Below are 55229 nucleotides of genomic sequence, written 5' to 3' on the forward strand. Positions count from 1 at the left end.
ATGAAGAAGCCCTTTTCCTGCACCAGCCCCTCCCGGGCCTCCTCAGCCTCCTCGTCGGACAGCTTGGCGTAGTCAAAATCGGCATTCCCGGCCTCAATCTCACCGGCGTTGATGTAATTGCAGAGGTTTTCCGAGATGTAGCGGTAGAACATGGTGCCCAGCACGTAGTTCTTGAAATCCCAGCCGTCCACCGCGCCCCGCAGCTCATCCGCGATGGCCCAGATCGCCCGGTGTAGCTCGTCCCGCTCCTGCTCTTTCCTGATATCAGCCACAGTGGTGTCCTCCAAAATTTATTTTGATGCGCATCGGATCAGCGACTTCCTTTTCCCCTTTCGGGAACCGCGGATCAGGGGGCTTTTTCGCATCCGGCGGCAACAGCCAGGTCTTTCCTGCCTTGACCGTCCCCGGGATTCGCCCCTGAGCGCAGAGCAAGGCCACCCGACGAGGTGAGATTCCCCATAACTCTGCCGCCTGTTTCGTCGTCAAAAATTCCATAGAGCATCCCTCTATATTCCAAATTTCTACCAAATATTATATTCGGTCACCTGAATATAAGCAAGATGGTTTTTAATCTACAGTATAGAAAAACAACTGTCCAATAAGCCGGTCTTGCGCTTTGGATACTAAAATAGATAACAGCAAAAGTGTCGCAATCTTGTATTCTTAACTTCAACACGGTACAATAAATGACGCTACAAATTTGGTATACATGGAAAATGGGTGACTTCGGATGAGTTCCTTTACAATAGCAGAAAAGGGCGTAGATATTTTTCCAAGCACTGAAACAACTGCACCCACCATCTATCTCAACACTTTCTCTGGCGAAGGTCAGAAGATATATGAGGCTGCTCGGGCTGCCAACTACCCACAGTTCGCATTGGTGGCCATCAGCGACTTGGATTGGAACCATGACATGGCCCCGTGGGACAGACCAGCGGCGTTCAAGAACGGGGAACCTTTCATCGGCGGTGCGGACGACTACCTGCGGCTGCTGGTGGAGGAGATCATGCCCAGAGCAGAGAAAGAACTGTCCGGTCCTCCGGCGTGGCGGGGGATCGCCGGATACTCCTTGGCCGGGTTATTCGCCCTGTACGCTATCTACCGGACGGATGTGTTCTCCCGGGTGGGGTGTATGTCCGGTTCCCTCTGGTTTCCTGGTTTCAAGGAATATGTCTTTTCCCATGAGCCGAAGCGCCGGCCGGACTGCATCTACTTCTCCCTGGGGGACAAAGAGGCCAAGACCCGCAATTCGGTTCTGAAAACAGTACAGGAAAATACAGAAGAGATCCAGGCTTTTTACCAGAGCAAAGGCATCGACACGGTGTTCCAGTTAAATCCCGGCAACCACTTTGTCCAGGGGATCGAACGGACCATTGCGGGCATTCAGTGGCTGTTGCGCAGATAGAGGATGGTCTTCGGCCTTTATTCTTTGAATAGGTGTGTGAAAAATTGATACGCCCGCCGCGCAGAAAAGACTTGCTTAACACCCTCTACAGAGGTACAATAGCCCAAACAGCAGAAAGGATTAAAATAATGGGTTATCACCGTTTTTCTTCTTGGCAGATAGGCTGCCTGTAAGAGAGCATGTTTCCTTGACGACTCTTGCAGGCGGCCCGAACTGTCAAGGAGTGAGCACAATTGAACAGAGACCGCAGTTACTATCGCAAACAGCGCATGCGTGCGATTCATCGCAAGGAAACGATCCTCCGCCAGCTTGGAGGAGAAGAGAATGTCCTTGCGTGGGAACACGGCGCCGCCGGACGGCTGTCCAAGGGGAAGATCCACTGCTCCTGCTGGATGTGCCGCAGGAAGTCGTATGATGAACCCCAGATCCGGGATAGGCGAGCGGCCATGGATGCCGCCCAGCAGCTGCTGGAAATCGTGTAACTTCTCTCACGAAAAAACGCTTCCGGGCCGGGGCTGGCAGATACCTGCCGCCCCTGGTCAGGAAGCGTTTTTGACCCCATATTTGACCACAGTCAGGGCCGGAACACGTGGAAACAGCGGATTTAAGAGCGTCAAAAAATATTCAATACCGAGAAGAAAGTGCCGAAAAGCACTGTAAATCACCATAAAAAATTTGGTTCAAGCGTTTGGGAGCTGGATGTCGTGCGTTCGAGTCGCGCTACTCGGGCCAAATCCGTCAAAGCCTTATAGCTTTGACGGATTTTCATTGTAAGTGAAAACCACCGGCAGTGCCGGTGGTTCCAAAAAGCTTTAGCTATACAGAAAAAAGTATTCTCCTTTGGTAAGATAGCGGAGGTCTGCCAACCGCCACAACAACCAAAGGAGGAATCAAGTCTAGGTGAAACTTGACGTATCGAGTTTAGCACACACGAAGTGGGAATGTAAGTATCATATTGTGTTTGCGCCCAAATATCGAAGGCAGGTCATATATGGGAAGATACAGCAAGATATTGGCCAGATGTTAAGGAAAAATTAAAGTTGCACAAAAAGAGCAGATATGCGAAACTAGAGGTATAAAACGCTATGAATTAACAGCAGAACAATGGAAACGTGTCAAACCTCTTCTGCCGCCGGAAGAAACCGGGAAGCGTGGCCGCCCCCCGCAAGGATAACCGGACAATGCTGAACAGGATGCTCTGGATTGCCAGAAGCGATGCCCAGTGGAGGGAACTGCCGGAGGCTTACGGCCCCTGGCAGTCCGTGTATGCCCGATTCGCCAAATGGCGGGATAATGGCACACTGGAAACCGTGTTTCACGCATTGTCTGAGGATGCGGATATGGAAAATCTAAGCATAGATTCCACCTGCATCAAGGTACACGAAAGCGCCAATGGTGGGGGGAAAACAGAGGATAAGGCAGTTGGCCGTAGCCGAATTCATGGAGAACGGCCTGGAGGCGGAACTGGATGACGAACTGGGCTGCAGCAAGTATGACTACAAAAATAAGGACACGGATAACATCCGCAATGGACACAGCAGTAAGACGCTGCGTACGAGCTTTGGCGATGTAGAAGTATCCGTGCCCCGGAACCGGAAAGGCGAGTTTGAGCCGCAGGTGCTGAAACAGGACCAGGCCAGCATCAGTCAGGACATCGAGGAAAAGATTCTGTCGATGTATGCCAAGGGGATGACCACTGGAGATATCGAGGCCCATATTCAGGATATCTACGGTATTTCAGTCTCAGACAGTACGGTCAGCCGGATCACAGACAAGATTCTGCCTATGGCCAAAGAGTGGCCGCAGCGGCCGCTGGAGGCCATCTATGCGGTGGTATTTCTGGATGCCATCCACTACCATGTCCGCAGCGAGGGGCAGATTGTAAAGAAGGCGGTGTATATTGCCATAAGCATCGATCTGGATGGCCGGAAGGATGTACTGGGCATGTGGGTAGGCGAAAATGAGAGCGCTAAGTTCTGGGCGACCGTGCTCAACGGGGGGCAATCCCAAATTCTGTGTAACCGCCAAAAGCGGTGCAAATAGAGTGAAATTTATCATGGGCGGCAGACGGGTAATCGGCTGCCGCCTTGTTAACAACATAACGCCAGCGGGACGGGATATCAAGGCGCAGCCATTCATATCCCCTCTGCCATCGATCTGAACCGGCGCTACTCAGGCATGCGCTCGGCGAAATAAACGGCCATCCGGGCGTAGATCACACTCCAGTCCTGCTGCCGGCCGGTCCACTTTTTCGTGATGTCCACCATGGCCAGATACAACATTTTCAGCAGGCTGTCGTCGGTAGAAAACACGGATTTGGCTTTGGTCACCTTGCTCAGCTGGCGGTTGAAGCCCTCGATGGCGTTGGTGGTGCAAATCAGCCGCCGCAACTTCTGAGGGTACTTGAAATAGGTGCTCAGGTTTGCCCAGTTGTCCCTCCAGGACTGGGAGATTTTCTGAAACCGCGATGGCTCCAGGAGAAGGCTGCGCAATCGCGGTCAGATCCATCATCTCCTCTTCCTCGATCCAGTGCAGTTCTTCCACAAACTTTTTGCGCATGACATGAGTGGAATTATAACAAATCCGCCGCCAAATATACACGCGCTGAGTTGAAAGGTAGATAAAAATAGCTTTTTGAATTGCCATACGTCTTTCAAGGCTCTGACCTCCTATCGCTCTGCTTCGGAGTATTCCACCTGCAGACCACTACAGCTGCGGAATGGATCTGCCCGCAGAAAGGCTTTCCTCCGTGGAAGCCGTGTGATACAATATAAACTCAGATTTCCAATGTTTGCAGGCGGGGACAACAGGATGTCGTCTCCCGAAATGGGGGCAGAAAGAATGGACGAAAGAAAGCGGCAGGAGCGAGGGCCGGACAAAATCCAGATCCGGGGCGCCAGGGTTCACAATCTGAAAAACATCGACGTAGAGGTGCCGCTGAACCGGATCGTGGGCATTGCCGGGGTCTCCGGCTCCGGAAAATCCTCTTTGGCGCTGGGGGTGCTGTATGCCGAGGGCTCCCGGCGATATCTGGAGGCCCTGTCCACCTACACCCGCCGCCGGATGACCCAGGCGGCCCGGGCGGATGTGGACGAGGTGCTGTATGTCCCGGCGGCCCTGGCCCTCCACCAGCGGCCCGGCGTGCCGGGCATCCGCAGCACCTTCGGCACGGGGACGGAGCTGCTCAACAGCCTGCGGCTGATGTACTCCCGCCTGGCCAGCCACCGCTGCCCCAACGGGCACTATGTGCCGCCCTCCCTGGCGGTGGCGGCGGGGCAGGCACTGAGCTGCCCGGAGTGCGGCGCCCGCTTCTACGCCCCCGGTGCCGAGGAGCTGGCCTTCAACAGCCAGGGGGCCTGCCGCACCTGCGGCGGCACCGGCGTGGTACGGGCGGTAGACCGCTCCACCCTGGTGCCTGATGAGTCCCTGACCATCGATCAGGGCGCGGTGGCGCCCTGGAACAGCCTCATGTGGTCGCTGATGACCGACGTGTGCCGGGCCATGGGCGTGCGGACGGATGTGCCCTTCCGGGAGCTGACGCCGGAGGAGAAGGACATCGTCTACAACGGCCCGGCGGAGAAGAAGCACATCCTCTACCGGGGCAAGAAGCTGGATCAGGCCACAGAGCTGGACTTTACCTATTATAATGCGGTGTACACCGTGGAAAACGCCCTGTCCAAGGTAAAGGACGAGAAGGGCATGAAGCGGGTGGAGAGATTCCTGCGGGAGGACGTGTGCCCCCACTGCGGCGGCACCCGTCTGTCCGAGGCGGCCCGGGCGCCCCGGCTCCGGGGCATCGGCCTGGACGAGGCCTGCAAGCTGTCCCTGGAGGCGCTGGCGGGCTGGGTGGCGGGGGTGCCCGCCTCCCTGCCCCGGGAGATGCGCCCCATGGCCGAGCGCATCTGCGAGTCCTTCCAGACGGCTGCCCGGCGGCTCATGGAGCTGGGGCTGGGGTATCTGACCCTGGATCGGGCCGCCGCCACCCTCTCCACCGGGGAGCGGCAGCGGATGCAGCTGGCCCGGGCGGTGCGCAACCGCACCACAGGGGTGCTGTACGTGCTGGACGAGCCCTCCATCGGCCTGCACCCGGCCAACATGGCGGGGCTGACGGCGGTGATGGACGACCTGGTGGCGGACGGGAACTCCGTGCTGCTGGTGGATCACGATACCCAGATCCTGTCCCACGCGGACTGGATCATCGAGATGGGGCCGGAGGCCGGGGCACGGGGCGGCCGGGTGGTGGCCCAGGGCACCGTGGAGGAGCTGGCCGCCAATGGGGACTCCCGGATCGGGCCCTTCCTGTCAGGACAGGCCCAGCCCATCGCCCGGCCCCGGGCCGCGGCCGGGGCGGTGTTTGCGGAGGGGGCCATCCGCCTGGAGACCGGCGCGATCCACACGGTGAAGCCCCTGGCGCTGGAGCTCCCCAAGGGGAAGCTGACGGTGGTGACGGGGGTCTCCGGCTCCGGCAAGACCACCCTGATTCTGGAGAGCCTGGTGCCCGGCCTGGAGGCGGTGACGGCCGGGAAGCCGCTGCCGGCCCATGTGAAGGCGGTGGAGGCGCCGGGGATTGGGCGGGTGAAGCTCATCGACGCCACCCCCATCGGCATCAACATCCGCTCCACCGTGGCTACCTACGCCAACGTCCACGACGAGCTGCGGAAGCTCTACGCCCGAAGCCCGGCGGCCAAAGCCCTGGGGTACAAGGCGGGGGACTTCTCCTACAACACGGGAAAGCTCCGCTGCCCGGTGTGCGACGGCACCGGCTCCATCAGCCTGGATGTCCAGTTCCTGCCCGATGTGGACATCCCCTGCCCGGCGTGCCGGGGCTCCCGGTACGGGAAGGACGCGGCCCTGGTGCGGCTCAAGACCCGCTCCGGCGCGGAGTTCACCCTGCCGGAGCTGATGGACATGGACATCCACGTGGCGCTGGACGCCTGCGCCGACTGGACGGTGGTTCACCAGCGGCTCCAGGTGCTGGAGGAGCTGGGTCTGGGCTATCTGACCCTGGGGGAGGACACCCCCAGCCTCTCCGGCGGGGAGGCCCAGCGGCTGAAGCTGGCCAGCGAGATGGGCCGGGGGCAGGCGGACACGGTCTTTGTCTTTGACGAGCCCACCATCGGCCTGCACCCCCTGGATGTGCGGACGCTGCTGGGGGTGTTCCAGACCCTGCTGGACAGCGGCGCCACCGTGGTGGTGATCGAGCACGATCTGGATGTGATCCGCAGCGCCGACTACCTGATTGATATGGGCCCCGGCGGCGGGGAGGCCGGCGGTGAGATCGTGGCCGCCGGCACGCCCGCCCAGGTGAGGCGGAACCCCCGGAGCATCACCGGGCGGTATCTGTGAGGCGGGCACCCGGCTCAGCGGCCGCCGTCCCGGGCCAGCGTCCCCAGAAAACCGATGGGGTGGATGATGTGGCTGCCCTTGGCGTCCAGATCCAGGGCGGGATCCAGCAGCTGGATGCCCCGCCGGATGCCGGTGTAGCCGTACCTGGCCCGGATGCTGTCCACCGCCCGCTCCAGATCCTCCCGCTTCTGGCGGCGGACATCCTCGGGGAACAGGGAGAGCTGGGGCTCCTCGTCTGCCGGGGACAGCCCCGCTGCCCGGACGGACAGGCTGCGCACCGGCCGGGCCGGGCGGTTGGCCCGGAACAGCCGGAAGGCCGAAGCAAAGAGGTCGGTGGAATTGCTCACAGGAAACGCCAGCTTCTCCTGCCGCTCATAGCGCAGCAGGGTGTTGTCCCGGATGCCCAGCTGGACGGTGGAGCACAGGCTCCGCTGCTCCCGCAGGCGGGCGGCCACGCTCTCACACAGGGCGTAGAGGGTGATCTTCACGTCGTCGTCGCTGACCAGATCCCGTGGCGCGGTGGTGCTGTTGCCCACCGACTTCACCGGCGGTACGGCGCAGCAGGTAGACACCCCGGAGCAGTCCAGGCCGTTGGCAAAGCGCCACAGCATCACCCCCACCCTGCCCAGTACGGTGTGGAGGAAGGCGGGGCTGGCCCGGGCCAGCGCCCCGATGGTGCGGATGCCGTACCGCCCCAGCTTTTTGGCGGTGGCCGGCCCCACGTAGAGCAGGTCACCCACCGGCAGGGCCCACACCACCTGCCGGTAGTTCTCCCGGGTGATCACCGTGGTGGCGTCCGGCTTTTTGTAGTCGCTGCCCAGCTTGGCGAAGACCTTGTTGAAGGACACCCCCACCGACACGGTCAGGCCGATTTCCCGCTTGATCCGCGTCCGCAGGGTATCCGCAATCTGCCTCCCGTCCCCGAACAGACCGGCGCTGCCCCCCACATCCAGCCAGCTCTCGTCCAGGCCGAAGGGCTCCACCTGGTCGGTGTACTGGAGGTAGAGCTCCCGCACCTGGCGGGAGAGCTCCAGATAGCGGCCGTAGCGGGGCGGCACCACCACCAGGCCGGGGCAGCGCAGCCTGGCCTCCCAGATGGCCTGCCCGGTGGCCACGCCGAAGGACTTTGCCTCGCCGCTCTTGGCCAGCACGATGCCGTGCCGCAGGGCCGGGTCGCCGCACACCGCCACCGGCTTTCCCCGCAGAGCGGGGTTGTCCAGGCACTCCGCGCTGGCGTAGAAGTTGTTCAGATCGCTGTGCAGAATCACCCGCTCCATGACGCCGCCTCCCGTACGTTTGTTCTAGCATCAGTATAGGGCGGTGCCTCTCCAAATATCTACGAGTAAGTTCTGGTAGTTTTGTGATACAATATGGTACTGAGGTGAGCGCGATGTGCGGCAGATACAGCCTGTCCCCCGGGGAGAGCCGGGAGATCATGGACATCCTCCGGCAGGTGCAGGGGGACTTCAAGACCGGGGAGATCTTCCCCGCCGACCCGGTTCCCGTGCTGATGGAGGCAGGGGAGGAGCTGGCGCCGGAGGTAATGGTGTGGGGCTATCCGGGGGTGGGCGGCAAGGGCCGCTCCATCATCAACGCCCGCAGCGAGACCGCCCTGGAGCGCCCCATGTTCCGCCAGTCCGTGCTGGCGCGGCGGTGCGTGATCCCCACCACCGGCTTTTACGAGTGGGGGCCCGCCGGCGGGCAGAAGCGGAAGTACCGCTTCCAGCTCCCCGGCCGGGATCGGGCGCTCTACCTGGCGGGGCTGTGGAACGACTGCGGCGGGCGGCGGCGGTGTGTGATCCTGACCACGGCCGCCAACCCCTCCATGGCGGGCATCTACGACCGGATGCCCCTGGTGCTGGAGCGGGAGCGGCTGGCCGAGTGGGTGCACAGCCCCCAGGCCGCCGGGGAGCTGCTCCGCCGGACGCCCCCGGCCCTGGAGCATGTGGAGGAGGAGCCGCCCCGGCAGCTCTCCCTGTTTTGAGAAGGTGCAGGCCGGGCGGCGGCGCCCAGTCAGAAAGGAGATGCCGGCGATGCGCTATCTGGAATCCCCGTCCAGAGATCCCTACTTTAATCTGGCCCTGGAGGAGTACGTCTTTGAGCGGATGGACAAAAGCAAGTCCTACTTCCTGCTCTGGCAGAACGACAACACCATCGTGGTGGGCAAGTATCAGAACACCGCCGAGGAGATCGACCAGGCCTATGTGGACGCCCACCACATCCGGGTGGCCCGGCGGCTGTCCGGCGGCGGGGCGGTGTACCACGACAGGGGCAATCTGAATTTCACCTTCATCGTGGATCGGGCCGACGCCCCCGGCCTCAACTTCAAGATCTTTGTCCGGCCGGTGGTGGAGGCCCTGGCCCGCTTCGGCGTCCACGCGGCGTTCACCGGCCGCAACGACCTGACCATCGACGGGATGAAGTTCTCCGGCAACGCCCAGTATGCCCGCCGGGGGCGGCTGCTCCACCACGGGTGCATCATGCTGGACTCCAACCTGACCAGCGTGGCCGACGCCCTGCGGGTGAAGGAGGCAAAGTTCGACTCCAAGGCGGTGAAGTCGGTGCGCAGCCGGGTGACCACCATCAACGCCCACGCCCCCGCGCCCATCTCCATGGAGGACTTCAAACAGGCCCTGACAGAGTGCGCCATGGCCAGCGGGGAGCTGGAGCCCTGCACCCTGACGGAGGAGGATCTGGCCGCCATCCGGAAGCTGCGGGACGAGAAGTACGCCACCTGGGCGTGGAACTACGGCTTCTCCCCCGCCTACGACATGCGGCGGGAGATGAAGTTCCCGGCGGGGCTGGTCACCGCCCACCTGAGCGCGGAGGGCGGAAAAATCAAGGCCGTCCGCTTCTACGGGGACTTCTTCGGCAGCGGCGAGCTGGGTGAGCTGGAGGGGGCCATGGTTGGCCTGCCCCTGGACGGACACCTGACGGAGGCCCTGGAGGCCCTCCGTGTGGGGGACTACATGAGCGGCATCACGGCGGAGGAGCTGAGCCGCCTGCTGCGTGGATAAAAAAGGCTTTTCTTTTCCGCGCTTTTGTGCTATACTCAGGAAAACTGAATGAGAATCGTTCGCAGGGGAGCTCTGTAGAAGGGCTGAGAGGGGCGTATGCCCGACCCGACCTGATGTGGATAATGCCAACGTAGGGACGCGGCGAGTGGGAAGCAGCCAGGGCCAGGGGCCCATGGCGTCTGTTTCTGGTACTCGGAACGCTCTGCGGGGCGTTCCGAGTTTTTTGTCTGCAAAAAAGAGGAGGCATGTGTATGAAAAAAGTGCTGACCATCGCGGGGAGCGATTCCAGCGGCGGCGCGGGGATCCAGGCGGATCTGAAAACCATGACCTGCCTGGGGGTGTACGGCATGAGCGCCATCACCGCCCTCACCGCCCAGAACACCACCGGGGTGTCCGGCGTGCTGGAGGCCACCCCGGAGTTTGTGGCCCAGCAGCTGGACTGCGTGTTCCGGGACATCCGGCCCGACGCGGTGAAGATCGGCATGGTGTCCAGCGCGGACATCATCCGGGCCATTGGGGCCAAGCTGCGGGAGTACCGGGCGGAGCACATCGTGGTGGATCCGGTGATGGTGGCCACCAGCGGTTCCAGCCTGATGCAGGACAGCGCCCTCACCGCCCTGATGGAGGAGCTGTTCCCCCTGGCGGAGGTGATCACCCCCAACATCCCCGAGGCGGAGCGGCTGTGCGGCTTCGCCATTGAGGACGAGGACGCCATGCTCCGGGCGGCGGAGGCCATCGGGAGCACCCTGCCCGGCGGGGTGCTGGTGAAGGGGGGCCACCGGTCGGAGGACGCCGACGACCTGCTGTGGCGGCAGGGGGAGGCCCACTGGTACCGGGCTTCCCGGGTGGACAACCCCAACAACCACGGCTCCGGCTGCACCCTGTCCTCTGCCATCGCCTCCTTCCTGGCCCTGGGGGATGACCTGCCCCGGGCGGTGGGGAGGGCCAAGGCCTACATCACCGCCTGCATGGAGGCCGGGCTGGATCTGGGGGCGGGCAGCGGCCCGCTCAAGCACAACTACGCCATCAAAGAAGGAGGAAGCGTACAATGAACGCAAGTGTTGCCATTCAGGTGCTGCCCAAGGTGATGGAGCAGGAGGACACCCGCCGCATCGTGGACGAGGTGATCTCCTACCTGGCCTCCACCGGCCTGCACTACGTGGTGGGGCCCTTTGAGACCACCCTGGAGGGGGATCTGGATCAGCTGCTGGACATCGTGAAGGAGTGCTGCCGCATCTGCGTGTCCCACGGGGAGCCCAGCATGCTGGCCTATGTGAAGATCAGCTACAAGCCCGGCGGGGTGTGGACGATCGACGACAAGACCGGCAAATACCAAAATCCGTGAAAAAGAAGGAATCTCCCATGAAAACAGCCAATGCCAAAACCATGCGGGCCCAGGGACTTTCGGTGCGCAAGCTGGTGCTTACCGCCATGCTGGGCGCCCTGGGCTTCGTCCTGTCCACCTTTGTCTACTTCCCCTCCATGGCCCCCTTCCAGCACTTCTGCAACGTGCTGGGGGCGGTGTTCCTGGGGCCGTGGTACAACTTCGCCGCCGCCCTGCTCACCGGGCTGCTGCGGATGCTCACCGGCCGCACCATCCAGGCGGTGGTGGGTGCGGTGTTCGGCGCCTTCCTGTCCGGCCTGCTCTACCAGCTGACGAAGAAGCTGTGGGGCGCCCTGCTGGGGGAGACCATCGGCACCGGCTTTGTCAGCGCCATGGTGGCCTACCCCCTGATGAAGTTCTTCTACGCCCTGGACGCCCAGTCCCCCTTCTACTACATCCCCTTCTACCTGCCCGCCTCGGTGGTGGGCGGCCTGATGGGCTGCGCCGCGCTCCTGCTGCTCAAGCGGGCCAGGGTGCTGGATCGGATGCTGGAAGAGCTCAACCGGTGAGGGGCGGATATGGAACAGCTTGACTTTGCCGCCCGGCTGCGCTCGGTGCGGGAGCGCGCCCCCCTGGTGCAGTGCATCACCAACTTTGTCACCGTCAACGACTGCGCCAACATCATCCTGGCCGCCGGCGGCTCCCCCACCATGTCCCACGACGTGTGGGAGGTGGAGGAGGCGGTGGCCGGCGTCCAGGCCCTGGTGTGCAACCTGGGGGCCATTGGAGATCTGGAGGCCATGCTCCTGGCCGGAAAGCGGGCCAACGCCCTGGGCATCCCGGTGGTGCTGGATCCGGTGGCCGCCGGGGTCACCGCCCTGCGGCGGGAGGCGGTGGGCCGCCTGCTCTCAGAGGTGCGCTTTGCCGTCATCCGGGGCAACGCCTCGGAGATCCGGGCCCTGGCCCTGGGCCAGGGGGGCGGCAGCGGGGTGGACGTGGCCGCCGGGGACGCGGTCACCGAGGGCACCCTCCCCGCCGCGGCGGAGCTGACCCGCTCCCTGGCCCGCCGCACCGGCGCGGCAATCGCCCTGTCCGGGGCGGTGGACGTGCTCTCCGACGGGACGCAGGTGCTCTTCCTCCGCAACGGCGTTCCCACCATGGCCCGCATCACGGGCAGCGGCTGTATGCTCACCGCCCTCACCGGGGCCTTCTGCGGCGCGTCGCCGGAGAATCCCTTCGGGGCGGCGGCCGCCGCCATGGCCGCCCTGGGGGTGGCCGGGGAGCTGGCCGAGGCCCGCCGCCTGCAAAACGGCACGGGCAACGCCACCTTCCGCAACGACCTGATCGACGCCGTGTTCAACCTCACGGAAACCCAACTGACACAAGGAGTACGCTATGAAATTTACCAGGGATGAAATCAGAGCCTCCATGCTGCTCTACGCCGTCACCGACCGGGCCTGGCTGGGGGAACGCACCCTCCCCGACGTGGTGGAGGAGGTGCTGGCAAACGGTGCCACCTTCCTCCAGGTGCGGGAGAAGGGGATGGAGCACGACGCCTTTCTGGCGGAGGCCAAAATCCTGAAGGAGCAGGCGGCCCGGTACCGCGTGCCCTTCGTGGTCAACGACTCGGTGGAGGTGGCCCTGGCGTGTGACGCCGACGGGGTTCACGTGGGCCAGTCGGACATCCAGGGCCGGGACATCCGGGCCCTGATCGGCCCGGACAGGATCCTGGGCATCTCCGCCAACACCGTGGACACCGCCGTTGCCGCCCAAAAAGCGGGGGCGGACTACATCGGCGTGGGGGCGGTGTTCGGCACCACCACCAAGAAGGACGCCAAGAGCCTGACCGTGGAACAGCTCCGGGCCATCTGTAACGCGGTGGACATCCCGGTGGTTGCCATCGGCGGCATCAGCGCGGACAATATCCTGGCGCTCCGGGGCAGCGGCGTGGACGGGGTGGCGGTGGTGTCCGCCATCTTTGCCCAGCCCCACCCGGGCGCGGCAGCGAAGTGCCTGCGGGCCCTGGCGGAGGAGCTGACGGCCCATGGATAAGCGGTTCTGCATCTTCGACATGGACGGCACCCTGGTGGACTCCATGCACTACTGGAAGGGGCTGGGGAGGGACTATCTGGAGTCCCTGGGCATCCGCCCCGACGAGAAGCTGCTGTGGATGGTGAAGGCCATGACCATGCTGGAGGGGGCGGCCTATTTCATGGACACCTTCCACATACCCGGCCCGCCCCAGCGCATCGTGGACGAGATGGAGGCCATGATGGAGGAGCACTACCGCCGGGACGTGCCCCTCAAGCCGGGGGTGAAGGAATATCTGGAGCGCCTGCGGGCGCGGGGCTGCCGCCTGTGCGTTGCCACCGCCACCGCCGAGCCCCTGTCCCACCAGTGCCTCTCCCGCCTGGGGGTGGATCACCTCTTCGACTTCATCCTCAGCTGCGAGACCCTGGGGGTGAGCAAGAACCGGCCGGACGTGTTCCTGGAGGCGGCCCGCCGCCTGGGGGCCGCCCCGGGGGAGACCGCCGTCTTTGAGGACGCCCTCTACGCCGCCCGCACCGCCAGGGAGGCGGGCTTCTACACCGTGGCCGTCCCCGAACCGTCCTATGCCGGGGACTGGCCGGAGCTGTCCGCCCTGGCGGACGAGTGCATCCTGGATTGGAGGAATGCGGTATGACCGTGACGCAACGTCTTTATGAGGCCGCCCGCCCGGTGTGGGAGGCCTGCCACAGCCACCCTTTTGTCAAGGGCATCGGGGACGGCACCCTGGAGCTGGAGAAGTTCCGCCACTTTCTGCTCCAGGACTACCTGTACCTCTTTGACTACGCCCGTGTGTTCGCCTACGGGGTGGTGAAGGCCCGGGATCCGGATCTGATGCGCACATTCGCCGCCAACGTGGACGCCATCCTGGGGGGCGAGATGAAGGTGCACCGGGCCTACATGGCCCGGCTGGGCATCACGGAGGAGCAGGTGTTCGCCGTGCGTCCCGCCCTGTCCAACCTGTCCTACACCCACTACATGCTGGCGGCGGCCGCCGCCGGTGGCCCGGCGGAGATCGTGGCGGCCATCCTGGCCTGCTCCTGGAGCTACGCCGAGATCGGCGCCCGGCTGGCCGCCATCCCCGGGGCGGCGGAGCACCCCTTCTACGGCGAGTGGGTGCAGAGCTACGCCGGAGAGGACTACCAGCAGACCAACGACGCCCTGGTGGCGCTGATGGACGATCTGGCGGAGGGGTGCACCGAGCCCGCCTACCGGCGGCTGGAGGAGATCTTCGTCACCTGCAGCCGGTATGAGCTGGGCTTCTGGGACATGGCCTGGAATCTGGAGCGGTAGCCATGTCCATCCTGGAATTTGACAAGGTATCCTACCAGTACCCCTCCGAGGACTTTGACATCATCGACGCTCTCTCCTTCCGGGTGGAGCCGGGCTCCTTCCACTGCATCCTGGGGGTGAGCGGCTGCGGCAAGAGCACCATTTTCCGCCTGATCAACGGCCTGCTGAAGCCCAAGGCCGGGGAGATCAAGGTGGGCGGCGCGCCCATCGCCGGGCGCAAGCGGTACTGCGGCTATATGCCCCAGAAGGATCTGCTCTTTCCCTGGCGCACCGTGGGGGAGAACGTGGCCCTCCCCCTGGAGGTGGCTGGCGGCCTGAGCAAATCCCAGCGGCAGGAGCGGGCCGAGGCCGCCCTGGCGGAGGTGGGGCTGGCCGGCTGCGCCGGGAAGCTGCCCGGCGAGCTCTCCGGCGGCATGCGGCAGCGGGCGGCCTTTGCCCGCACCATGCTCACCGGCAGCGACCTGCTCCTGCTGGACGAGCCCTTCTCCGCCCTGGACTTCCTCACCCGCATCTCCATGCAGGAGTGGCTGCTGGACCAGTGGCAGAGGCACCAGAAGACCATCCTGTTCATCACCCACGACGTGGAGGAGGCCATTTTCCTCTCCTCCAGCGTGCTGGTGGTGGAGTCCACCCCCATCCGCACCCTGACGGAGCTCCCCATACCCGCCCCCTTCCCCCGGGAGCGCGCCTGCCTGGGGCGGCCGGAGCTGGTGGAGCTGAAGGAGCGGCTGATTACGCTGCTGAGAAAGCAGGTGAGCCCATGAAAAAAGCCTGCAAGGCCAATCTGCCCGCCCTGATCTTCCTCTTTGCCCTGCTCCTGCTGTGGCAGGCCGGGGCCACGGAGATGGACGCGGCCTATATCCTGCCCACGCCGGTGCAGATTTTACAGCGGCTGTGGGAGCTGCGGGAGCCCCTCTTTCTGGTTCACCTCCCCGCCACCATGACCGTCACCGGCATCGGCCTGGCCATCTCCCTGGTGCTGGGCCTGGCCCTGGCGGTGGCCATGGACGCCAGCGGGCTGGTGCGGCGGATGCTCTACCCCCTGGTGGTGGTGTCCCAGACCATCCCCACCACCGCCATTGCCCCCCTCTTTGTGCTGTGGTTCGGCTACGGCATCTGGAGCAAGGTGCTGGTGACGGTGCTCATCACCTTCTTCCCCATCACCATCACCGTCTACGACGGCCTGCGCGCCGCCAAGGTGGAGATGATCGAGCTGCTCCAGACCTACGGGGCCTCCCAATGGGAGATTTTCAAAAAGATCAAGATCCCCTGCGCCCTGCCCTACTTCTTCTCCGCCGTCAAGATGGCGGTGCCCATGAGCGTCATCGGCGCGGCCATCGGCGAGTGGCTGGGGGCCAAGAGCGGCCTGGGGTACTTCTCCCGCCGCATGATGACCCAGCTGGACGGGGCCGGGGTGTTCGCACCCATCGTGCTGCTGGCCGCCGCCGCCATGCTGGCGGTGGGTATCGTGGCCCTGCTGGAGCGGTATTTCGTCCGCTGGCGGGGGGAGTCGTAAGAACCATGGGCGGCGCGCCGGGTCGTCGCGCCCCACAACAGAAATGGATACGGAACAGGAAAAGAAAGGAACGATGGAAGATGAAAAAGAAGCTGGCCCTTGCCCTCAGCACTCTGCTCCTGCTCACCGGCTGCGCCTCCGCCCCGGCGGGGGAGAGCCCCGCCGCCGGCCAGACCGGCGGCGCGGACGGTGAGCTGCGGGAGCTGAACGTGGTGCTGGACTGGTACCCCAACGCCCTCCACGCCTTCCTCTACGACGCCATCGAGAAGGGCTACTACGAGGAGGAGGGGCTGAAGGTCAACATCCAGTTCCCCTCCAACACCAACGACGCCATCTCCCTGGTGGCCGCCGGCCAGGCGGAGATCGGCCTGTATTACCAGCAGGACGTGATCATCGCCCGGGCCAACCAGGACGTGCCGGTGAAGTCCATCGGCGCGGTGGTGCAGGCCCCGCTGAACATCGTCCTCTCCCTGGCGGAGAAGGACATCCACTCCCCGGAGGATCTGGTGGGCAAGACCATCGGCTATGCGGGCACCGAGCTGTCCGAGGCCCTCATCCGCTCCATCATGGCCTACGTGGGGGCGGACTCCAGCGATGTGGAGATGATCGACGTGGGCTTTGACCTCATGAGCTCCATGACCACCGGCAACGTGGACGCCACCATCGGCTGCCTGGTGAACCACGAGGTGCCCCAGATGGAGGAGGAGGGCTTCGAGGTCAATTACTTCGAGCTGGACGACTACGGCGTGCCCACCTACTACGAAGGGGTGTTCCTGGCCAGCGACGAGATGATCGAGAACGAGCCGGAGGTGCTCTCCGCCTTCCTGCGGGCCTCCGCCAGGGGCTTCGCGGACGTGAAGAACGACCCGGAGGGAGGGCTCCAGACCCTGCTGGACAACCAGAACGAGGAGAACTTCCCCCTGTCCGAGACGGTGGAGCAGAAGAGCCTGGAGACCCTGCTCCCCTTGATGGAGACCGCCGACGCCCCCTTCCTCTCCCAGAGCGAGGCGTGCTGGCAGGAGAACGTGGACTGGCTGCTGGAGCAGGGGCTCATTGACCAGGCCCCGGCCCTGGATGATCTCTATGTGGAGCTGTTGGAACAGGCGTGACGACATTAAAAGCGGAGGCGGATGAAGTGCCCCCTAAAAGTTAGACAATATACTCATAGGAAGGCTCTGTCCTAAACTTTGTGTAAACCTCCTGCGTGGTGCAGAATAGAAGCACCGTGCAGGAGGATTTACATATGGCCAGAAAGAATCGCACCCCCGAAGAAATTGCCCGGTGAGAGAAGATCCGTGGGTCGCTGCAGATGGCATACATCGGCAGCATGGATGACATCCAGAATCTGTTTAAAGAGACGATTGCCGGGTTCATGGAGAATGGCTTGGAGGCGGAGCTGGATGACGAGCAGGTGTACAGCAAATATGACACAAGAATAAGGACACCGGCAGCAGCCGCAGCGGCCACAGCAGTAAGACGCCGCGTACCAGCTTTGCGAAGTGGATGGATCGGTTCCCCGAGACCGGAAGAGGGAATTTGAGCCCCAGGTGCTGAAAAAGAACCAGGCCAGCATTAGGGCTTGTTTGAAAAATGTCAGCATGCCCAATCGGCGGGCCTTTTGTCCACTGGACAGCGCAATTTCCCTTGAAATCTGTCAGGATTCCTGCGAAAAAATTGCTTGCCAGCGGTTTAAAACCCTTCGCCGCTGGACACATCGCCAATTTTCAAACAAGCCCTAGTCAGGACATTGAGGAAAATCCTGTCTATGTACGCCAAGGGGGTGACTACAGGAGATATTGAGGCTCACATCCAGGACATCTATGGCATTTCTGTTCCAGATAGTATCATCAGCTGGATTACCGACAAGATTCTGCCCATCGTCAAAAATTGCCGGCAGCGGCCCCTGGAATCCATCTACACTGTGGTCTTTCTGGACGCCATCCATTTCCACGTCCGCAGCGAAGGGCAGATTGTGAAGAAAGCAGTATACATTGCCATCGGTGTCAATCTGGATGGCCGGAAAGACATCCTGGGCATGTGAGTTGAGGTGACCAAGGCTAAGTCCGTTTTCCCCACCGATGACAGCCTGCAAAAAATGCTGTACCTGCCCATGATGGGCATTACGAAAAGATGGACCGGGCGGTAGGACTGGAGTGTGATCCACGCGCAGATGGCCGTTTATTTCGCCGAGCGCATGTCTGAGTAACGCCGCCGGAGTTAGATGTCAGGGCAAGATGACCGGCTCCGCTACGCAAAAATCCGATTCCTAAAATTTGTAGGATTACAATATATATTGGACACAAAAATCCGATGCCTAAAATTTCAGTTGACAAATTCACCCTATGTGGCTATAATAAGCAAGTAGCCTTTTGGGGCTGACTGGCGGATGTGCTGGAACTGGTAGACTGGCTAGCTTGAGGTGCTAGTGGCCCACGGCCGTACGGGTTCGAGTCCCGTCATCCGCACCACAAAAATAACCACACCTGTCGGGTGTGGTTATTTTTATGGTAACCGGGGGAATTTGAAATGCTCGGCGGAAGTGAATTCCGCCTGCGCCGAGGTTTTGCCTGCGGCAAAACGCTCGCACGGCGCAAAAGCGCCGCCGGCCAGAAGGCCGGTTGAGTGGTCCTTCTATACCCTTTCGAGATTTCAAAATATCGATTTTGACCGTCCCTTCCAAAAATAACCACACCGAATGGTGTGGTTATTTTTTTACGCCGACAGGAACGGGCGGCGCCTCCCCGCGGGTCGGCAGCAGGGCGCAGGCCCCGCCGCCATCCTCGCCCCTCTGGGGCCGTACGTCCGGCGGCTCCCCTCCTATCTCGGCCTATTTCCATGCAGGGCATTTTACCGGCTCTGCTGTTCCCCTTCATTATATTTATACTTCGTGCCTTCCGCGGAGTGTCCAAATCCGAAAAACGGATTGCTCAGCTGGCCATGAACCGGGCCAGGAACTCCCGGGTGCGGGGCTGGCGGGGGTGGGCGAACAGCTCCGCCGGCTCCCCCTCCTCACAGATCACCCCGTCGGACATGAACACCACACGGCGGCTCACATCCCGGGCAAAGGCCATCTCGTGGGTGACCACCAGCATGGTCATGCCGCTGGCGGCCAGCTCCTTCATGACGGAGAGCACCTCCCCCACCATCTCCGGATCCAGGGCGGAGGTTGGCTCGTCGAACAGGAGCACCTCCGGCTCCATGGCCAGGGCCCGGGCGATGGCCACCCGCTGCTTCTGCCCGCCGGAGAGCTGCCGGGGCCTGGCCTTGACGTAGGGGGCCATGCCCACCTGCTCCAGGTAGCGCAGAGCCTTCCGTCGGGCCTCCTCCCTGCTCTGGCGGAGCACCTTCACCGGCCCGGCCATGCAGTTTTCCAGCACGTTCATGTTGTTGAACAGGTTGAAGGACTGGAACACCATGCCCACCTTGGCCCGGTAGGCGGAGGGTCTGACCCCCGGTGCGGTGACGTCCTCCCCGTGGAAGCGGACGGCTCCCCGGCTGGGGGTCTCCAGCAGGTTGATGCACCGCAGCAGGGTGGACTTGCCGGAGCCGGAGGCGCCGATAATGCTGGTCACGTCGCCGGGGCGGACGGTGAAGTCGATGTCCCGCAGCACCTCATGGCTGCCGAAGGACTTGGAGAGGTGCTGTACCTCCAGAATGGGCTGCAGATTCATGTCAACGCTCCCCCCTTGGCTGGAGATTCCGATCCAGAACCCGATCCATGACCGACTGGGCGGCCCGCTTGCCGGGATGGCGGTAGGTGCCGGCGGCCATGGTCAGGGCGTCGGCCTGCACCAGCTCATAGTCGCTGGCGCCGTCCATCAGCCGCTCCACCAGCCGCAGCAGGAAGGAGGCGATGAGGGTCATGGTCAGGTAGCCGATCATCTCAATGGCGGCGGAGGGGAAGTACAGGTTGTTGACCCCCACGATGTTCCGGTGCTGGGCGAAGAACTCGGTAAAGCCGATGATGAACATGACCGAGGTGTCCTTGATGTTGATGATCAGGTTGTTGCCGATCTGGGGCATGATGTTGCGCAGGGCCTGGGGAAGGATCACGCCCGTCATGGTCTGTACATGGGTCATGCCGATGGCGCGGGCCCCCTCGGTCTGGCCGGGGTCGATGGAGAGGATGCCGCCCCGCACCGACTCGGCCATGTAGGCGCCGGTGTTGATGGACACGATGAGGATGGAGGCGGCCCAGATGCCGGAATAGCCGGAGAACTGCACCGAATTATAGGTGAAGTAGGGCAGGCCGTAGTAGATGAACACGGCCTGGAGCATCATGGGGGTGCCCCGGAAGATCTCCACATAGACGCGCACCACCACACGGATGAGCTTAAGCAGGAATCGCTTGGGCAGGGGATCCTGCCTGGTATAGGGGATGGTGTTGAGGATGCCGCAGATAAGGCCGATGAGACAGCCGATGGCGGTGGCTGCCACGGCCAGGATCAAGGTGTTCTGGACGCCGGCCAGATAGCGGGGGCCGTAGGCCTCCCACAGGCGGGCCATGTCGCTGCCCAGCGTGATCAGACGTTCCATGGGTGGTGCTCCTTTCTGCCCGGCGGGCGTTTTGACAGGACTCAGATCTCGGGCTGGACGCTGACGGCCTGGTTCATCAGCTCGGTGAAGTCGTCCTCCGTCATGGTGGACAGCACGTCGTTCATGGCCTCCAGCAGGACGGTGTTGCCCTTCTGGACGGACATGCCGATGTTGATGTGGGAGTCCCGCTCCGCCTCGCTGGCGAACTGGAAGTCGTCCTCCGGGTTGTCGGAGAAGTCCAGGATCACCAGGTCGTCATAGGTGGCCACCGCGCCCATGGCGGTGGGCATGTCGGTGCAGATGAAGTCCACGGTGCCGCTCTCCACCGCCATGATCATGGCCGGGGCGGTCTCGGCGGCGGACTGGATCTCCGCCCCCTCGATCTGGGGCAGGCAGAACTCATACCAGTCGGTGCCCGACTGGGCGGTGGCGGTGCCGGTGAGATCGCTGAGGCCCTGGGCGGAGGCCAGGGGGCTGTCGGCCTTGGTGACGCACACGAAGGTGGCGTAGTAATACGGGCCGGCCATGTCCACCTGCTCCATCCGCTCCTCGGTCATGGACTGGCCGGCGATGATGGCGTCCAGGGTGCCGGCCTGGAGGGCGGGGATCAGGGAGTCCCAGGCGGTGGCGACGATCTCCAGCTCCCAGCCGTTGGCCTCGCAGATGCGCTGGGCGATCATCACGTCGTAGCCGTTGGCGTAGGAGCCGGGCACGTTGGAGATGGGCACCGCGCCGTTGGAGTCGTCGGCCTGTGTCCAGTTGTAGGGGGCGTAGGCGCACTCCATGCCCACGGTGAGCACCCCGTCCTCCACGCCGCTGGGAACGGCGGCGGTCTCGGTCTCCGCCGGGGCGGAGGTCTCGGCGGCAGGGGTGGTGGACTCCGGGGCCGCCGGGGTCTCGGCGGTACCGGCGGTTCCTCCGCCGCAGGCGGCCAGGGTCAGGGACAGGGCGGCGGTGAGGGACAGGGCGGCAAGTGTGTTTCTGTTCATGTTTGTTTCCTCCAGTCTAGTTGATTGGCGTTTTTTCCGGCAAAATGGGCGAAAAAAACGCCATGAACCTTCCTGGTGGAAGCGTTCATGGCGACAAAGAGCATCGGCAGGCCGGCCCTCCCCGCAGCGCGCCGAGGCCAGGGCCCGGCGGCGCCACCGGATCCAAGGACTAAGCGGTCGAAGGGAGAGCACAGCGACGAGAGCCCTTCGCCTCAATGATAGCGCTCCACACAGTCGATATGTGGCAGTCCGTGAGATGTTATCCCAACGTCCCAGGCAACCGGCTCTCCAGGCAGAGGGCCGGCCCTTCGGCGGAAGGGCCCTTTCTCCGGCGGGGTGCTCTGCCCCTTTGCAGGGTATTGCCGGATACTCTTGCGATTCCGCGACCTCTATCATTGCAGCGGGGTATTCCGCGACAACTGGTTCTTGTCAAAAATTATAGGCGGATTTTTGCGCGGCCGTCAAGGGAAAATATGGCTGTATCTTTTCGGAAAATCCGAAAAAAGATTGGAATTCTATACAAAATTTTGCGCCCCGCTCGATGTAGGCAGGCGTTAGGAGGCTTTTTTCTCGGGCGCACTCTGCCGGCAGGAGCGGGAGCGGAAAGCCCGGCGCAGGGAGTCAGACATCTCATATGGCGGCATAAAGAAACAGACTCGCAAACTGCAAGTCTGTTTCATGGTGAACCCAAAGGGATTCGAATCCTCGACCTCTCGGATGCGAAAAGTCATCTGAACATTTTTCGCATGATTTCTAACTATTTATTGCGGTTTCCGCTCCGTTTCGCTTTCTTTCCGCCACTCTTTAGCACTTTGAACTCCATGTAGTACGCCGCTGTCTGTGGTGGCTCCTGTGGTCTAAAATGCTCCCAGCCCTTTGCCGGAAACAATTTCCCGGCTTGGACAGGGAGCGTTTTTCATGCCTCTGACTGTCTGCATTGTAACTCTGAGAGCGGGATTCAGCAAGTCTTTTCTACGCCGTCCATGCCACAGAAATTGGGGGGCTGTAAGCAAAATAAACCTACTGATCTGTCGACGCAGGCAGGATGCTGTGCAAAATCTGGAGGAACCGTGTGACCTCATCGGTCGGCTCTTTTGCGTAGAGGATTCCATAAGGCACTGTATAGTCCCAATCCACTGGAAGAGTGACCAGGGAGGGGTGGACCTCCGCCCAGGCGTCCAGGGTCAGCAGCAGGGTCCCATTCTGCTCGCAGGTGTTGAAGGTATCCACGTCGTAGTAGTAGTCCGCCTCCTGAATGATGATCTGCGGATGGGTAAGCTGGATCACATCCTGAAAGTGATCCAGTCGTTCCGTATCTATTAAAAAGCTTTCCGGATGCGCGTATGAATCCCCGCAGGGCCGTAAAAAGAGCCTCAGAACTGTTTCACGGAAACAGTTCTGAGGCGCTCTTCTTTTCAATGAACGACGTCTTCCGAAGTTTCCTCACTGGCACCCCTGCTGATCTGCACCTGCTGCCAGTTTGGATTGCCGGCCAGTTCGGGAGCTTCGCCCCAAAAGGCTTTTCCGGCCTCCTCGTCTCCCTGGAGCCAGTACATCAGCCAGGCGGTGACATAGCCGTCGCCGGCGTAGAGCATCTGGCCGTGGTCCGTGCCCGTCCGCAGGGCCATGACCCTGGGCCCGCCCAGCTTGCTGTACAGCTTCTCCATCCCCTCGGGGGTGATCACGTCATTGTTGGTCCCGGCCAGCACCAAGGTGGGAATTGTTGTCTTTGACGGGTCATAGGGAATTTTCAGTGCCTCCGCCCAGTCCTCCTGAGTGGGGGACAGGCTCACGGCGCAGGCGTACATCCCTCCATGGGGCTGCCCGCTGATGGCGTTGAACACCCCCACGCCCCCCTGGGAGTGGCCGGACAGCCCCAGATGGTCCGTGTCCACCTTCTGATAAAACACGCTGTCCGGGTCCTCGTTCTGCTCCAGCAGCCAGGCCAGGGTGGCGTCTGTGGAGTCGCCGGAGAAGGTACCGGGGTCCTCGTTGCCCAGGACGATGAAGCCCCAGGAGGCCAGATGTCGGAACAGGGCGGGATACTTGGAGGCATATACCCCCGTGCCGTTGACGAACACCACGGCGGGCCACTGGTCTCCGCTGTCCTCCAACTGGGCGGGATAGTAGGCCACAAACTCCTTCCAGTCCTCCGGTGCCTCGGCCTTGACCTGCTTGACCTCATAGGGCCCCATGGCCAGGTACTTGGCCTCCAGCGCCCCGCCGGTCTCCACCGTCTCCGTATAGTCGTTGGGCACAAAGGGCCGCCGGGACAACCAGAACAAGAAACCTGCGATGAGGAGGATCAGCACCAGAAGCACGATACCGGCGATTTTCAGAACAGTTAAAACCACTTTTTTCATTTCACTCCTCCATATACTTGTCCAGATATTCCACTACCTTGTCCATATACTGCGCGTACAGCTTGTTGTCGTTCTGCAGTCCGTGGCCGGAGTGGGGGAAGAGAATGTACTCATGGGGGACGCCGTACTCCTTCAGGGCGGCGGCCAGCCGCTTCGACGCGGGGAAGGCCTGCAGCTTGTCGTAAGCTCCATAGGCGCACACGGAGGGGACGCTGTTCCCGTCGATCCAGGCCAGGGCGGAAATGTCTTTCACCGCCTCATCGTAGTCTGGGGTCCCGATCATTTCCGGAGTAATGGAGTTCCCGGACATGACGCTGAACATGACGGCGGCCGCCTCGGGGTTCCGGTCAAAGCCAAAGCACGTCCAGTCCTCCGGGTAAAAGCAGGAGGGATCCACCGCGCCGAACACCAGCTTCACCGGGACGGGGGACGCCGCCGCGTCCCGGTAGGCGTACAGCATGGCCAGGGTGTGGCCGGCAGAGCCGCCGGAGGCAGCCATCCGGTCGATGGCATAGCCCCGCTTTTCCGCCTCAGCCAGGACATAGGGGATGCTGTCCCGGATCTCCACCGACTGGGTGTACACATTGGCGTCGGGGTGCTCCTCTGAGAACAAGGTATAGTTGATCCCCGCCGCCACGTACCCCTTGGAGCACAGCCACTGGAGCATCCCGGCGTCGTCGGATTTATCCCCAGAGGTAAAGCCCCCGGCATGGAGGTAGACCACCAGATCGTAGGTTCCCTTGGTGCTGTCTGCCGGCAGGTAGAGATCAAACTTGTTGGCGTCCCCCTCGCCGTAGGACGGGTCGGTGTACACGGTGCCTACCGAGTCATCCCACCGGACGGAATATTTGTCTCCCAGGGGAGGCCAGGTCATTTTGAGCACGGCAGAGGCCGCAAAGCTCACCAGAAACGCCCCCACATAGATCAGTCCCCACATAAGCCGTCCCTTCTTTCTCACTCTGGTCTTACTCACAGGAAGTTCCCTCCAAACAGAGTGCCGCCCAGCAGCAGGTTGAGCACCGCCCGGACAGCCAGCCGGCCCAGGACGGCTGCAGCGAGGATTACAATCAATAAAATCAGCAGACGCTTTTGCAATAATGTCATTTCCTTTTTCTCCCTTGACAGACCGGTGCATTCAAGTTATGATACATTTGTAACGGCGGAATGAATGTATCATCAAAATCAAAACTTGTCAACAGGAGCACGCAAAATGAAACAAACTGCGAAAACTGTATCACCGATGAGCAACGAGGGGCGGAACGCCTATGTGACGGAACACATCACCGCCGCCATGCTGTCCCTTTTGGAAGAAAAGCCGCTCTCGGAGATCTCTATCAGCGAGCTGTGTGACCGGGCCGGGGTGGGCCGGGTCTCGTTTTATCGAAACTTTCAGGAGAAGGATGATATTCTGAAGGAGCATATCCGTCAGCTGTTTCGGGAGTGGACCGGCACTTTGAAAGAAGATCCCCCATTGGACGAACTAATCCGGCGGATGTTCTCCCATTTTGAGGCGCACCGGGATTTTTACGCCCTGCTCCAAAAGCGCGGCCTCACCTGGCTCTTAAAAGATGTGATTTTGTCCGTATGTGGGTTCCATCCGGAACAGGAGGCCGTCAATGCCTACGCCTCCGCCTTTGCGGCGTACAGCCTGTACGGCTGGGTGGAGGTGTGGTTCCTGCGGGGAATGAAGGAGTCCGCGAAAGAAATGGCGGAGCTTTTTGCCGGGCACAGCAAAGAATAATGGATGGGAAGGCCCAAAGTGACAATAAACTGTCGCTTTGGGCTTTTTCACCTATGTTTTGTACTCGCCCCGATACGGAGTTAGATCTCCCTCTGAGTACCAATCCTGCTGAACTGCACTGAAGCGAATCAGATACTTCCCGTTTTGATCTGCAGCAATCACTGTCCCTACGCAGGGGAGAGTCCCCAGTTTGGCGTACACCAAGTCTCCAATTTTGTATTCGTTCATGTGGTACCTCCATACTCGAATAGATGTTTCAGCGCGACGGAATGGCTTGCACCGGGCGCCGCCTCTGTGCTATACTTTATCGGACGAAAGTTCATTATTCAATGGTCGATTATTTAGAAAAGAACATCATGAGACACTTCCGCAAAAGCGTCTAATTTGAGGAGGCCTTCCTATGGAGCAGAAAAGCGATCTGCGGGTCACAAAAACCAGACGGCTGATCAAGGCTACATTTCTGGAGCTGGTGCAGGCAAAGCCGGTCCAGAAAATTACCGTGACCGAGCTGGCAAAGCGGGCTGAGATCAGCAAGGGCACCTTTTATCTCCACTACCTGGACATTTACGACCTCTACAATCAGATGGTAGAGGAGACCGTGGCCAAGATCGCCGGCAGCTTCGATCCCTACCCGGACCTGTTTTCCGCGCCGGAGTCCTTTGTGCGGACTTTCCTGTTCTCCCAGGTCGAGCCGCTGGGGCTGTCCCTTTCCGCCGGAGAGCGGACCCTGCTGACTGAGAAGAACATGCAATCCTGCTCCAGATATCCTCAGTATTTCCTCGACGCCTTCAAGGAGCATATCTATCAGGTGGGAGTACTGGCCCGCTGTGAAGAAAACGGCATCAAGATCGACTTCCTGCTCACCGGCATGCTATCGATCGTCATCCAATACCGCCCTCTGACAGCCGGAGACCAGAAGAAAATGGACTTTATTGTCCAATTTCTGTCTTTGATCATCCGGGATACATTTCCGGAGTTCTACCGGTCATGAGCACCTGCGCGCTGCAATCGATTGAGGAACATACGGACGGTGACACCCCGATTTTCCGGGGACAACTTCGTATCCTTCTGTGAGAGAGGAGGAACGGACAGATCAAAATCTTTCATTTCAGGTAGCGGCGACCAAGCCAGACGCCGGTGCGGCGGATGAATGGATCCGCCAAAACTATTTCGATAACAGGAGGAAGCCATGAAACACCGATCTCTTACACTCGCCACAGCCATTTGCCTGCTCGCCTGTATGGCAGGCTGTGGGCAGCAACCCCAGATATCCGCACCTCAAAACGAACCTCCTACGGGAAACTTCCAGACCAGCACGGCGGATTCCGCCGCTATCCCCTCTGGAGAAACGCAGTCGATCCCACCGGCGGAAAACACCGGTCGGCCAGCGGGGAAAATCTCCGCAGAGGATGCGCTGGCCATTGTCTTGGACAATGCGGACGTGCCGGAGGGCGACGCCTACAACATCAAAAACGAGACCGACAGCGACAATGGCATCCCCATCTATGACATCGAGTTCGAGACCGACTACGGCGACTACGACTTTGAGGTGGCCATGGCCGACGGTCGCATCGTTGGTGCGGACTACGAGGTGGACGAGGAGTGGCTGGACGCTCTGGACGGCAGCCCTGTCACAGCGGAGGAGGCCACTTCCATCGTGGCCGGCAAGGTTTCCGGCGCCAGTGCGGCGGACGTATCTGTCTGGGAAGAGTCCGGCGACGGCCGGGGACGTTACGAAGGGGAGCTGTTCCTGGACGGCATGAAGTACGAGTTTGAACTGGACCCCCGGACGGGGCGGATCTTCGACTGGACCGCCGATCTGAGGGACTGACCGGCACAGAAAAGCAGCGGGGAGAAGGCACATCTGCCTACTCCCCGCTGCTTTATTTTGCTGATGTTTAGAATGGATCCTTGGGCGAGAGTCCCAGTTTGGCCTCCAGTTCCCGCGTTTTGGTCTCCATCTCGTACAGCGCCATGGAGGGCGTTTTTTCCTGCCTGGTCACCATCTTGACCAGGAGCTCGCTCAGGATGGACGCATTCGTCCGCTCCAGCAGCTCCATCGCCCGCTCCAACGTTTGCCCGGAGAATCCGACCTTTTCCAGCTTCCGGCGTTCCTTATCCAAACGCTTCATGGTCTTCACACCCCAATTCGCCTGGTTATTTGGTGAATTGGGACAGGGCCAGCAGCGCCTGGGCAGTCTGCACCCGAGTGGCTGCCTGGCCGGGGGCCAGCGTGTCCAAGGAGGTCGTGGTGAGCACGCCGGCCTCCACCGCCCAGGTCATGGCCTCCGCAGCGTAGCCGGCGATCTGGTCATAGTCGGCGAACTCCCGGACGGCCATGCCGCCCTGGGCGGTGTCATAGCCCTCATGCCGGGCGTAGCGGTAGAGCATGACCGCCAGCTGCTCCCGGGTGATGGGATCGTCCGGGCCGAACAGGCCGCCGCCGTAGCCGCCGGCGATCCCCTCGGAGGCGGCCCAGCGGACGGCCTCGCCATAGGAGGCCGCCGGGTCCACATCGGAGAAGTCCATCAGATAATTCACCACCGGGCGGCCCTCCAGCGCCCACAGGGCCGTGACCGCCTCGCCCCGGGTCAGCGTCCCATTGGGCTCAAAGCGGTCCGCGCTGACGCCGGCCATCAGGCCGTTCTCACAGACATAGCGCACCGCCTGGGCATCCCGGGCCTCCACATCGGTGAAGGGCAGGACGGACAGGGGCTCGCCGCCCACCTGATAGACAGCCACCGTGCCGGATACCTCACAGGCTGCCAGCAGCAGGGCCTCTCCGGTGGGGCTGACGGCATCACTCAGGAACAGCAGACCCTCGGGGGCCACATCGCCGCCGGTGACCCACTTGTCCAGCTCCCCGTCCTCATACTCCTCGGAGCCCTCCACTATGGAGGCGAAATCCCGGGTGTTAATGTAGTTCACGTACTGGGCGGAGGCAGGCTCGGTCACGTCATAGACCATGACGCCGCCGGTGCGCTCCAGGGCCACGAAGGCATAGGTGCGGCCGTCCACCGTACCAACCGTGACGCTCTCCGCCTCCGGTCCCTTCTTGCCAGAGCGGTCATCCACCACGGTGTTGTCGTTGGAGCAGTTGTAGTAGTCAGGCAGGTACTGGGCGGTGAGGGCCTCAAAGTCATCGCCGCTTGTGAATACCTCGGTGATGCCGTTCTCCCCCGCCTCATAGATGGTAAAGGTGCGGCCGCCGAAGAGGTAGTCCTTTCCGCTGTCCAGGCCATCAAAGTCCTCTGCCTTGAAGAACACCACCTTGCCCTCCAGACCGGAATTCTCCGCAGTAATAGCTCTGGTGGGGGAGGTAACCCCCTCCTCGCCGAAGTCCTGCTCGTCCTCGCTGAGGTAGAAGGTGCCCAGATCCTCGTCGCCCCACTCTCGGGCGTCGCCCTCGTTGGCGGTGACCAGATAGGTTTTGCCGTCCACCTGGAAGGCGGCGATGCCGTCGGGCATCCGGATGCCCATGAGGCTGCCGTAGGTCCTGGGCGCATAGGCGTCATCCTTCTTGTCGATATCAATGGGGGTGACGCTGTAGTCCTCAAAACCTGCGGAGTAGATCCCGTCAAAGGTACGGGAGGCCAGATCCAGCACGGCGATGGCATTGTTCTCCTGCAGGGTGACATAGGCCTTGCCGCCGGATACGGCGATATACTCCGGCTCCAGGTCGGTGGAGGGGTTCACGCCCTTCTTCAACACCACGCCGGAGGCCGCCAGCTCGTCCCGCCGGCCGTCAAAGGCGTCAAAGCCCACCACCTCGCTGGTGAGGGTTGACACATCTGCCACAGTAACCGAGCCCCTGGGATCAACGATTCCGTCGCCGTAGCCCTCCCGAGGCTCCCCCTCGTCGGCGGTGAGGACGGTGCTGCTGCCGGCAAAGGTCACCATATCCGGCTGCACACCGGTTTCCACCAGTCCCCTCAGGGTCAAGGAGCCGTCGGCATTGCAGGCGAACAGGGCTACCCGGCCGGCGTCATGATATCCCTCCGCCTGGAGGGCGGCGGCCAGGATGGTGTTGTCCGGAGAGATGGCCACGGAGGTCATGTCCCCATAGCGGAATGAGCTGTCCGCCGCCTCCACCAGGGCCTTCACGTCGATGTCCGTGCCGCTGAGCCGGGCGACGGAGATCCCGGCGGTGAGATCCCCCAGGGGGATTGCCGCCAGCAGGCCGCTCTGGCCGTTGATGGCGTAAGCATAGCCATTGCTCTGGCTGTAGGCCACGATCTCCATGACGCCGCCGTCCACGTTGTACTGGCCGGAGGCGTACCGGGCAATCAGGTTCAGATTCAGGGGGGAATTGCCGTTTTCATACCCAGCGGTCGAGTTGATGCCCGCTGCCGCCGCTGGCACCACAGTGCCCAGCTGAAGCGCCAGGGCGAGGGCCATGGCAATGGCTGCCGGCCGTCTTGCTTTTCTCATGCTGTTTCCTCCTGCGATTTTGTTTTGGAAAGGGAGCGGTACGTTCTCCCTATTTGATTTAGTATAATCCCACGACTGTAAAATCCGAAAGAGGGAATGTGTAAATTTCTTGTAGGCAGAGGAGGTCTGGAACGAAACCGGGTTCATAGCAAACGCGCTTCACATGGATTTGACGGTTTCTTTACTGAAATACCGTCGCACGCTGGGAAAGGCGTCTGCTATACTGAACACAGATGCGGTAGGCATCGGTTGGGAGCGGCAGTATGGAGTACGGTTTCAGACAGCCCGATCAAAATCGACAGAGTATGATCAGCGCCGGTTTGCGCCCTTACAGGGCGGACCGGCGCTGTTTTTGTGGATGCCGCGCCCAGTGGTCATAAGACAGCAAAGAAGAAAGGCAGGCGCAACGTATGCAGAAGACCTATGTGCTGGACGCCAATGTCCTCCTCCAGGCCCCCTACGCTCTGGAGTCCTTCGAGGACAACCACATCGTGCTGCCACTGGCGGTGCTGGAGGAGTTGGATGATCGGAAGGGGGCTGACGGTGAAGCGGGAAACAACGCCCGACATGTGCTCCGCTTCCTGGAGAGATTACGGCTCCAAGGAGACCTGGTAAAAGGCGTGACCCTGCCCAGTGGAGGCACCGTGCGCCTGGAGGTCAACCATGTGGACGCGGCCCTTCCCCAAGGGATAGAACCCGGCAGCCGGGCGGGAAGGGTGCTGAAGGTGTGTCGGGGCCTCATGGACGAGGGAGCGCCGGTGACGCTGGTGAGCCGGGACATGGTCGCTCGCATCCGGGCCCAGATGATGGAGGTGCCGGCGGAGGACTTCACCACCGACCGGCTGCCGGATGGAGCCCAGCCCTACACCGGCCGGGCGGAGGTCTACATCTCGGACAGCCTGCTCACAGCGTTCAAGAAAAAGGGAGCTCCGGCGGAAGAACTCTATACCGTGGACGGCGCGGGGGAGCGGAAGCCGGTTTCCTTGACCGAGAACCAGTTTGTCCTTCTGCACTCGGATACCGAGCCGAAAAAGACCATGCTGGGCCGTTTCCGGGAGGGGAAGGTCACCGCCCTGCGCTTTGGCGGCGTCCGCCCATTCGGCGTCAAGCCCCGGAGCGTGGGGCAGCAATTCCTGCAGGAGGCCCTGCTGCTGCCGGTGGCGGAGGCGCCCCTGGCCATCATCCAAGGGCCGGCGGGCACCGCCAAGACCTTTTACGCCCTGGCTGCAGGGCTGGAGCAGGTGCTGGAGGCGGAGGAACGGCCCTATCGGAAGATTCTGGTGTGCCGCCCCAATGCCCAGTTTGACGCGGACATCGGTTTTCTCCCGGGCAGTGAGCAGGAAAAGATCTCCCCCCTCATGCGGCCCATTGTGGACAACCTGGAGATCTTGCTGGACCTGGAGGGGAAGAAAAAGGAGCGGCGCAGCGAGGAGGAGCTGCGGGGGCGCATTGACTACCTCTTTGACACCGGCGTCATCGCTGCCGAGGCCATGAACTTCATGCGGGGCCGCTCCATCACCGATACCTGGCTCATCATCGACGAGGCCCAGAACCTCACCCCCCGGCAGGTCAAGGGCATCATCACCCGGGTGGGAAAGGGCACCAAGGTAGTGCTGCTGGGGGACCCGGCCCAGATCGACCACCCCCTGCTGGACACCCGGAGCAACGGATTGACCTATGCCAGCGCCCGCATGAAGGGCAGTCCCCTGTGCGTCCAGCTGACCATGCTCCCTGACGAGTGCGAGCGTTCCTCTTTGGCTCTGGACGCGGCGATGCGGATGTAAATGAGGGCAGAACTTACATAACACGGCAGATAAGAAAATTTATTTACATTTTACAGGACTTTGGGGGAAGAATTTACATCCCGGTGGTACACTGTGCCTGTGTGAGCGAGAAACACACCATCATAGGGAGGAAAATATGCTATGAGTATCGCACAGAAGCAGACTGCCACACAGTCGCAAAAGCTGATGATCTTTGTCCTGTCCATGTCCCTGTACGGGCTGGCCACCCTGTTCACCGAACTGATCCCCAAGTTCCAGGTGGGGGTCGTGGAGTTCTCCGTGGAGTACTTCCTGTTCATCCCCCTGACCCTGGCCATGCTGTTCGACCCCCTGTCCGCCGCCCTGGGCGCCGCCACCGGCGAGCTGGTGTTCAGCGAGATCATGCTGGGCCAGTTCGGCGGCCTGGGCGAGCTGGAGAAGTTCCTCACCGTCACCATCGGCGTGTACATTGCCGGCCGGCTGGTGAAGGATCCCAAGAACCGCGCCATGGTGGGCGTGGCCGCCATCACCGGAACCGCCGCCCAGCTGCTGATGGGCACCGTGGTGGACATTCTGAAGGTCCAGCTGGCGGTGGAGGACTTCGAGGCCGTGGCCGGCCTTCCCGAGAGCGTGTTCGCCACCGAGGGCTTTGCCTTCCTCAACGATCTGCTGTTCTCCGGGATTCTGTTCTGCCTGCTGCCCGCCCTGTATCTGGTGCCCAAGCTGTACGGCAAGATCGAGCCACTGCTGGGCATGGCCCCCCGCACCCCGGAGAGCGCCGTCAGCGGCATCAGCCCCAAGGCTCTGATCGTGTGCGCCGTCGGCTTTGCGTGCGCCATCGCGGCCGAGCTGGCCGCCACCGCCGGCATGTCCCTCATCGACTGGGAGGCCGAGTGGGCCGAGAGCGGCACCGCCCTGGCTGTGGGTATGGTAGCCGCCGCCGCGGTGGCCATCATCGCCCTGCTGGTCATCAAGAAGAACGCAGGGAAAAAGTCCGCGGTGAACTGAGATGAACGCGGTTGAGATCGGCGGCCTGACCTACACCTACCCAGGCGTCCCTCAGCCCACACTCCGGGACATCAGCCTCCAAATTCCCAAAGGGGACTTCCTGGCGGTCGTTGGCAACAACGGCTGCGGGAAGTCCACTTTGTGCAAGGCCCTCAACGGCCTGATCCCCCACTTCATCACGGGGACCATGGAAGGGAGCGTCCGGGTGTGCGGCCTGAACACGCTGGAGTACGACGTGGGCGTCCTGGCCCAAAAGGTGGGCTATGTGTATCAGGACTTTGAAAACCAGATCGTCCGGCCCACCGTGCTGGACGACGCCTCTTACTCCTGCCTGAACTACGCCTTTCCCGATTACCTGGAGCGGGGCAGAGCCGCGTTGAAGCAGTGCGGTCTGGAGGGCCGGGAGGAGGAGTACGTCTGGCAGCTCTCCGGCGGTCAGACCCACCTGCTGGCCCTGGCCGGCGCGGTATCCCTCCGGCCGGACATCCTGATCCTGGACGAGCCCATCGCCCAGCTGGACCCCATGCACGCCGACCGGATCTATGCGGTCCTCCGGGATTTGAACGAGAACCACGGCAAGACCATCCTCGTCATTGAGCACCACACCGAGTACATCGCCGACTTCTGCAAGCACGTGATGCTGATGAAGGACGGCCAGGTGCGCTGGATACTGCCCACGGAGAATGCCCTCCAGCGGGTGGAGGAGCTGGAGGAATGCAACATCTTCCCGCCCCAGGTGACCCAGGCGGCCTACGGCCTGCGGAAGGGCGGTATTCTCCCGGCGAATGTCCCTCTGCCCACCACGGTGGCGGACGGAGAGAAGGCTTTTGCCGGCCTGCGATACATCCCCCGGGAAAAGCCGGCGCCCGCCGCTCCCGGCGGTGAAAGCGCCGTGTCCGTTCAGAACGTGTCCCTCTCCTACCGCTCGGTGAAGGGGGAGCCCCACACCGTCTTTGACGGGCTGGATCTGGACATCCGCAAGGGGGAGAAGGTGGCCCTCATCGGCTCCAACGGGGCGGGCAAGTCCACCCTGATGAAGCTGATGGTGGGCCTGCTGAAGCCCAATGCCGGCACGGTGTCCCTGTTTGGGGAGGCCATCGGAGACAAAAAGGCTGAGGATCTGTCCCGGCAGATCTCCCTGGTCTACCAGAATCCGGAGGAGATGTTCATCAAGGACTCCATCCGGGCCGACATCGCCTATGCCATGGAGGTGCGGAAGGTCCCGGAGTGGGAGAAGCGCACCGCGGAGCTGCTGGAGCGGTTCCGGCTGACAGAGCTGGCGGACCGGGACGGCCGCCTCATGTCCGGCGGCCAGATGCGCCGGGCCAGTTTGGCCATCGGCATCGCCCTGAACCCGGGCATCCTGCTGCTGGATGAGCCCACCGCCAATCTGGACATCGCCACCCGGCGGGAGATCATGGCGGTGCTCTCGGATATGAAGGACATCATCCAGACCGCCATCATCGCCACCCACGACATGCAACTGGTGTGTCAGTGGGCGGAGCGGATCATTGTGCTGCGGGGCGGGCGTGTGGTGGCGGACGGGCCCCGGGACGAGATCTTTGCCCGGGCCGACCTGGTGGAGCAGGTAGGCATCCGCCCGCCGGAGATCTTCACCATGGGGCAGGCTTTAGACAGGCGAGCCCTGTGCTATACCATCGACGAGTTCCTATCGTCTTTTCAGGAGGCGTGACCGCTGTGGAAAAATTGACCGCAAAACTCTCGGAGAGCATCCTGGATAAGCTCTCCATGGACTTCCTGCGCAATCAGGTGCTGAAGAACGCCTATGGCAACGATGACACCGTGATCGCCGGCCTGGACCCCCGAATCCTGCTGGCCTGGTATCTGTTCTTCGGCCTTGTCCCCTGGTTTGTCAGCGACATCCCCTTTCTGCTGGGGTGCTTTCTGCTGGTGATGGCCACCACCCTTCTGGCTCGGGTGGCGGGGCTGGTGCTGTTCCTCTTTGCCTTGGGGGTCTTCTCCCAGACGGGGTATCTCTTCGTGGTGACCCTTCTCTTTGGCGGGGACGCCTCCGCCGTGGCGCCCCTGCTCATCCTCACCCTGAAGGTGGCCACCATCTCCCTGGCCTCGGTGACGGTATTCTCCGGGCTGGACCCGGACAAGCTGTCCAACGGCCTGATGTGGTACGGCTGCCCAGAGCGGCTGAGCTTCTCCATCTCCTACGCCTACCGGATGCTGCCCATGCTGATGGAGGAGTTCCAGAATGTGCTGCTCTCCTACCGCCTTCGGGGCAATCCCCCGGCTCACGAGACCTTCGGCGGCAAGGTGAGGTATCTGATTTATCAGGTGAAGATCATCATGCAGTCCTTCTACCCCCTGATGCTCAACACCGCCAAGCGCTCCCGCACCACGGTGGAGGCCCTGGAGCTGCGGGGCTACCGGTACGCGGCGGTGAACAAGTCCGTGAAAAAGATCAAGCTGGCCGCCCTGAAGGTCACTTATAACGATGGACTGTTCCTGGCCATCTCCTTCCTGGTGGTGGCGGTGGCCGTCCTGATCTCCACACTGCTGTAAGAAAGAAGGTCATTTCTTTTGCGCCTGGATTTTCACACCCACGGGAAGCTGGCCAAAAAGCTCCCATTTTCCACCGCCTACACCGACTGGCTCTTCGGCGAGGCCAGACAGGCCGGACTGGACGCCCTGTGCCTGACGGAGCACTTCAACACCCTCCAGTTTGCCGATGTGTACGGCTACATCGCCTCGGTGAGCCGAAGGATCGGGGACACCCTGGAGCTGGAGAACGGCCTGCGCGTCTTCCCCGGCATGGAGACGGATGTGGCGGAGGGCGGTCATATCCTGTCCATCGGGCCCCTGGAGGCCATTTTGGAGCTGAACCGGCGGCTGGAGCCCCACAAGGAGAAGAGGGACTTTCTGCCCTTCTCCCGGCTCATGGATTTGTTTGAGAAGTACCCAGTGGTGGTGGGCTGCGGCCACCCCTTCCGCGCCGGCGGCCATGTGCCCGAGTTGCCTCAGGAGCAGCTACGCCGCCTGCAATTTCTGGATCTGAACGGCAAGGACCTGGCTCTGGACCGGGAGCGCACCGAGCGGCTCACCTACGCCCTGGGGAGAGAGCTGGACATCCCCGTGGTGTCCGGCAGCGACACCCACCAGGCGGTGCAGTACGGCTGCGTCACCACGGTTTTTGAACGGGATGTGGATACTGTCCCCGCTCTCTACGGGGAGATGGTAGCCGGACGCTATGACATTGATATCTCCGACATTGCCGCCTTCCAGGTGCGCACCGCCTGCCTGCTGAAGCGGTCTCTGAAGGAGATCCACGCCTTGGGAGGCGACTATGTGGCTATTCTGACTCAGGAGGCCATTGCATGACCGTCCTGACGGATCCTCTGGCGGAGGGGGCTGTCCGGGCGGTATGGGAGGCGGGAAGGCTGCTGGCCGATCCCGCTGCCGTCAGAAGCATCCGGGCCAAGAGCGAGACGGATTATGTCACCAACGTAGATCTGGAGGTGCAGGAGTTTCTGCGGGAGCGCTTGGCGGCCCTGACGCCGGGCGTCCAGTTCATGGGAGAGGAGCAGGACAACAGTTGTTTGGACTGGAGCCGCCCCTGCTGGATTTTGGACCCGGTGGACGGCACCACCAACCTGATCCATCAATTCCGGCGCAGCGCGATTTCCCTGGCCTTGGCGGAGGGTGGACAAATTGTCTTTGGTATGGTATACAATCCTTATACGGAGGAGTGTTTCACCGCCCGCCGGGGCGGCGGAGCATTCCGAAATGGGGTTCCCATTCAGGTCAGCGCCGTCTCTCGGCTGGAGGATAGCCTTCTGTCCGCGGGCACCGTTCCCGGCCAGCGGGAGCTGGCGGATGCGGCCTTCCGGCAGATGCGGGCACTGTATGACCGGTGCCAGGATGTGCGACGGATGGGCTGTGCCAGCCTGGAGCTGTGCGATGTGGCCTGCGGACGTCTGGAGGGCTATGTGGAGCTGTCTCTCCAGCCGTGGGACTACGCCGCCGGAATGCTCATCTTAGCGGAGGCCGGGGGACAGGTTACCGCTCCGGGCGGAGCCCCTCTCTCTCTGGCGGAGGGCGGGCCTCTGTTGGCCTCCAATGGGCGGCTCCACAGCGCACTGCAAACAATTTTGAAAGAATGAGGGTTTTGTCATGGACCTGCGCCTTCCCGCCGCCGCTGGGGAGTTGACCCGGGCGGAGCAGAAGATCCTGGATTATATCAACACCAACACAGATACCTTCCTGTTTTCGTCCATTGGGCAGCTGGCGGAGCGGCTGGAGCTCTCCGACGCCACGGTCTCCCGCTTCGCCCGCCATGTGGGCTGCCGGGACTTCAAGGCGCTGAAATCTCTGGTGCTGGAGCAGTCTCCGGGCCCGGCGGTAAAGCTGGCGGCCACACTCAGTCAGGGAGCGCGTTTTTCCCCACAGGCCTGGCTGGAGCGGCAGCGGGCGTACCTGGAGACGACCATACAGCAGCTCTCCACCGGGGAATTTGACCGGGCGGTGGAGGCCCTCTGTTCCGCCCAGCGGGTATTCGTCCACGGGAAAAACGCCTCCGCCTCCCTGGCCCAGCTGCTCCACTTCCGCCTGCGGCGGCTGGGCTTACAGGTATCTCTCCTGCCCTCCGGCGGCTCTGAACTGCTGGAAGGGCTCTCGCAAGCGGCGGAGAACGATCTGGTGGTGCTGTTCAGCTTTTCCAAACTGTCCCGGGAGGGACGCATCCTCCTGGAGCACAGTCGGGCCGCCGGTTACCGGACGCTGGCCTTTGTGGGACGCACCTGCCTGCCCGCGGAGGAGCGGGCGGACGTCAGTCTGTTCGCCTACCGCGGCACCGAAAAGGAGTACCACTCCATGGCTGCCCCCGCCGCCCTGCTGGACGCCCTGGCCGTCGCTGCGGCGGAGCGGTTAGGAGCCGAAAGCGCGGAACGCCTTCAGTCGCTGCACCAGATGAAAAAAGACTACTTTCCGGATGGATGAACGCATCCCCCATGCGTGTGTACACATGGGGGATGCGTTCATTTTCCAGGATAACACACGGATTTTACACGCATTTTACTGCACCGCGGTAGTGGGCATCCACCGGATGTGATATGGTAAATTAGGTTTATTTTATATATTCCTCTATGTGCAGGTCCTTGCTGCCTGTGCACCGTATCAGGAAAGGAAGGGTCTACTGCTATGAAACGCGCAGTTTTATCCGCATGTATCCTGGCATTTGCATTGCTTTTGACAGCCTGTGGCCCGGCATCGTCTGACAGCACCGCCTCCGCCAGCGATCCCGCCAGTGGAGAGCAGGCTTTCCACTACGGCGGAGATGTGACGCTGCGCATCCTCTCCGGCTCGGAGAACCAGGAGCTGGAGGGCATCCTGGATGACTTCGCCCGGGAACGGGGCGTGAACATCGAGATGGAGTACCAGGGCTCCCTGGATATCATGCGCACCCTCCAGGGAGAGAGCATCGACTACGACGCGGTGTGGCCTGCCAGCAGCCTGTGGCTCACCGCCGGAGACACCCAGTACCGGGTAAAGCACGCCCAGTCCATTTCCATCACCCCGGTGGTATTCGGAATCCGCCAGGGGTTAGCCGAGGAGCTGGGTTTCGTGGGCACGGAGGTGTCGGTCAGCGACCTGCTCTCCGCCATCCAGTCTGGGAAGCTGAACTTCTGCATGACCTCCGCCACCCAGTCCAACTCCGGGTGCAGCGCCTACATCGGCTTTCTCTATGCCCTGCTGGGCAATCCAGATGTGATCACATCGGAGAGCCTCCAGACTCCCGGTCTCTCGGAACAGATCACCCAACTGCTCTCCGGCGTAGACCGGTCCTCCGGCAGCTCCGACTGGCTGAAGGACCTATTTCTCACCGGCGGCTATGACGCCATGGTGAACTATGAGTGCCTCATCATCAGTGCCAACCAGGAGCTGGAGGCACGAGGCGAGGAGACCCTGTATGCCGTCTACCCCTATGACGGCCTCTCTATCGCGGACTCCCCCCTGGGCTATGTGGACAACGGGGATACTGAGAAGGAGCATGCTTTTCTGGATCTGCAGGAATACCTGCTTTCCGACGAGGTTCAAAACGAGATCCAGCGCACAGGCCGCCGCACCGGGTACGAGGGGGTGTCGGCGGAGAACGCGGACGTATTCCGCGCCGACTGGGGCATCCAGCCCGACCGGGTGCTCTCTCCCATTCGGATGCCCTCCACCGACGTGTTGATGGAGGGCCTGAACCTGTACCAGACGGAATTCCGCAAGCCCTCCCTCACCGTATATTGTCTGGACTACTCCGGAAGTATGGAGGGAACAGGCCGGGAGCAGATGGTGGAGGCCATGAGCCAGATCCTCATTCAGGAGAACGCGGAGAAGAATCTGCTCCAGGCCTCGGCGCATGAGGTCAATATCCTCATCCCCTTCGAGGGCTACCCCCGGGACGTCTATGCTGCTGTTGGAAATGGCAGTGAGCTGGAAGCTCTCTATACACAGGTGGAGGCAGAAACGGCCACAGGCGGTACGGATATTTACTCCGCAGCCATGGAGGGCCTGCGGCAGCTGGGAAACTACGACCTGAGCCAGTACACCCCCGCCATCATCCTGCTGACGGACGGAGTGTCCGATGGCAGCATCGACGCTTTCCAAACCGCCTATGAGGCATTCGGAGCAGACGTACCGGTGTTCTCCATCATGTTCGGCTCCGCCGATCCCACCCAGCTGGAAGAACTGGCGGAACTGACCCACGCCCGGGTCTTCGACGGACGGGAGGATCTGATCGGGGCCTTCCGCAGTGTGAAGGGGTACAACTGAGATGAAGAAGGGACAGTTGCGGCAGCTGGTACTGTCGCTGGGCGGGGGGATCGCGGTCTTTCTGGTTCTGGCCCTGGCCCTCCGATGGAACTTCCTCTTCAGCGCCGTGCTGGGGGTGGGAATCTATCTGGGCCTGTGGTTCCTGCTGACCCCCAAGGCGGACCCCGTCACCCTCTATTTCGCCAAGCGACCGGACGGCGGCGAGATGCAGGCCCTGATGGAGGAGGCGGAGCGGGATCTGAGAGCCATCCGGTCGGCCGCCGGCCGCATCACAGACGTCCGGACCCATGAGGACGCCCTGGCCCTCACGGAGACGGGGGATCGCCTCTACCGGTATCTCCGGGAGCATCCGGAGAAGATCCCGTCGGCTAACCGCTTTCTCACCTACTATCTGGACACGGTGGGCCGGATCCTGGGGCAGTATGTGAAGTTCCAGGAGGCCGGGCTGGGGACTTCCGAGGTGCGGGAGTTCCAGCGGAAGGTGCGGGCCATCCTGCCCAAGCTGAAAACTGGATTCGAGGCACAGCTCAGTCAGCTGATGGCCTCGGAGCGGTTTGACGCGGAGGCGGATATGAAGGTCATGGAGGGCCTGCTGAACACGGAGGGATTCCAATGGGAAGCAAATCAAAATGGATCGGTCTGATCATCCTGCTGGCCGTCATCGGGGCGGCGGCGGTCTATCTGTTGCTGGGAGGCGGCCCCCAGCCGGAGCCCGCTGTCCTGCGGGGCTATGTGGGGGGCGAGAAGATCGGCCTGCTGGAGGACGAGGCGGTACAGGACATCCTGGATCGGAACTACGGGCTCACCCTGGACTATGCCAAGGCAGGTTCCCTGGACATGGTAACGGCGGATCACGAGGGCCGGAATTTCCTCTTTCCCTCCAGCCAGACCGCCCTGGAGTATTACCAGCAGCTCTACGGCGCGCCGGACAGGAGCCAGATCGTGTTCAACACCCCCATCGTCCTCTATACCCACCGGCCCATCCTGGAGGCGTTCCAGAAAGAGGGGCTGGTGACGGAGCGGGATGGGGTGTACTATATGGATATGGCCGGCCTGGTGGCGGAGATCGAGGCGGGCACCGCCTGGGCGGACCTGGGGCTCCCGGAGCTCTACGGCACCGTGGCTGTCAACACTACCGACCCCGTGCGCTCCAACTCCGGGAATATGTTCGCGGGGCTGCTGGCCAATGTGCTGTGCGGCGGGGTGGCGGATGAGGACAGCGTGGAGGCGGTGTTGCCCCGCTTGCAGGCCATCTTCGAGAAGTTGGGCTATATGGAGGCGTCCTCCTCCGACCTCTTCGACCAGTTCCTCAAGACCGGCATGGGGGCCAAGCCCATGATCGCCGGCTATGAAAACCAACTGCTGGAGTTCGCCGTGGAGAACCCGGAGGACTGGGAACAGCTGAAGGATGACATCGTGCTGATCTATCCCACACCCACCGTCTGGTCCTCCCATATCTACATCGCCCTGGACGAGGCGGGGGAGGCGGGCATCGACGCCCTGATGGACGAGGAGATCCAGCGCCTGGCCTGGGAAAACCACGGTTTCCGTACCGAGGTATCCGGGACGGGCGCCGACGAAGACCACTTCGGCGTCCCCCACCTGGCCGCGGAGATCACCCAGGTGGCCGCCATGCCCAGCTACGCCGCCATGGAGAAGATCATTGCCGCTCTGTCGTAGAGGCGGCCTGCATAGCGCTCCCAGCCATGGCGAATAAAAACCCCATCCTGTCCACTCAGAAGATATCTGAGCTGTACGGAATGGGGTTTTGCTGTTATTGATCTGTCCATCGTGCGAGTGTGCTGATGGGTATACCTCAAGATTTGCGGGGCTGTAAACAATGAGAGTGCCTACCTATCGCTATGTTCCAAAAGTGTCCCTCAAATCTCTTACAACGGGCTGTTCTCATACACAGAGGATGCAATCTTTCAGTTCCATGGCATTGAAAGCAAGCACCGTGCTTTTCTGATCCAGGGGCAGTTCATCCCCATCCACTGTGAAGACCGCCCCGCCGGCCTCCTCCAGGATGATCCGCGCAGCGTTGTGATCCCATGGAGAGGATCGCATGGTTACAAACAGATCTGCCCGGCCTGCGGCCACTTCACACAATTCCAAGGCCACGGAACCCAGACAGCGGACACCCCGAACCTTCCGGGAGAGCCGAATCATCCGCTCTTGGTACGGATGAGGCTCCAGAAAGGTATATTGCAGGCCCGGCGTTGTCAGCAGCAGTTCCGAAAGCTCCCGCCGGTCAGAGGTATGGATCTGCGTCTGATCCTGCCATGCGCCTCCTCCGCGCTTTGCCCAGTAGAGCGTCTCACGTTCCACATCCAGCACCAGGCCGAACAGCGGGGCACTTCCCTCCCAGCACCCCACGGAGATGGCGTAGTTCTGATGCTGATTGATGAAATTCGTGGTCCCGTCGATGGGATCAATATACCAAGTCATCGACCCGGTGCGATGCGCCTCCGGCGGATACTCCTCACCCACGATGGAGTCCTGGGGGAAGGCTGTCAGTATTTCATTTCGCAATAACTGCTCGATTTTCCGGTCCCAATGAGTAACCAGATCTTGGTGCCCCGTCTTCTGGCAGATCTCTGACTCTTCCAGACGGCACTGCCGCAGAAGATCTCCGGCATTTTGAACAACATCCACAGCAACATTGAATCTGTCCATCCTCCACCTTCTTTCCTCTGTCTGATTTATAAAACCACATTCCTTGTGGCTTGTCAAGAACGCTTCACCAGATCACCCGCATCTCCACGTTATGCAACTGAGGCATCGGGCTGTGGGTCTGGATGTAGCGGGCGGTGAGATCCGGCATTTCTGTGCCGCCGCGCCACAGCACGGGACATTCCCGCAGGATCTCATACCCACCGGTGCCGGTTGCCCGGTAGTTGCTGGTGCACAGACGGAAGGTCCCTCCCCCCAGCGGGGAGCCGTCCAGTTTTGCCAGGTGGATCACCCGACTGCCCACGGGCCGGCGCAGATCGAAGGTGTAGGAGAGCCCGGCGTAGAAGTCGTAGTTGTAGTGCTCCACTTTGGGCAGCAGGAACTCCTCTGCAATCTGGGGCTGGCCATCAACCAGGGTGAAGTAGGTGGCACACCGCTCCAGGGTCTGTCTCAGCACCTCCTCCGTTATCTCCAGCACCACCAGGGTGTTTGCAAAAAGGTAGGCCGCTGTCACCCCCCGCATAGTCACCGGAGAGGCCAGCCCCACTGGGTCGTTCCCCAGGCTGGTACAGGAGAAATCCGCACCGGTCTCCGCCAGCTGCACCTGGTTGAATAGGGCGGCCACCTGGCTGCTGTGAACGGCTGCCTCCAGCTTCCCCTCCGGTGGGATAGACTGGGACAACACACCGATGGGTTGGTCCAGCCAGTTCTGTACAGCATTTTCCAGAGGCAGCAGGCTCTGATAGGGCTCAGCATCATGGGTTGCGCCTACGGACATCAGTCTGGAGTGAATTTGGCTTCCAGTTCCGTCCCATTGTCCGATAATGTGGAGAAACTGTCCGGCATTTGCCGGAGGCTGAACTGCGTAGGTGCCGGACAGCATTACGTCCTCCACCGCCATGTGCTGGTGGCCGGTCAGGAGCACATCAAAGTCCAGCTCCCGGGCGATTTTACAGGCGAGGTTTTCCCCACTGTCCGAGAGCAGCCGCCCCGTCTCCAGGTCTTCCTCAAAACCTCCGTGGTAAATGCACACCCGTATATCACATTGATCTGCCAATGCGGCACAGGCCGCTTTGGCTGCGCGGAACGCATCGGTGATGCGCAGCTGTGTTAGATTTTGTGGCTGCTCCCAGATGTTTACGAAATCGGTGACCACTCCGGTAATTCCCACCCGCAGGCCATTTCCTAAAGTATGCACAGTCCAGGGCCGGATGCGCAGTTCTCCGCCCAAATCCTCCACATTGTTGCATAGGCAAACCCCGTTCATGGCTTTCAGGTAGTCCCGAAGGGCCTCATATCCGAAGTTAAAGTCGTGGTTGCCCAGAGTGAAGTAGTCCAAGCCCATGGCGTTGAAGGCGGCGGCTACCGGGTGGACCGGCCACTGATCCCGGTTTTCCAAATAGTATTGGGTCAGGGGAGTCCCCTGCAGGGAGTCCCCCCCGTCCAGCACCAGGGTGTTCCCGTCTTTTTCCACCTGGGCGGCCAGATTCAGCAGTCCGGAGTTTTCCGGGCAGTTAGAGGCATAGTTCACCGGGAAGATATGGCCGTGGGTGTCTGAAGTATAATAGATTTGAAATGTCTTTTCCATGATTACCCCCTGGCCAGCTTGACCCGGATCTTGGTGGAGATCCACTCCACAATCAGCACCAGCACGATGAGACCCGCCAGGATAGCGCCGGCCTCCTCCCAGCGGTAGGCGTTCATGGCGAAGATCAGGGGCGCGCCGATGCCGCCGGCTCCCACCAGACCCAGCACGGTGGCGTCCCGCAGATTGATGTCAAAACGGTAGATGGCGGTGGAGGCGAAATTGGGCATCAGTTGGGGCAGGATGCCGTAGCGGATCTTCTGCCAGGTGGTGCAGCCCGCCGCGTCCAGGGACTCCAGCACCCGCACATCCAGATCCTCGATGGCCTCGATATACATTTTGCTCACCATGCCAACCGAACACAATGACATGGTCAAAAGGCCCGCAAAGGCGCCGGGGCCGGTGACCCGGATGAACATGAGCCCGTAGACAAAGGCGGGCACGGTGCGGATGGCCATAATGATGATGCGCCCCACAAAGGCCACGGGCTTGGGCGTCAGATTGGAGGCTGAGAGAAACGCCAGGGGAATGGAGATAATCGCGCCCACGATGGTACCCAGGAACGCGATACAGATGGTCTCCAGCAACAGGTAGGGTACGCCCTGGGTGGTGAAGTTGAACAGCAGGTCCGTGTCCGGGTGGAAGATGCCCGCCAGGATGTTCCAGGCGATCTTGGCTCCGCTCTGAGTAGTGCCCGCCGTCTCCACGGCGGAACCACTCCAGATCAGCAGGGCCACGACCACCACAGCCACAACCAGTTCAAACACCCAGCGGCGGGGGCGCTGTTCATAGGCCGCTTCGATTCGTTTGTTCATGCCAGCCCCTCCTTATACCAGTCGCTTCCGGGCGGCCCGGCTGATGGTCTCAATGATGAACACGGTGACAAACAGGGCCAGCAAGATCATGCCCACGCTGGCGTACTCCCGCCAGCCAATCTTCTCGTTCAGGATCAGGCCCAGACCGCCAGCGCCCACATAACCCAGAATGGAGGCGTAGCGCACGTTGCCCTCAAAGCAGAACAGGCAGTTGGAGAGATAGGAGGGCAGCACCTGGGGAACAATGGCGCTGATGAAGGAGCGCACCTTGGTAGCCCCCATAGCCTCCATGGCCTCGAAGGGACCCATGTCCACGGTCTCGATCTCCTCATAGAGGATCTTGCCGATGTAGGCAAAGGTAAAGATGGCAATGGCTGTGGTGCCTGCCAGAGTGCCCAGGCCGAAGATGTAGGTGGCGATCAGGGCGGAGACCAGGGTGGGCAGGGTGCGGATGATGCTCAGCAGCAGCCGCATAGCCGCTACGATGACCCGGCTGTGGATGATATTGGTGGAGGCCAGCATGGCGAAGGGCACCACCAAAATCGAGCCGATGAAGGAGCCCAGCAGGGACATCTTGATGGTGTCAAACAGGGGCTGCCAGATCTGGGACATATAGTCCCACTCCGGCGGGATCATCTCCCCCAGGATCACAAAGAACTCCCGGATCCGGCTGACGAGAACGCCCATGTCAAAACCAGTGACCTCTACCGAGAGGGCCGTCATGGCCACCAGAATGACTGCCGCCAGGGGCGCCCGGGAGCGGGGCTTGGATACCTGTTTCCCGTTGGGGAGTGTCAGCAGTTTGGGCGGGAAGATCTTGTCGTATACGCTCATGCCGGCTCCTCCTGCTTCCCCTGGTAGATGGCGTCCAGAACCGCCTGATCCACCTGGTCCGCCGGGCCGTCGTAGACGATCTCACCGGCCCGGATGCCCACCACCCGGGTGGCATACTGGAGCGCCAGCTCCACGTGGTGGATGTTGATGAGGACTGTGATGTGCATCTCCCGGTTGATCCGCTGGAAGTCATCCATAACCTGCTTGGCGGTCACCGGGTCCAGGGAGGCCACCGGCTCGTCTGCCAGGATGATTTGTGGGTCCTGGGCCAGGGTCCGGGCCAGGGCCACCCGCTGCTGCTGGCCGCCGGAGAGCTGATCCGCCCGGACAAAGGCCTTGTCCAGAATCCCCATCTGATCCAGTGCCTCCAGGGCTTTCATCTTCTCTTCTTTCGTGAAGATACCAAACGTCGCCCGCCACCAGGGCAGGTCGGGCACAAAAGCGGTGATCACGTTTTTGATGACAGTAGTGCGGGTAATGAGATTAAAGGACTGGAAGATCATGCCGATCCGTCGGCGGAACTTCCGCAGGCTCTTCCCGTGGAGGGTCATCACGTCGGTGCCGTCCACGGTCAACTGGCCCTGGGTGATGTCGTGCATCCGGTTGATGGTGCGGATCAGGGTGGACTTGCCCGCGCCGGACAGGCCGATGATGGCCACGAACTCCCCCTGAGCAATGGTCAGGTTGATGTGCTTCAGGGCCTCGTACCCGTTGGGATAGCGTTTTTCTACCTCTTTGAATTCAATCATCGTATCTCTCTCCATTCCAAATGAGGGAGGAAAGCCGCGGCCTCCCTCCCTCGTTTGTGGTTCATGTTTGATTGGGTTTAACCCGCGCTGTTCAGGGACTGGATCATCTCCTGGGCGGCCCGCTCGGAGTCGTAGTCAGAGGACTTGGCGGGTAGGTAGCCGTTGTGGCTGTAGATGGCGATGACCTCCTTTCCCTCCTCGGTGTTGCCGATGTTGATGAATGCCTCGGACAGGGCGGCCTTGAAGTCGTCGTCCATGATGGGAGAGGTCTTGCTGACGCTGATGGTGTCGTTGTAGATGGCGGGGGTGACACCCACCACAGCGGTGTCGTCCCAGATGCTGTTGGTCATGCCGTACTCGCCGGTCCACTCGTCCTCATAGTCCCGGCGGGCATCGGCATAGGTACAGACGATGTCCACCTGACCGGAGGCCAGACGGGCGAAGGCGCTGCCGTAGGAGTCGGACTGCACCGCATGGGGCAGGTCGGTGATGTTCTTATCGAAGTTCTCCTGCAGCCACAGGGAGGGATAGATGTAACCGGCGGGAGAGGAGGAGTTGGCCACGCTCCAGTTGGCGCTGCTCACATCCTCCCAGGTGAGGGCCTCGCCGGCGTTGACCTTGGCGGCCAGCTCCTGGCCCTTCTCAGAGGGGCCGGCGATCATCAGCGCGCGGTAGCTGGTGACCTGCTCGGTGGTGGGCTCAGTGGGGGCGTTGTCGTTCCAGTCCTTGGCGTTATCGGAGTCGATGGACAGGCCGTCCCGGGTGGCGGTCAGCAGCACGTCGCAGCCATCGTCGTAGAGCACATAGGTGCCGCCGGGGATCAGGCCCACATCGGCAGTGCCGGCGGCCAGGGCCTCGCCCACCGCCTCATAGCTGGTGCCCACGGTGATGTCCACCTCGCCCACGTCGTAGCCCAGCTTAGCCAGCTCGTCGGTGAGCATCTGCTTCAGGGGCTCTGTGGCGGTGATGATCTCCTCCGGCTCCCGAGAGGGGACGAAGGCAATGCGCAGGGTATCGATAGTCTTGTTCCCGGTCTCCTGGGTGCTGCTGGTGTCCGGCGTGCTACCGGAGCCCTGGGTGTCCTCCGTGTTCTGACCGCCGCAGCCGGCCAACAGGCCAACACACATCACGCCGGCCAGCAGGAGAGAAAGTGCTTTCTTCATACTGTGATCCTCCTCGATGTTTCGTTTATGTCTTGGGGTTGATTTTGGACCTATCTGTTACAGAGGGGAAACCCTCTGATAACCGTTTCTGGAAGTCAGGCGGTGTCGCCGATCTTTAGATGGGTAGGCACCGTGACGGTCACCGCCTGGGAGCGGCGCTGGCTGATCCGGCCGAACAGCAGCTCCAATGCGTTTTCCCACACATAGTCCGGGAACATCTCCAGGCAAGTGCCAGTGGGCCACTTGCTCTCCAACGTCTGAATATCCTGATAAATAATGACCGCCACATCTTTCGGCACGCGAATCCCCAGCTCCCGGAAGGCCTCCAGCGCGCCCTCAGCCACCTCGTCACTGCCCAGTAGAACCGCCTCGGCCAGGGTGTGTTCCTCCACTGCCTTCTTGGCCAGGGCATAGCCGCTCTCCCGGCTGATCTCCCCCACATGGAACGTGCTGGGGTCGTACTGGCCGCGCTCCTCCAGGATGCGCTGGATGGCTGCCAGGCGGTGGGCACCGATGCGGCCGTTGGGTCCGTCGTAGATGCCGCCGATATACCCCAGGCCGGTGTACCGCTTCTGATCCAGCAGATAGGACACCATTTTCTCCTGGCCCCGGTCGAAGTCCACCTGCACCTGGTCGAACTCATAGTTGTGCTGATTGGAGTTCACGAAAACGATGGCAAAGGACAGAGAGCGGAGAAAGTCGATCTCTTTCTTGCTGAACACACCCAGGGCAATGATGCCGTCCACTTTCTGGGGCTCCCCAAAGGTCAGCCGCACAAAGGAGACCTCATACTGGTCAGTCATCATCTGCACCAGGCAGGACAGGGAGGACAGTCGCACATTGTGCCGATCCGGGCGGATGATCCGCCAGTCCGCCACCCCGATGACCAAGTGGGTCTTGTGCTCCGCCGCCCGCCGCTGCCGGGGAGACACATACCCGAGGGCGTGGGCTGCCTGAAAAATTCTGGCCCGCACTTCCGGTGTAACAGAGATGTTATCATCCTTATTCAAAACCCGGGAGACAGCAGCAGCCGAAACCTGGGCAGCCTGGGCCACATCCTTGATCGTCGCCATGAGGTTCCCCCTTTTATGTCGTTCTAAAACCATTATATTTCTGACGCTCTCGAAGTCAATAGATTTTACTAAAATTTTACTAAATAATAAATCTTCTATAACAGACAAGCGCCCTCAAATCCTGCTGGGGAATAAAACAAAGAAAAACCTCCACCATTTACAGAAAGCCCGCGCTTCGCTATACTGAAGGCAGAAAAAGAATGGAGGTACGGCAATGGCGGGCAGGCGGATCTGTGCTGGGTACTACCGGCGGTACGATGGCAAGGTGGTCTATGTGATTTCCACGGCCACCGATGCCGACACCGGAGAGGAGACCGTCATCTGGACTTCCTATCCTTTCGCGGATGTCCCCAGGTACTGCACCTCCAGCAAAAAATCCTTCTGCGCCTTCGTAAAAGTGGATGGAGAGCGGAAGGCCAAGTACAAGCGGCAGATAAACATGAAGATCTCAGCGGCTGCCATCGAAAGACTGGAAGACGAGGGCTTCCGTGGGCCGGTGCGTAAAAATCAAACGCGGCAGATGGATGAAGCTTATGACTCCCGAGATTATCAGCAATCTCTTACCTACCACGCATACGCCAAGGAGCTCTGTGAGAACTGCAGCTTCGACCGGAACAAATACCGCCTCTGCGTGAAGGAAAAACGGTTCGCCGCTATCACCAGAAGTGACTTCGCCAAGCTGAAAGAGGATCTGCAGTTTTTGGACAACGCCCTGAAAACCGTCCTGTTGGAATATCAGGACTACTTCCGGGAACGGTTTGTGGAGGGCCTGTCCATCCGCAAATATGCTGTGGCCCACCAACTCAATCGGGGTAGCGTGGACTACCTGCAAAAAAAGTTTTTCTCTGCCCTGGCTCGTCTGCTGAAGGATCGGGACGAGACGGAGGACAGGTGCCGACTGCGGAAACCGGCGCAAAACTGAATCGATCCAACACTGGGCGGAGCGCCTGCTGAAAAAGCAGGCGCTCCGCTTTTCTGTCAGAAATATGTCAAAAGGATATTATTTCCCCAATACATAGTGAGAGGGTAAAAGAGGCACAGGTGTGTCAATTCTATGTCACTTGAGAAATGTCCTCGGGTAAAGTAGTAGGGGGGGTAATCAAAATGAAAGAGTCTGCCTACAGAAATTATGAGGAGTTACCGCTGTTTCTCAACTCAGAGACAGTGGCAAAAGTCCTGGGCGTCTCTCCATCGTCGGGATATGAGCTGATGCACGAACCAGGCTTCCCGGTGCTGCGCATCGGCAACAGGATGGTGGTGCCCAAGGAGCAGTTCATCCAGTGGGTGAACGAGCACACAGGAGATGGCGTATGAGGTACAGCAAATACAGTGGGCGCGGAAATTTTTTCTCTCTGCCCAACGAGGTGTTTCTCCTGGGTCTGAGTGCTGGAGAGTTGGCGGTGTACAGTTTCCTGAAACGGTGTGAGAATCGCAAGACGCATCAGTGCTGGCCCAGCATCAAAACCATTGGACAGGCAGTGCGGATGAGCGAGAATACCGTCCGCAAGTACATCCGTCAATTGGAGGAGCGAGGACTCATCACCACAGAACCTACAGAGGTGCTTACCAAGTCCAGCGGTCGGCGCAACGGCAATCTGCTGTTCACCCTCCGGCCGATCCAGGAGGTGATAGACCAGTATTACGACCGCCAGTTGGAGGAACTGGAACTTGCCACCGAGCGCCAGCGTGTGGCGAAACTCCTGCGGGAGTGGGAAAGCCCCGCGTGACCGCCTGTGGGCCGCTGTGTGCCCCGATCACGGGAGGGGCAGAGTCCCCCTTCCCTCCCGGCGGATAGGGGTCGGATTTGGGGCGCTGTTCCGCCGTTGCGAAGGAGCGCCTATCCGAAGTATCTGCCGCTCTCTAACCGATTTACGAGGGACGAAAAGAAAAGCAGGAGAAAGCCCTGGCGCTTTTGCTGCGCCTGGGCGGTCACTTCCGCCCGCAGTGCGGGCGGTCTCCGGGGACGGAAGCTGACGCTTTTCCGGGTCGCCAAAACTGCGATTGACGCTGTTTTCGGAAAAACAGGCGAATACCCCGCTGTTGAGGGATACTCGCTGACGCTGCGATAGAGTTTGGAGGGATTTGACGATGGATGAAAATAGACACCGGCACACCGTTTGGATGGATGACGATGTGTGGGATCAGGTGGAGTCCCACTACCAGAGGGACAACTGTACGACCAAAAACGAATTTATTGAGAAGGCCATTCGGTTCTACTCCGGTTACCTGGATACGGAATCTGCCGATGCTTACCTGCCTCGTGTCCTGGCCGATGTGCTGGAAGGCAAGCTGAATGCATTCGGTAAACGGATGGGACACCTGCTGTTCAAGCTGTCGGTGGACCAAAACCTCATGGGGAATATCCTGGCTGCCGACATAGAGATCGATCCGGATCAACTGCGGAAAGCTCGCGTCCGCTGTGTCAGAGAGGTCAAGGAGACCAATGGTGAGATTAGCTTCGAAGACACGGTTCGTTACCAAAAGGGGGCTGAGTGATGCCGGGATTGATCCAGAAGTCGGGCTACATCAGGCCGGGAAACGGCGGCGGTCACTACGCCGAGTACATCGCCACCCGGGAGGGTGTGGAGCTGATCGAGGCTCCATCCCCCTCCCACGACGGCGGCGGCTACCTGGAATATATGGCCCAGCGGCCCCGCTCCCACGGTCTGTTCTCCGCTGACGGTCCCGCTGATCTGGAGAGAACCATGGAGGAGATCAACGGGCATACCGGGCCGGTGTGGACCTTCATCTACTCCCTGAAACGGGAGGACGCCCACCGGCTGGGCTATGAAAGCAGCGAGAGCTGGCGCAGATTATTGCTGGCCCACCAAACGGAACTGGCTCAGGCCATGAAGATCTCGCCCAGCAACTTTCGGTGGTGTGCCGCCTTCCACGATGAGAAACACCACCCCCACATCCACATGATGGTCTGGTCGGTGGACCCCAAGCAGGGGTATCTCACAGAAAAAGGCATCGAGAAGATGCGCTCCCAGCTGTCCAATGAGATCTTCCGGGACGAGCTGCTGTCTCTCTACCAGAAAAAAGATCTGTCCTACAGCCAAGTGAGGGACGCGGCGATGGAGGCCATGGGGCGGCTCATCCGGGAGATGGAAACAGGTCTGTGCCACAGCCCCGTCATCATGGAGCAGATGGAGACGCTGGCCAAAATGCTGGAGAGGCACAAGGGCAAAAAGGTCTACGGCTATTTGAAAAAGCCGGCAAAGGTGCAGGTGGACGCCATCGTGGACGAATTGGCCAAGGTCCCGGAAGTGGCAGAGTGCTACGAACAGTGGAATCAGCTTCGGGATGAACTGGAGCGTCACTACAAGGACTCACCCAGAGAACACCTGTCCCTCTCCCGGCAGAAGGAGTTCAAAGCCATCAAAAACATGGTCATCCGGGAGGCGGAGCGGCTCCGGCTCAGTACGTTTACCTTCGAGGACGCCCGTATGAGAGACGAGGTGGATGAGGACCAGGATGCGGTGTACTTCGCCTGGGACTCTAATTGGCAGATGACCGAGGCCTACCAGAGCGCCAAGGAGGTGCTGGAGGAGTACGAAAACCTGGAGAGTGAAAAAGCGGAACAGGTGCGGGTGCTGGAACAGCTCTGGCAGAGAGGGTTCTCTCTGGCCGCCTACCAGCTGGGCAAGTGCTGGCGGGACGGGCAGGGTGTTCTCCCCGATGACGAGCGGGCAGAACTGTGGTTCCGGCGGGCAGCTGATGCGGGATATGACTTCGCTCAGTACGCGCTGGGAAAACTTCTGCAAAGTCAGAACCAAATGGACGAGGCGGTATCCTGGTATGAAAAAGCGGCGGCGCAGGAGAACACCTGCGCCGCCTACCGCCTGGGAAAGCTGTATCTGGAGGGGAAAGATGTCCCGAAAGACATGCAAAAGGCGGTGGCCTATCTCACCGACTCCGCCGAACACGGAAACCAGTATGCCCAGTATATTCTGGGAAAGCTGTACCTCACCGGACAGAATGTCAAACAGGACCGGGAGCGGGCCTGGGCGTATTTCTATGAATCGGCGGAACAGGGAAACGAGTACGCCGCCTTCTTTCTGGACCACTTCGATCAGGCGCACAGGCCCAATGTGTTCCTGGCGGCCACCCGACTGCTCCACCATCTGAGTCAGATCTTTCGTGACAACTCGGTGCCGCCCGCCGCCCCGGTGGGACAGCGGGTGGACCGAAAGCTGCGGCGGAAGATCCAGGAAAAGAAGATCGCCATGGGCCACAAGCCGGATGACCATGAGGAAGCTCCCCGGCAGGACATGGGCGGCATGACCATGGGGTGGTAGGTATATCAGAAACTGCGCCGCAGAGTCAAAGATAAAAGCCTCCCGCAGATGCGGGAGGCTTTGGAGCCAATCATTTCACACCGAGCAGGTACGTTGTCGCCGCGCCCACAAGGATGGGGAACAGAAGGAAGAAAACTTGAGCGGATCCGCTTCGCTTTTCTTTGCTGCGGAACGCTCTGCCGGGATCATCCAGATAGTACAGCTGGATCTGCACCGGCGGGACGGCGCGCTCCAGGTATTTGTACTGGTACGGTTTTCCGGAGACCTCGTAGGCGTAGGTGGCATGATAGTGCGAGGTGGTCTTCTCATCAGGCGTGACGCCGTCATCCCAATATTTGATCCGCTTGGCCGTCACCACATGGCCCAGGGCGACTGCTTTCTCCACGCGCCTGTTATGGGGCGGATGGGCATGGGACCACCGAACCTCCAGGATAAAGAGGATAACAGTGACGGCGATGCCAACCACGGCACCGGGCTGGAGCACGGACGTTCCGAACTCTTCCATCAGTGCGATCACTTCCGACATAGGATCTTCACCCCCTCTGCTCTGCACAGTCTGTATGAAAACAATATCACAGCGGCGGCGGGGAGACAAGGTGTTTGATGGACCGAACCCAGAGTTTCTTAAGATGATAACTTTCTGAAAATAGTTGCGGTTGGGGTGGCTATTGGGCGGAAGTTCGGGTATTGTGTGTTGCTGACAAAGGAGGCGGCAGCACACATGAGAGATACGCTGGAGATGATATACAACAGCCTCGCAGAACAGAGAGAACGATTGCTGAAGACCCAACCTGCGCTGAGCTGCACGACGGAACTGGCCGTGCGGTGCGAAGAAAAGCTGAACGTACTGCTGGATGACAAAGCCAAAGAACGGTTTCAAAAGTTTCTTGATGCAGAGGATGAACGCTTCGACGCGGCCGTCATGGAACACTTCATCCTGGGCTTCCGCCTTGGAATGCGGCTGGCGGTAGAGGGCCTTGACTGGAGAGAGGAGGAATAGCCTATGGCAAAACGCAGGCCGTCCGGCGACGGTATGGTTCGGAAACGGGAGGATGGCCGGTGGGAGGGGCGCATCGTCATCGGCCACAAGGCCAGCGGCGAGCCCATCTTCCGGTATGTATCGGCCAAGACGCAAAAGGATCTGCTGAAAAAACTCCATCAGAATATCGAGGAGTACCGGGACGTTGATCTGTGTGAGGACAGCAAAATGTCTTTGGGAGAATGGCTGGACCGCTGGCTGGAGGAGTATGCGGCCCCCTCGGTGCGACCTTCCACCCTGGAGGGATACAAAGGGTACATCGAACGAAACATCAAGCCGCACCTGGGGGACAAACCGGTGGGGAAAATCACCACAGAGGACATCCGGAGGCTGTACCGGGCGCTTCAAGAGCACGGGCGGCAGGAGGAGCATCCCCAATACGGGTACCGGCTGGCAGGCTCAACCATCCGTCGCATCCACGGCGTTCTGCATGAGGCGCTGGACGCGGCAGTGTAAGCGAACCTGATCGCCCGTAATCCAGCCGAGGGCATCACCCTGCCCAAGAAGAAAACTGCCCCCAAGCAGATCCTCAACGACGCCCAGCTGGAACGGTTCATGGCGGTGATCCGGGAGGACACGGTCTGGCACGACTTCTTCTACACAGAGCTGACTACCGGCCTGCGTCGGGGAGAGATCTGCGGTCTCATGTGGCAGGACTTCGACGAGGCCCACGGCACCCTTACCGTCCGCCGGATCATCCATGCGGAACGGGGCGGAAGTCTAACCGCTGGAGAGACAAAGACCGGGGCCGGAAAGCGGACCATCACCCTGCCGCCCAGTACGGCCAAGCTGCTGGCAGAGCGCAAGACAAAATCATACTCAGAGTGGATCTTTCCGGACCCGCTGCGTCCTGAGCGGCCCATGCGTCCCAATGCCGCTTACATCCACCTGAAAAATCTGCTGAAACAGGCCGGACTGCCCAGCATCAGGTTCCACGATTTGAGGCATACCTTCTCCACCCACGCTCTGGCCTCCGGGGTGGATGCCAAAACCCTGTCCGGCATTCTGGGCCACACCCAGGCGTCCTTCACTCTGGATACCTATACCCATGTGACCGGGGATATGCAGAAACGGGCCAGCGAGATCGTGGGCGGATTCATGGAAAACATCATGGTGAGGTGAGAACATGGCAGGCAAGAGAAAGAAGGGGGAGGGCACCGTCCGCCTGCGGAAGGACGGCCGCTGGGAAGGCCGGGTAGTGGTGGGCTACGACGAGGCGGGGAACCCCAAAACGAAAAATGTGCTGGCCAAAACCAAGAAAGCTTGCGTGGAAAAGCTGGAGCAGCTGAAAGAGCAGTGCGGGGACTTCCGCCCCATCCAAGTCCGGCCGGAAATGCGGTTCGGAGATTGGATAGACTACTGGTATCAGAACTTCTCCAAACCGAAACTGCGGCAAAGCACCCAGGCAAGCTATGAGGGATGGATCTATA

Annotated in this window: 57 protein-coding genes, 1 tRNA gene, 6 pseudogenes and 2 riboswitches (1 of these 66 running past the window's edge); of the genes and pseudogenes, 41 read left to right on the forward strand and 23 right to left on the reverse strand. The window is 61.1% G+C overall.

Annotated elements, in window-relative coordinates:
- Positions 1 to 272, reverse strand: a 272-nt coding sequence (locus tag B5E42_RS09630; RefSeq protein WP_204244402.1) for a type I restriction-modification system subunit M N-terminal domain-containing protein, incomplete at its 3' end; no start/stop codon positions are given.
- On the reverse strand, positions 265 to 495 hold the full coding sequence (locus tag B5E42_RS09635) for a helix-turn-helix domain-containing protein (RefSeq protein ID WP_087239097.1): 231 nt from the start codon (positions 493 to 495) through the stop codon (positions 265 to 267). The genes B5E42_RS09630 and B5E42_RS09635, both read right to left, overlap by 8 nt.
- Before the next feature lie 235 nt (positions 496 to 730).
- On the opposite strand from B5E42_RS09635, the gene B5E42_RS09640 reads away from it, so the two are divergent.
- The 4 genes and pseudogenes from B5E42_RS09640 to B5E42_RS09660 form a co-directional block, all read left to right on the forward strand.
- Positions 731 to 1405 carry an alpha/beta hydrolase-fold protein gene (locus tag B5E42_RS09640; protein ID WP_087239099.1) on the forward strand — a complete coding sequence of 225 codons (675 nt, stop codon included), beginning with the start codon at positions 731 to 733 and terminating at the stop codon, positions 1403 to 1405.
- 233 nt (positions 1406 to 1638) lie between these two features.
- Positions 1639 to 1887, forward strand: a complete 249-nt coding sequence (locus B5E42_RS09645; RefSeq protein ID WP_087239101.1) for a hypothetical protein — start codon at positions 1639 to 1641, stop codon at positions 1885 to 1887.
- A gap of 418 nt (positions 1888 to 2305) precedes the next feature.
- A pseudogene (locus B5E42_RS09650) lies at positions 2306 to 2434 on the forward strand (transposase); the annotation flags it as partial.
- 399 nt (positions 2435 to 2833) lie between these two features.
- Positions 2834 to 3403: pseudogene (locus B5E42_RS09660) on the forward strand (transposase); the annotation flags it as partial.
- 170 nt (positions 3404 to 3573) lie between these two features.
- On the opposite strand, the pseudogene B5E42_RS09665 reads toward B5E42_RS09660, so the two are convergent.
- Together B5E42_RS09665 and B5E42_RS19605 are read right to left on the reverse strand one after the other, a co-directional pair.
- Positions 3574 to 3873 (reverse strand): annotated as a pseudogene (locus B5E42_RS09665) (transposase); the annotation flags it as partial.
- Positions 3854 to 4062 (reverse strand): annotated as a pseudogene (locus B5E42_RS19605) (chromate transporter); the annotation flags it as partial. The pseudogenes B5E42_RS09665 and B5E42_RS19605, both read right to left, overlap by 20 nt.
- A gap of 184 nt (positions 4063 to 4246) precedes the next feature.
- Here B5E42_RS19605 and B5E42_RS09675 point away from each other — a divergent pair.
- Positions 4247 to 6751, forward strand: coding sequence for an excinuclease ABC subunit A (locus tag B5E42_RS09675; protein ID WP_087239105.1), 2505 nt, complete (start codon positions 4247 to 4249; stop codon positions 6749 to 6751).
- Positions 6752 to 6765: 14 nt separating this feature from the next.
- On the opposite strand, the gene B5E42_RS09680 is transcribed toward B5E42_RS09675, so the two are convergent.
- Positions 6766 to 8028, reverse strand: a complete 1263-nt coding sequence (locus B5E42_RS09680; RefSeq protein WP_087239107.1) for a DNA polymerase IV — start codon at positions 8026 to 8028, stop codon at positions 6766 to 6768.
- Positions 8029 to 8141: 113 nt separating this feature from the next.
- Between B5E42_RS09680 and B5E42_RS09685 the strand changes: the two genes are divergently transcribed.
- The 15 genes and pseudogenes from B5E42_RS09685 (at position 8142) to B5E42_RS09755 (ending at position 18415) form a co-directional block, all read left to right on the forward strand.
- Complete coding sequence (locus B5E42_RS09685) at positions 8142 to 8735, forward strand: SOS response-associated peptidase (RefSeq protein ID WP_087239109.1); 594 nt, start codon at positions 8142 to 8144, stop codon at positions 8733 to 8735.
- Positions 8736 to 8784: 49 nt separating this feature from the next.
- Entirely contained in the window at positions 8785 to 9768 is a 984-nt protein-coding gene (locus tag B5E42_RS09690) for a lipoate--protein ligase (protein ID WP_087239111.1), read from the forward strand.
- Between the two features lie 53 nt (positions 9769 to 9821).
- Positions 9822 to 9923: riboswitch (TPP riboswitch) on the forward strand.
- 96 nt (positions 9924 to 10019) lie between these two features.
- Positions 10020 to 10820, forward strand: coding sequence for a bifunctional hydroxymethylpyrimidine kinase/phosphomethylpyrimidine kinase (gene thiD, locus B5E42_RS09695; protein ID WP_087239113.1), 801 nt, complete (start codon positions 10020 to 10022; stop codon positions 10818 to 10820).
- Positions 10817 to 11113, forward strand: coding sequence for a thiamine-binding protein (locus tag B5E42_RS09700; protein WP_087239115.1), 297 nt, complete (start codon positions 10817 to 10819; stop codon positions 11111 to 11113). Before thiD ends, B5E42_RS09700 begins: the two co-directional genes overlap by 4 nt.
- 17 nt (positions 11114 to 11130) lie before the next feature.
- Positions 11131 to 11661 carry an energy coupling factor transporter S component ThiW gene (gene thiW, locus B5E42_RS09705; protein ID WP_204244403.1) on the forward strand — a complete coding sequence of 177 codons (531 nt, stop codon included), beginning with the start codon at positions 11131 to 11133 and terminating at the stop codon, positions 11659 to 11661.
- A 9-nt stretch (positions 11662 to 11670) separates the two neighbouring features.
- Positions 11671 to 12507, forward strand: a complete 837-nt coding sequence (gene thiM, locus B5E42_RS09710; protein ID WP_087239117.1) for a hydroxyethylthiazole kinase — start codon at positions 11671 to 11673, stop codon at positions 12505 to 12507.
- Positions 12488 to 13144, forward strand: coding sequence for a thiamine phosphate synthase (gene thiE, locus B5E42_RS09715; protein ID WP_087239119.1), 657 nt, complete (start codon positions 12488 to 12490; stop codon positions 13142 to 13144). Before thiM ends, thiE begins: the two co-directional genes overlap by 20 nt.
- Positions 13137 to 13775 carry an HAD family phosphatase gene (locus B5E42_RS09720; protein WP_087239121.1) on the forward strand — a complete coding sequence of 213 codons (639 nt, stop codon included), beginning with the start codon at positions 13137 to 13139 and terminating at the stop codon, positions 13773 to 13775. Before thiE ends, B5E42_RS09720 begins: the two co-directional genes overlap by 8 nt.
- Entirely contained in the window at positions 13772 to 14431 is a 660-nt protein-coding gene (tenA, locus tag B5E42_RS09725) for a thiaminase II (protein WP_087239124.1), read from the forward strand. Before B5E42_RS09720 ends, tenA begins: the two co-directional genes overlap by 4 nt.
- An 8-nt stretch (positions 14432 to 14439) precedes the next feature.
- Positions 14440 to 15195, forward strand: coding sequence for an ABC transporter ATP-binding protein (locus B5E42_RS09730; RefSeq protein WP_087239664.1), 756 nt, complete (start codon positions 14440 to 14442; stop codon positions 15193 to 15195).
- Positions 15192 to 15947 carry an ABC transporter permease gene (locus tag B5E42_RS09735; RefSeq protein WP_087239126.1) on the forward strand — a complete coding sequence of 252 codons (756 nt, stop codon included), beginning with the start codon at positions 15192 to 15194 and terminating at the stop codon, positions 15945 to 15947. Before B5E42_RS09730 ends, B5E42_RS09735 begins: the two co-directional genes overlap by 4 nt.
- A gap of 80 nt (positions 15948 to 16027) precedes the next feature.
- Complete coding sequence (locus B5E42_RS09740) at positions 16028 to 17056, forward strand: ABC transporter substrate-binding protein (RefSeq protein WP_087239128.1); 1029 nt, start codon at positions 16028 to 16030, stop codon at positions 17054 to 17056.
- A 200-nt stretch (positions 17057 to 17256) separates the two neighbouring features.
- Complete coding sequence (locus tag B5E42_RS09745; RefSeq protein WP_087239130.1) at positions 17257 to 17487, forward strand: hypothetical protein; 231 nt, start codon at positions 17257 to 17259, stop codon at positions 17485 to 17487.
- A gap of 185 nt (positions 17488 to 17672) precedes the next feature.
- Positions 17673 to 18093, forward strand: a pseudogene (locus B5E42_RS09750) (transposase); the annotation flags it as partial.
- Between the two features lie 236 nt (positions 18094 to 18329).
- Positions 18330 to 18415: transfer RNA gene (locus tag B5E42_RS09755), tRNA-Leu, on the forward strand.
- A 459-nt stretch (positions 18416 to 18874) separates the two neighbouring features.
- Here B5E42_RS09755 and B5E42_RS09760 read toward each other — a convergent pair.
- The 7 genes from B5E42_RS09760 to B5E42_RS19850 all read right to left on the reverse strand — a co-directional run bounded on the left by B5E42_RS09760 (position 18875) and on the right by B5E42_RS19850 (position 24939).
- Entirely contained in the window at positions 18875 to 19618 is a 744-nt protein-coding gene (locus B5E42_RS09760; RefSeq protein ID WP_087239132.1) for an amino acid ABC transporter ATP-binding protein, read from the reverse strand.
- Between the two features lies 1 nt (position 19619).
- On the reverse strand, positions 19620 to 20483 hold the full coding sequence (locus B5E42_RS09765) for an amino acid ABC transporter permease (protein ID WP_087239134.1): 864 nt from the start codon (positions 20481 to 20483) through the stop codon (positions 19620 to 19622).
- A gap of 41 nt (positions 20484 to 20524) precedes the next feature.
- On the reverse strand, positions 20525 to 21472 hold the full coding sequence (locus B5E42_RS09770; protein ID WP_087239136.1) for a transporter substrate-binding domain-containing protein: 948 nt from the start codon (positions 21470 to 21472) through the stop codon (positions 20525 to 20527).
- 211 nt (positions 21473 to 21683) lie between these two features.
- Positions 21684 to 21872, reverse strand: a riboswitch (Lysine riboswitch).
- 620 nt (positions 21873 to 22492) lie between these two features.
- Positions 22493 to 22759: a hypothetical protein gene (locus B5E42_RS09775; protein WP_141242514.1), complete on the reverse strand. Its 267-nt coding sequence runs from the start codon at positions 22757 to 22759 to the stop codon at positions 22493 to 22495.
- A gap of 128 nt (positions 22760 to 22887) precedes the next feature.
- Complete coding sequence (locus B5E42_RS09780) at positions 22888 to 23835, reverse strand: hypothetical protein (protein ID WP_087239141.1); 948 nt, start codon at positions 23833 to 23835, stop codon at positions 22888 to 22890.
- A 1-nt stretch (position 23836) separates the two neighbouring features.
- A complete protein-coding gene (locus B5E42_RS09785; protein ID WP_242967088.1) occupies positions 23837 to 24808 on the reverse strand; it encodes an alpha/beta hydrolase in 972 nt (323 codons plus the stop codon).
- Positions 24805 to 24939, reverse strand: coding sequence for a hypothetical protein (locus tag B5E42_RS19850; RefSeq protein ID WP_255397008.1), 135 nt, complete (start codon positions 24937 to 24939; stop codon positions 24805 to 24807). The genes B5E42_RS09785 and B5E42_RS19850 overlap by 4 nt, the downstream gene beginning before the upstream one ends.
- A 106-nt stretch (positions 24940 to 25045) precedes the next feature.
- Here B5E42_RS19850 and B5E42_RS09790 point away from each other — a divergent pair, with 106 nt between their 5' ends.
- On the forward strand, positions 25046 to 25576 hold the full coding sequence (locus tag B5E42_RS09790; RefSeq protein WP_087239145.1) for a TetR/AcrR family transcriptional regulator: 531 nt from the start codon (positions 25046 to 25048) through the stop codon (positions 25574 to 25576).
- 51 nt (positions 25577 to 25627) lie between these two features.
- On the opposite strand, the gene B5E42_RS19185 is transcribed toward B5E42_RS09790, so the two are convergent.
- On the reverse strand, positions 25628 to 25804 hold the full coding sequence (locus B5E42_RS19185) for a hypothetical protein (protein WP_162613960.1): 177 nt from the start codon (positions 25802 to 25804) through the stop codon (positions 25628 to 25630).
- Between the two features lie 172 nt (positions 25805 to 25976).
- On the opposite strand from B5E42_RS19185, the gene B5E42_RS09795 reads away from it, so the two are divergent.
- Positions 25977 to 26567, forward strand: a complete 591-nt coding sequence (locus B5E42_RS09795) for a TetR/AcrR family transcriptional regulator (RefSeq protein WP_087239147.1) — start codon at positions 25977 to 25979, stop codon at positions 26565 to 26567.
- 249 nt (positions 26568 to 26816) lie between these two features.
- The gene (locus B5E42_RS19190; RefSeq protein WP_255397019.1) at positions 26817 to 27407 is read left to right on the forward strand and encodes a PepSY domain-containing protein; all 591 of its coding nucleotides are present in this window, start codon (positions 26817 to 26819) and stop codon (positions 27405 to 27407) included.
- Between the two features lie 67 nt (positions 27408 to 27474).
- Here B5E42_RS19190 and B5E42_RS09805 read toward each other — a convergent pair whose 3' ends face one another.
- Both B5E42_RS09805 and B5E42_RS09810 read right to left on the reverse strand, forming a co-directional pair.
- Complete coding sequence (locus B5E42_RS09805) at positions 27475 to 27717, reverse strand: hypothetical protein (protein WP_087239151.1); 243 nt, start codon at positions 27715 to 27717, stop codon at positions 27475 to 27477.
- A 16-nt stretch (positions 27718 to 27733) separates the two neighbouring features.
- A complete protein-coding gene (locus B5E42_RS09810; RefSeq protein WP_162613962.1) occupies positions 27734 to 30007 on the reverse strand; it encodes a choice-of-anchor I family protein in 2274 nt (757 codons plus the stop codon).
- Between the two features lie 410 nt (positions 30008 to 30417).
- Here B5E42_RS09810 and B5E42_RS09815 point away from each other — a divergent pair, with 410 nt between their 5' ends.
- The 10 genes from B5E42_RS09815 (at position 30418) to B5E42_RS09860 (ending at position 41247) form a co-directional block, all read left to right on the forward strand.
- A complete protein-coding gene (locus B5E42_RS09815) occupies positions 30418 to 31791 on the forward strand; it encodes a PhoH family protein (protein WP_087239155.1) in 1374 nt (457 codons plus the stop codon).
- Positions 31792 to 31932: 141 nt separating this feature from the next.
- On the forward strand, positions 31933 to 32778 hold the full coding sequence (locus B5E42_RS09820) for a cell division protein FtsQ (RefSeq protein WP_087239157.1): 846 nt from the start codon (positions 31933 to 31935) through the stop codon (positions 32776 to 32778).
- 1 nt (position 32779) lies between these two features.
- Positions 32780 to 34471 carry an energy-coupling factor transporter ATPase gene (locus B5E42_RS09825; RefSeq protein ID WP_087239159.1) on the forward strand — a complete coding sequence of 564 codons (1692 nt, stop codon included), beginning with the start codon at positions 32780 to 32782 and terminating at the stop codon, positions 34469 to 34471.
- Between the two features lie 5 nt (positions 34472 to 34476).
- On the forward strand, positions 34477 to 35313 hold the full coding sequence (locus B5E42_RS09830; protein ID WP_087239161.1) for an energy-coupling factor transporter transmembrane component T: 837 nt from the start codon (positions 34477 to 34479) through the stop codon (positions 35311 to 35313).
- A gap of 18 nt (positions 35314 to 35331) precedes the next feature.
- Positions 35332 to 36129: a PHP-associated domain-containing protein gene (locus B5E42_RS09835; protein WP_087239163.1), complete on the forward strand. Its 798-nt coding sequence runs from the start codon at positions 35332 to 35334 to the stop codon at positions 36127 to 36129.
- Positions 36126 to 36911 (forward strand): inositol monophosphatase family protein, encoded by a 786-nt coding sequence (locus tag B5E42_RS09840; protein WP_087239165.1) that lies wholly within the window; start codon positions 36126 to 36128, stop codon positions 36909 to 36911. Before B5E42_RS09835 ends, B5E42_RS09840 begins: the two co-directional genes overlap by 4 nt.
- Positions 36912 to 36921: 10 nt before the next feature.
- Complete coding sequence (locus tag B5E42_RS09845; RefSeq protein WP_087239167.1) at positions 36922 to 37746, forward strand: MurR/RpiR family transcriptional regulator; 825 nt, start codon at positions 36922 to 36924, stop codon at positions 37744 to 37746.
- Between the two features lie 201 nt (positions 37747 to 37947).
- Positions 37948 to 39567, forward strand: coding sequence for a VWA domain-containing protein (locus B5E42_RS09850; RefSeq protein ID WP_087239169.1), 1620 nt, complete (start codon positions 37948 to 37950; stop codon positions 39565 to 39567).
- Between the two features lies 1 nt (position 39568).
- Complete coding sequence (locus B5E42_RS09855; RefSeq protein ID WP_087239171.1) at positions 39569 to 40210, forward strand: 5-bromo-4-chloroindolyl phosphate hydrolysis family protein; 642 nt, start codon at positions 39569 to 39571, stop codon at positions 40208 to 40210.
- Positions 40180 to 41247: a hypothetical protein gene (locus tag B5E42_RS09860; protein WP_087239173.1), complete on the forward strand. Its 1068-nt coding sequence runs from the start codon at positions 40180 to 40182 to the stop codon at positions 41245 to 41247. Before B5E42_RS09855 ends, B5E42_RS09860 begins: the two co-directional genes overlap by 31 nt.
- Before the next feature lie 225 nt (positions 41248 to 41472).
- Here the strand turns inward: B5E42_RS09860 and B5E42_RS09865 are convergent, their stop codons facing one another.
- The 7 genes from B5E42_RS09865 to B5E42_RS09895 form a co-directional block, all read right to left on the reverse strand.
- Positions 41473 to 42243 carry an inositol monophosphatase family protein gene (locus tag B5E42_RS09865; protein ID WP_087239175.1) on the reverse strand — a complete coding sequence of 257 codons (771 nt, stop codon included), beginning with the start codon at positions 42241 to 42243 and terminating at the stop codon, positions 41473 to 41475.
- Positions 42244 to 42307: 64 nt separating this feature from the next.
- Positions 42308 to 43828 (reverse strand): bifunctional UDP-sugar hydrolase/5'-nucleotidase, encoded by a 1521-nt coding sequence (locus B5E42_RS09870; protein WP_087239177.1) that lies wholly within the window; start codon positions 43826 to 43828, stop codon positions 42308 to 42310.
- Positions 43829 to 43830: 2 nt separating this feature from the next.
- Positions 43831 to 44640 carry a phosphonate ABC transporter, permease protein PhnE gene (phnE, locus tag B5E42_RS09875; RefSeq protein ID WP_087239179.1) on the reverse strand — a complete coding sequence of 270 codons (810 nt, stop codon included), beginning with the start codon at positions 44638 to 44640 and terminating at the stop codon, positions 43831 to 43833.
- Between the two features lie 12 nt (positions 44641 to 44652).
- On the reverse strand, positions 44653 to 45474 hold the full coding sequence (gene phnE, locus B5E42_RS09880; protein WP_087239181.1) for a phosphonate ABC transporter, permease protein PhnE: 822 nt from the start codon (positions 45472 to 45474) through the stop codon (positions 44653 to 44655).
- Positions 45471 to 46223 carry a phosphonate ABC transporter ATP-binding protein gene (gene phnC / locus B5E42_RS09885; protein ID WP_087239183.1) on the reverse strand — a complete coding sequence of 251 codons (753 nt, stop codon included), beginning with the start codon at positions 46221 to 46223 and terminating at the stop codon, positions 45471 to 45473. The genes phnE (B5E42_RS09880) and phnC overlap by 4 nt, the downstream gene beginning before the upstream one ends.
- 77 nt (positions 46224 to 46300) lie before the next feature.
- Positions 46301 to 47386 carry a PhnD/SsuA/transferrin family substrate-binding protein gene (locus tag B5E42_RS09890; RefSeq protein ID WP_087239185.1) on the reverse strand — a complete coding sequence of 362 codons (1086 nt, stop codon included), beginning with the start codon at positions 47384 to 47386 and terminating at the stop codon, positions 46301 to 46303.
- Between the two features lie 95 nt (positions 47387 to 47481).
- Complete coding sequence (locus B5E42_RS09895; protein ID WP_087239187.1) at positions 47482 to 48459, reverse strand: substrate-binding domain-containing protein; 978 nt, start codon at positions 48457 to 48459, stop codon at positions 47482 to 47484.
- 214 nt (positions 48460 to 48673) lie between these two features.
- Here B5E42_RS09895 and B5E42_RS09900 point away from each other — a divergent pair, with 214 nt between their 5' ends.
- The 5 genes from B5E42_RS09900 (at position 48674) to mobP3 (ending at position 52760) form a co-directional block, all read left to right on the forward strand.
- Positions 48674 to 49381 carry a hypothetical protein gene (locus B5E42_RS09900; RefSeq protein WP_087239188.1) on the forward strand — a complete coding sequence of 236 codons (708 nt, stop codon included), beginning with the start codon at positions 48674 to 48676 and terminating at the stop codon, positions 49379 to 49381.
- 182 nt (positions 49382 to 49563) lie between these two features.
- Positions 49564 to 49773: a helix-turn-helix domain-containing protein gene (locus tag B5E42_RS09905; protein ID WP_087239189.1), complete on the forward strand. Its 210-nt coding sequence runs from the start codon at positions 49564 to 49566 to the stop codon at positions 49771 to 49773.
- Positions 49770 to 50186, forward strand: coding sequence for a helix-turn-helix domain-containing protein (locus B5E42_RS09910; protein ID WP_087239191.1), 417 nt, complete (start codon positions 49770 to 49772; stop codon positions 50184 to 50186). The genes B5E42_RS09905 and B5E42_RS09910 overlap by 4 nt, the downstream gene beginning before the upstream one ends.
- Positions 50187 to 50547: 361 nt before the next feature.
- The gene (locus B5E42_RS09915; protein ID WP_087239193.1) at positions 50548 to 50955 is read left to right on the forward strand and encodes a hypothetical protein; all 408 of its coding nucleotides are present in this window, start codon (positions 50548 to 50550) and stop codon (positions 50953 to 50955) included.
- Positions 50955 to 52760 (forward strand): MobP3 family relaxase, encoded by a 1806-nt coding sequence (gene mobP3 / locus B5E42_RS09920; RefSeq protein WP_087239195.1) that lies wholly within the window; start codon positions 50955 to 50957, stop codon positions 52758 to 52760. Before B5E42_RS09915 ends, mobP3 begins: the two co-directional genes overlap by 1 nt.
- A gap of 70 nt (positions 52761 to 52830) precedes the next feature.
- On the opposite strand, the gene B5E42_RS09925 is transcribed toward mobP3, so the two are convergent.
- A complete protein-coding gene (locus tag B5E42_RS09925) occupies positions 52831 to 53286 on the reverse strand; it encodes a hypothetical protein (RefSeq protein WP_087239197.1) in 456 nt (151 codons plus the stop codon).
- Between the two features lie 195 nt (positions 53287 to 53481).
- On the opposite strand from B5E42_RS09925, the gene B5E42_RS09930 reads away from it, so the two are divergent.
- The 3 genes and pseudogenes from B5E42_RS09930 to B5E42_RS09940 form a co-directional block, all read left to right on the forward strand.
- Positions 53482 to 53760, forward strand: a complete 279-nt coding sequence (locus tag B5E42_RS09930; RefSeq protein ID WP_087239199.1) for a DUF6809 family protein — start codon at positions 53482 to 53484, stop codon at positions 53758 to 53760.
- 3 nt (positions 53761 to 53763) lie between these two features.
- Positions 53764 to 54921, forward strand: a pseudogene (locus B5E42_RS09935) (site-specific integrase).
- Positions 54922 to 54925: 4 nt separating this feature from the next.
- On the forward strand, positions 54926 to 55229 hold the 5' portion of the coding sequence (locus B5E42_RS09940) for a site-specific integrase (RefSeq protein WP_087239201.1). The gene runs 1301 nt beyond the window's last position; 304 of the gene's 1605 nt are visible here — the first part of the coding sequence; the start codon lies at positions 54926 to 54928; its stop codon lies off the right edge, out of view.

Source organism: Flavonifractor sp. An10, assembly GCF_002161215.1.
In the GTDB taxonomy this organism is placed as follows: Bacteria; Bacillota; Clostridia; order Oscillospirales; family Oscillospiraceae; genus Flavonifractor; species Flavonifractor avistercoris.

What these genes read in the sequence shown, in the direction of transcription:
- B5E42_RS09635 (WP_087239097.1), bottom strand. Translation starts at nt 495, where the DNA reads ATGGAATTTTTGACGACGAAACAGGCGGCAGAGTTATGGGGAATCTCA.
- B5E42_RS09640 (WP_087239099.1), top strand. Translation starts at nt 731, where the DNA reads ATGAGTTCCTTTACAATAGCAGAAAAGGGCGTAGATATTTTTCCAAGC.
- B5E42_RS09675 (WP_087239105.1), top strand. Translation starts at nt 4,247, where the DNA reads ATGGACGAAAGAAAGCGGCAGGAGCGAGGGCCGGACAAAATCCAGATC.
- B5E42_RS09680 (WP_087239107.1), bottom strand. Translation starts at nt 8,028, where the DNA reads ATGGAGCGGGTGATTCTGCACAGCGATCTGAACAACTTCTACGCCAGC.
- B5E42_RS09685 (WP_087239109.1), top strand. Translation starts at nt 8,142, where the DNA reads ATGTGCGGCAGATACAGCCTGTCCCCCGGGGAGAGCCGGGAGATCATG.
- B5E42_RS09690 (WP_087239111.1), top strand. Translation starts at nt 8,785, where the DNA reads ATGCGCTATCTGGAATCCCCGTCCAGAGATCCCTACTTTAATCTGGCC.
- thiD (WP_087239113.1), top strand. Translation starts at nt 10,020, where the DNA reads ATGAAAAAAGTGCTGACCATCGCGGGGAGCGATTCCAGCGGCGGCGCG.
- B5E42_RS09700 (WP_087239115.1), top strand. Translation starts at nt 10,817, where the DNA reads ATGAACGCAAGTGTTGCCATTCAGGTGCTGCCCAAGGTGATGGAGCAG.
- thiW (WP_204244403.1), top strand. Translation starts at nt 11,131, where the DNA reads ATGAAAACAGCCAATGCCAAAACCATGCGGGCCCAGGGACTTTCGGTG.
- thiM (WP_087239117.1), top strand. Translation starts at nt 11,671, where the DNA reads ATGGAACAGCTTGACTTTGCCGCCCGGCTGCGCTCGGTGCGGGAGCGC.
- thiE (WP_087239119.1), top strand. Translation starts at nt 12,488, where the DNA reads ATGAAATTTACCAGGGATGAAATCAGAGCCTCCATGCTGCTCTACGCC.
- B5E42_RS09720 (WP_087239121.1), top strand. Translation starts at nt 13,137, where the DNA reads ATGGATAAGCGGTTCTGCATCTTCGACATGGACGGCACCCTGGTGGAC.
- tenA (WP_087239124.1), top strand. Translation starts at nt 13,772, where the DNA reads ATGACCGTGACGCAACGTCTTTATGAGGCCGCCCGCCCGGTGTGGGAG.
- B5E42_RS09735 (WP_087239126.1), top strand. Translation starts at nt 15,192, where the DNA reads ATGAAAAAAGCCTGCAAGGCCAATCTGCCCGCCCTGATCTTCCTCTTT.
- B5E42_RS09740 (WP_087239128.1), top strand. Translation starts at nt 16,028, where the DNA reads ATGAAAAAGAAGCTGGCCCTTGCCCTCAGCACTCTGCTCCTGCTCACC.
- B5E42_RS09745 (WP_087239130.1), top strand. Translation starts at nt 17,257, where the DNA reads ATGGCATACATCGGCAGCATGGATGACATCCAGAATCTGTTTAAAGAG.
- B5E42_RS09760 (WP_087239132.1), bottom strand. Translation starts at nt 19,618, where the DNA reads ATGAATCTGCAGCCCATTCTGGAGGTACAGCACCTCTCCAAGTCCTTC.
- B5E42_RS09765 (WP_087239134.1), bottom strand. Translation starts at nt 20,483, where the DNA reads ATGGAACGTCTGATCACGCTGGGCAGCGACATGGCCCGCCTGTGGGAG.
- B5E42_RS09770 (WP_087239136.1), bottom strand. Translation starts at nt 21,472, where the DNA reads ATGAACAGAAACACACTTGCCGCCCTGTCCCTCACCGCCGCCCTGTCC.
- B5E42_RS09780 (WP_087239141.1), bottom strand. Translation starts at nt 23,835, where the DNA reads ATGAAAAAAGTGGTTTTAACTGTTCTGAAAATCGCCGGTATCGTGCTT.
- B5E42_RS19850 (WP_255397008.1), bottom strand. Translation starts at nt 24,939, where the DNA reads ATGACATTATTGCAAAAGCGTCTGCTGATTTTATTGATTGTAATCCTC.
- B5E42_RS09790 (WP_087239145.1), top strand. Translation starts at nt 25,046, where the DNA reads ATGAAACAAACTGCGAAAACTGTATCACCGATGAGCAACGAGGGGCGG.
- B5E42_RS19185 (WP_162613960.1), bottom strand. Translation starts at nt 25,804, where the DNA reads ATGAACGAATACAAAATTGGAGACTTGGTGTACGCCAAACTGGGGACT.
- B5E42_RS09795 (WP_087239147.1), top strand. Translation starts at nt 25,977, where the DNA reads ATGGAGCAGAAAAGCGATCTGCGGGTCACAAAAACCAGACGGCTGATC.
- B5E42_RS19190 (WP_255397019.1), top strand. Translation starts at nt 26,817, where the DNA reads ATGGCAGGCTGTGGGCAGCAACCCCAGATATCCGCACCTCAAAACGAA.
- B5E42_RS09810 (WP_162613962.1), bottom strand. Translation starts at nt 30,007, where the DNA reads ATGAGAAAAGCAAGACGGCCGGCAGCCATTGCCATGGCCCTCGCCCTG.
- B5E42_RS09815 (WP_087239155.1), top strand. Translation starts at nt 30,418, where the DNA reads ATGCAGAAGACCTATGTGCTGGACGCCAATGTCCTCCTCCAGGCCCCC.
- B5E42_RS09820 (WP_087239157.1), top strand. Translation starts at nt 31,933, where the DNA reads ATGAGTATCGCACAGAAGCAGACTGCCACACAGTCGCAAAAGCTGATG.
- B5E42_RS09825 (WP_087239159.1), top strand. Translation starts at nt 32,780, where the DNA reads ATGAACGCGGTTGAGATCGGCGGCCTGACCTACACCTACCCAGGCGTC.
- B5E42_RS09840 (WP_087239165.1), top strand. Translation starts at nt 36,126, where the DNA reads ATGACCGTCCTGACGGATCCTCTGGCGGAGGGGGCTGTCCGGGCGGTA.
- B5E42_RS09845 (WP_087239167.1), top strand. Translation starts at nt 36,922, where the DNA reads ATGGACCTGCGCCTTCCCGCCGCCGCTGGGGAGTTGACCCGGGCGGAG.
- B5E42_RS09850 (WP_087239169.1), top strand. Translation starts at nt 37,948, where the DNA reads ATGAAACGCGCAGTTTTATCCGCATGTATCCTGGCATTTGCATTGCTT.
- B5E42_RS09855 (WP_087239171.1), top strand. Translation starts at nt 39,569, where the DNA reads ATGAAGAAGGGACAGTTGCGGCAGCTGGTACTGTCGCTGGGCGGGGGG.
- B5E42_RS09860 (WP_087239173.1), top strand. Translation starts at nt 40,180, where the DNA reads ATGGGAAGCAAATCAAAATGGATCGGTCTGATCATCCTGCTGGCCGTC.
- B5E42_RS09865 (WP_087239175.1), bottom strand. Translation starts at nt 42,243, where the DNA reads ATGGACAGATTCAATGTTGCTGTGGATGTTGTTCAAAATGCCGGAGAT.
- B5E42_RS09870 (WP_087239177.1), bottom strand. Translation starts at nt 43,828, where the DNA reads ATGGAAAAGACATTTCAAATCTATTATACTTCAGACACCCACGGCCAT.
- phnE (WP_087239179.1), bottom strand. Translation starts at nt 44,640, where the DNA reads ATGAACAAACGAATCGAAGCGGCCTATGAACAGCGCCCCCGCCGCTGG.
- phnE (WP_087239181.1), bottom strand. Translation starts at nt 45,474, where the DNA reads ATGAGCGTATACGACAAGATCTTCCCGCCCAAACTGCTGACACTCCCC.
- phnC (WP_087239183.1), bottom strand. Translation starts at nt 46,223, where the DNA reads ATGATTGAATTCAAAGAGGTAGAAAAACGCTATCCCAACGGGTACGAG.
- B5E42_RS09890 (WP_087239185.1), bottom strand. Translation starts at nt 47,386, where the DNA reads ATGAAGAAAGCACTTTCTCTCCTGCTGGCCGGCGTGATGTGTGTTGGC.
- B5E42_RS09895 (WP_087239187.1), bottom strand. Translation starts at nt 48,459, where the DNA reads ATGGCGACGATCAAGGATGTGGCCCAGGCTGCCCAGGTTTCGGCTGCT.
- B5E42_RS09900 (WP_087239188.1), top strand. Translation starts at nt 48,674, where the DNA reads ATGGCGGGCAGGCGGATCTGTGCTGGGTACTACCGGCGGTACGATGGC.
- B5E42_RS09905 (WP_087239189.1), top strand. Translation starts at nt 49,564, where the DNA reads ATGAAAGAGTCTGCCTACAGAAATTATGAGGAGTTACCGCTGTTTCTC.
- B5E42_RS09910 (WP_087239191.1), top strand. Translation starts at nt 49,770, where the DNA reads ATGAGGTACAGCAAATACAGTGGGCGCGGAAATTTTTTCTCTCTGCCC.
- B5E42_RS09915 (WP_087239193.1), top strand. Translation starts at nt 50,548, where the DNA reads ATGGATGAAAATAGACACCGGCACACCGTTTGGATGGATGACGATGTG.
- mobP3 (WP_087239195.1), top strand. Translation starts at nt 50,955, where the DNA reads ATGCCGGGATTGATCCAGAAGTCGGGCTACATCAGGCCGGGAAACGGC.
- B5E42_RS09925 (WP_087239197.1), bottom strand. Translation starts at nt 53,286, where the DNA reads ATGTCGGAAGTGATCGCACTGATGGAAGAGTTCGGAACGTCCGTGCTC.
- B5E42_RS09930 (WP_087239199.1), top strand. Translation starts at nt 53,482, where the DNA reads ATGAGAGATACGCTGGAGATGATATACAACAGCCTCGCAGAACAGAGA.